Origin of the sequence: Bacillus sp. B1-b2, assembly GCF_009183415.1 — a bacterium.
In the GTDB taxonomy this organism is placed as follows: domain Bacteria; phylum Bacillota; class Bacilli; order Bacillales; family Cytobacillaceae; genus Niallia.
In genome coordinates this window covers 115,343-173,013 of the sequence record NZ_WEHU01000008.1, presented here as the reverse complement: position 1 = coordinate 173,013, position 57,671 = coordinate 115,343, and the positions used below count along the sequence as shown (strand labels likewise).

General features: G+C 33.4%; 57 protein-coding genes and 2 pseudogenes (1 of these 59 cut by a window edge). 46 read left to right on the top strand and 13 right to left on the bottom strand.

The window, feature by feature from the left end; genetic code table 11:
• A protein-coding gene (gene deoC / locus F9279_RS10155; protein WP_193224531.1) for a deoxyribose-phosphate aldolase crosses the window boundary here: on the top strand, positions 1 to 529 show its 3' portion. 137 nt of this gene lie to the left of the window's left edge; only the last 529 of its 666 coding nucleotides appear in the window; the start codon falls outside the window, past its left edge; its stop codon occupies positions 527 to 529.
• 121 nt (positions 530 to 650) lie between these two features.
• Here deoC and F9279_RS10150 read toward each other — a convergent pair whose 3' ends face one another.
• Positions 651 to 1,424 carry a helix-turn-helix domain-containing protein gene (locus F9279_RS10150; protein ID WP_152112572.1) on the bottom strand — a complete coding sequence of 258 codons (774 nt, stop codon included), beginning with the start codon at positions 1,422 to 1,424 and terminating at the stop codon, positions 651 to 653.
• A gap of 373 nt (positions 1,425 to 1,797) precedes the next feature.
• Between F9279_RS10150 and F9279_RS10145 the strand changes: the two are divergent.
• Together F9279_RS10145 and F9279_RS10140 are read left to right on the top strand one after the other, a co-directional pair.
• Positions 1,798 to 3,459, top strand: a pseudogene (locus tag F9279_RS10145) (ABC transporter ATP-binding protein); the annotation flags it as partial.
• A complete protein-coding gene (locus F9279_RS10140) occupies positions 3,446 to 5,227 on the top strand; it encodes an ABC transporter ATP-binding protein (RefSeq protein WP_152112567.1) in 1,782 nt (593 codons plus the stop codon). The pseudogene F9279_RS10145 and the gene F9279_RS10140, both read left to right, overlap by 14 nt.
• Before the next feature lie 101 nt (positions 5,228 to 5,328).
• On the opposite strand, the gene F9279_RS10135 is transcribed toward F9279_RS10140, so the two are convergent.
• Positions 5,329 to 6,249 carry a Na/Pi symporter gene (locus tag F9279_RS10135; RefSeq protein WP_152112566.1) on the bottom strand — a complete coding sequence of 307 codons (921 nt, stop codon included), beginning with the start codon at positions 6,247 to 6,249 and terminating at the stop codon, positions 5,329 to 5,331.
• 324 nt (positions 6,250 to 6,573) lie between these two features.
• Here F9279_RS10135 and rpsU point away from each other — a divergent pair, with 324 nt between their 5' ends.
• From rpsU to F9279_RS25955, 23 genes are all read left to right on the top strand, one after another.
• The gene (rpsU, locus tag F9279_RS10130) at positions 6,574 to 6,747 is read left to right on the top strand and encodes a 30S ribosomal protein S21 (RefSeq protein WP_003152957.1); all 174 of its coding nucleotides are present in this window, start codon (positions 6,574 to 6,576) and stop codon (positions 6,745 to 6,747) included.
• A gap of 17 nt (positions 6,748 to 6,764) precedes the next feature.
• The gene (locus F9279_RS10125; RefSeq protein ID WP_152112564.1) at positions 6,765 to 7,208 is read left to right on the top strand and encodes a GatB/YqeY domain-containing protein; all 444 of its coding nucleotides are present in this window, start codon (positions 6,765 to 6,767) and stop codon (positions 7,206 to 7,208) included.
• A 207-nt stretch (positions 7,209 to 7,415) separates the two neighbouring features.
• Positions 7,416 to 8,699 (top strand): NfeD family protein, encoded by a 1,284-nt coding sequence (locus F9279_RS10120; protein WP_152112662.1) that lies wholly within the window; start codon positions 7,416 to 7,418, stop codon positions 8,697 to 8,699.
• Positions 8,699 to 9,697 (top strand): flotillin-like protein FloA, encoded by a 999-nt coding sequence (gene floA, locus F9279_RS10115; protein ID WP_152112562.1) that lies wholly within the window; start codon positions 8,699 to 8,701, stop codon positions 9,695 to 9,697. The genes F9279_RS10120 and floA overlap by 1 nt, the downstream gene beginning before the upstream one ends.
• A 23-nt stretch (positions 9,698 to 9,720) precedes the next feature.
• Positions 9,721 to 10,221 carry a hypothetical protein gene (locus F9279_RS10110; RefSeq protein ID WP_152112560.1) on the top strand — a complete coding sequence of 167 codons (501 nt, stop codon included), beginning with the start codon at positions 9,721 to 9,723 and terminating at the stop codon, positions 10,219 to 10,221.
• A 217-nt stretch (positions 10,222 to 10,438) separates the two neighbouring features.
• Entirely contained in the window at positions 10,439 to 10,723 is a 285-nt protein-coding gene (gene yqfC / locus F9279_RS10105; protein ID WP_152112557.1) for a sporulation protein YqfC, read from the top strand.
• Between the two features lie 14 nt (positions 10,724 to 10,737).
• Positions 10,738 to 11,931: a sporulation protein YqfD gene (gene yqfD / locus F9279_RS10100; protein ID WP_152112555.1), complete on the top strand. Its 1,194-nt coding sequence runs from the start codon at positions 10,738 to 10,740 to the stop codon at positions 11,929 to 11,931.
• On the top strand, positions 11,928 to 12,893 hold the full coding sequence (locus F9279_RS10095; RefSeq protein ID WP_152112553.1) for a PhoH family protein: 966 nt from the start codon (positions 11,928 to 11,930) through the stop codon (positions 12,891 to 12,893). The genes yqfD and F9279_RS10095 overlap by 4 nt, the downstream gene beginning before the upstream one ends.
• 405 nt (positions 12,894 to 13,298) lie before the next feature.
• Complete coding sequence (locus tag F9279_RS10090) at positions 13,299 to 15,476, top strand: HD family phosphohydrolase (protein ID WP_152112660.1); 2,178 nt, start codon at positions 13,299 to 13,301, stop codon at positions 15,474 to 15,476.
• A complete protein-coding gene (gene ybeY, locus F9279_RS10085; protein WP_152112551.1) occupies positions 15,477 to 15,947 on the top strand; it encodes an rRNA maturation RNase YbeY in 471 nt (156 codons plus the stop codon). It abuts the gene before it with no gap.
• Positions 15,925 to 16,326, top strand: a complete 402-nt coding sequence (locus F9279_RS10080) for a diacylglycerol kinase family protein (RefSeq protein ID WP_152112549.1) — start codon at positions 15,925 to 15,927, stop codon at positions 16,324 to 16,326. The genes ybeY and F9279_RS10080 overlap by 23 nt, the downstream gene beginning before the upstream one ends.
• A 334-nt stretch (positions 16,327 to 16,660) precedes the next feature.
• Positions 16,661 to 17,065 carry a cytidine deaminase gene (gene cdd / locus F9279_RS10075; RefSeq protein WP_152112547.1) on the top strand — a complete coding sequence of 135 codons (405 nt, stop codon included), beginning with the start codon at positions 16,661 to 16,663 and terminating at the stop codon, positions 17,063 to 17,065.
• A complete protein-coding gene (era, locus tag F9279_RS10070; RefSeq protein WP_152112544.1) occupies positions 17,052 to 17,966 on the top strand; it encodes a GTPase Era in 915 nt (304 codons plus the stop codon). The genes cdd and era overlap by 14 nt, the downstream gene beginning before the upstream one ends.
• A gap of 161 nt (positions 17,967 to 18,127) precedes the next feature.
• Entirely contained in the window at positions 18,128 to 18,271 is a 144-nt protein-coding gene (locus F9279_RS10065) for a YqzL family protein (RefSeq protein ID WP_152112542.1), read from the top strand.
• 30 nt (positions 18,272 to 18,301) lie between these two features.
• Positions 18,302 to 19,057, top strand: a complete 756-nt coding sequence (gene recO / locus F9279_RS10060) for a DNA repair protein RecO (RefSeq protein WP_152112540.1) — start codon at positions 18,302 to 18,304, stop codon at positions 19,055 to 19,057.
• 431 nt (positions 19,058 to 19,488) lie between these two features.
• Entirely contained in the window at positions 19,489 to 20,379 is an 891-nt protein-coding gene (gene glyQ, locus F9279_RS10055) for a glycine--tRNA ligase subunit alpha (protein WP_152112538.1), read from the top strand.
• Positions 20,372 to 22,438: a glycine--tRNA ligase subunit beta gene (gene glyS, locus F9279_RS10050; protein WP_152112536.1), complete on the top strand. Its 2,067-nt coding sequence runs from the start codon at positions 20,372 to 20,374 to the stop codon at positions 22,436 to 22,438. Before glyQ ends, glyS begins: the two co-directional genes overlap by 8 nt.
• A gap of 185 nt (positions 22,439 to 22,623) precedes the next feature.
• Complete coding sequence (locus F9279_RS10045; protein ID WP_152112534.1) at positions 22,624 to 23,334, top strand: helix-turn-helix transcriptional regulator; 711 nt, start codon at positions 22,624 to 22,626, stop codon at positions 23,332 to 23,334.
• Positions 23,327 to 24,151 (top strand): pyruvate, water dikinase regulatory protein, encoded by an 825-nt coding sequence (locus F9279_RS10040; RefSeq protein ID WP_152112532.1) that lies wholly within the window; start codon positions 23,327 to 23,329, stop codon positions 24,149 to 24,151. The genes F9279_RS10045 and F9279_RS10040 overlap by 8 nt, the downstream gene beginning before the upstream one ends.
• Positions 24,152 to 24,438: 287 nt before the next feature.
• A complete protein-coding gene (locus F9279_RS10035) occupies positions 24,439 to 24,882 on the top strand; it encodes a YaiI/YqxD family protein (RefSeq protein ID WP_152112530.1) in 444 nt (147 codons plus the stop codon).
• Between the two features lie 58 nt (positions 24,883 to 24,940).
• Positions 24,941 to 26,761 carry a DNA primase gene (gene dnaG, locus F9279_RS10030; protein ID WP_152112528.1) on the top strand — a complete coding sequence of 607 codons (1,821 nt, stop codon included), beginning with the start codon at positions 24,941 to 24,943 and terminating at the stop codon, positions 26,759 to 26,761.
• A 42-nt stretch (positions 26,762 to 26,803) separates the two neighbouring features.
• Entirely contained in the window at positions 26,804 to 27,928 is a 1,125-nt protein-coding gene (gene rpoD, locus F9279_RS10025; RefSeq protein WP_152112526.1) for an RNA polymerase sigma factor RpoD, read from the top strand.
• Positions 27,929 to 27,957: 29 nt separating this feature from the next.
• The gene (locus F9279_RS25955) at positions 27,958 to 28,080 is read left to right on the top strand and encodes a hypothetical protein (RefSeq protein ID WP_264298241.1); all 123 of its coding nucleotides are present in this window, start codon (positions 27,958 to 27,960) and stop codon (positions 28,078 to 28,080) included.
• 33 nt (positions 28,081 to 28,113) lie between these two features.
• Here the strand turns inward: F9279_RS25955 and F9279_RS10020 are convergent, their stop codons facing one another.
• Positions 28,114 to 28,383, bottom strand: a complete 270-nt coding sequence (locus F9279_RS10020) for a hypothetical protein (protein WP_152112524.1) — start codon at positions 28,381 to 28,383, stop codon at positions 28,114 to 28,116.
• Positions 28,384 to 28,605: 222 nt separating this feature from the next.
• Here F9279_RS10020 and F9279_RS10015 point away from each other — a divergent pair, with 222 nt between their 5' ends.
• Both F9279_RS10015 and F9279_RS10010 read left to right on the top strand, forming a co-directional pair.
• Positions 28,606 to 29,325 (top strand): tRNA (adenine(22)-N(1))-methyltransferase, encoded by a 720-nt coding sequence (locus F9279_RS10015; protein WP_152112522.1) that lies wholly within the window; start codon positions 28,606 to 28,608, stop codon positions 29,323 to 29,325.
• Positions 29,312 to 30,427 carry a Nif3-like dinuclear metal center hexameric protein gene (locus tag F9279_RS10010; RefSeq protein WP_152112520.1) on the top strand — a complete coding sequence of 372 codons (1,116 nt, stop codon included), beginning with the start codon at positions 29,312 to 29,314 and terminating at the stop codon, positions 30,425 to 30,427. The genes F9279_RS10015 and F9279_RS10010 overlap by 14 nt, the downstream gene beginning before the upstream one ends.
• A 73-nt stretch (positions 30,428 to 30,500) precedes the next feature.
• Here F9279_RS10010 and F9279_RS10005 read toward each other — a convergent pair whose 3' ends face one another.
• Both F9279_RS10005 and vrrA read right to left on the bottom strand, forming a co-directional pair.
• Entirely contained in the window at positions 30,501 to 31,445 is a 945-nt protein-coding gene (locus F9279_RS10005) for a 4-hydroxy-3-methylbut-2-enyl diphosphate reductase (RefSeq protein ID WP_152112518.1), read from the bottom strand.
• 576 nt (positions 31,446 to 32,021) lie between these two features.
• A complete protein-coding gene (gene vrrA, locus F9279_RS10000; RefSeq protein WP_152112516.1) occupies positions 32,022 to 32,627 on the bottom strand; it encodes a VrrA/YqfQ family protein in 606 nt (201 codons plus the stop codon).
• A 306-nt stretch (positions 32,628 to 32,933) separates the two neighbouring features.
• Here vrrA and F9279_RS09995 point away from each other — a divergent pair, with 306 nt between their 5' ends.
• Positions 32,934 to 34,253, top strand: a complete 1,320-nt coding sequence (locus F9279_RS09995) for a DEAD/DEAH box helicase (RefSeq protein WP_152112514.1) — start codon at positions 32,934 to 32,936, stop codon at positions 34,251 to 34,253.
• 23 nt (positions 34,254 to 34,276) lie between these two features.
• Positions 34,277 to 35,173 carry a deoxyribonuclease IV gene (locus tag F9279_RS09990; protein WP_152112511.1) on the top strand — a complete coding sequence of 299 codons (897 nt, stop codon included), beginning with the start codon at positions 34,277 to 34,279 and terminating at the stop codon, positions 35,171 to 35,173.
• Positions 35,174 to 35,236: 63 nt separating this feature from the next.
• On the opposite strand, the gene F9279_RS09985 is transcribed toward F9279_RS09990, so the two are convergent.
• Entirely contained in the window at positions 35,237 to 35,497 is a 261-nt protein-coding gene (locus F9279_RS09985) for a DUF2624 family protein (RefSeq protein ID WP_152112509.1), read from the bottom strand.
• A 209-nt stretch (positions 35,498 to 35,706) separates the two neighbouring features.
• Between F9279_RS09985 and F9279_RS09980 the strand changes: the two genes are divergently transcribed.
• Positions 35,707 to 36,120: a Fur family transcriptional regulator gene (locus F9279_RS09980; RefSeq protein ID WP_152112507.1), complete on the top strand. Its 414-nt coding sequence runs from the start codon at positions 35,707 to 35,709 to the stop codon at positions 36,118 to 36,120.
• A 54-nt stretch (positions 36,121 to 36,174) separates the two neighbouring features.
• On the opposite strand, the gene F9279_RS09975 is transcribed toward F9279_RS09980, so the two are convergent.
• Positions 36,175 to 36,756 carry a 5' nucleotidase, NT5C type gene (locus F9279_RS09975; RefSeq protein ID WP_152112504.1) on the bottom strand — a complete coding sequence of 194 codons (582 nt, stop codon included), beginning with the start codon at positions 36,754 to 36,756 and terminating at the stop codon, positions 36,175 to 36,177.
• A gap of 170 nt (positions 36,757 to 36,926) precedes the next feature.
• Here F9279_RS09975 and F9279_RS09970 point away from each other — a divergent pair, with 170 nt between their 5' ends.
• Positions 36,927 to 37,295: a DUF4190 domain-containing protein gene (locus F9279_RS09970; protein WP_152112502.1), complete on the top strand. Its 369-nt coding sequence runs from the start codon at positions 36,927 to 36,929 to the stop codon at positions 37,293 to 37,295.
• Positions 37,296 to 37,355: 60 nt separating this feature from the next.
• Here the strand turns inward: F9279_RS09970 and ispG are convergent, their stop codons facing one another.
• From ispG to F9279_RS09955, 3 genes are all read right to left on the bottom strand, one after another.
• Entirely contained in the window at positions 37,356 to 38,471 is a 1,116-nt protein-coding gene (gene ispG / locus F9279_RS09965; protein WP_152112500.1) for a flavodoxin-dependent (E)-4-hydroxy-3-methylbut-2-enyl-diphosphate synthase, read from the bottom strand.
• A 168-nt stretch (positions 38,472 to 38,639) separates the two neighbouring features.
• A complete protein-coding gene (locus F9279_RS09960) occupies positions 38,640 to 38,957 on the bottom strand; it encodes a hypothetical protein (RefSeq protein WP_152112498.1) in 318 nt (105 codons plus the stop codon).
• Positions 38,958 to 39,196: 239 nt separating this feature from the next.
• A complete protein-coding gene (locus F9279_RS09955; RefSeq protein ID WP_152112497.1) occupies positions 39,197 to 39,979 on the bottom strand; it encodes a DUF1189 domain-containing protein in 783 nt (260 codons plus the stop codon).
• 142 nt (positions 39,980 to 40,121) lie between these two features.
• Between F9279_RS09955 and F9279_RS09950 the strand changes: the two are divergent.
• Positions 40,122 to 40,576: pseudogene (locus tag F9279_RS09950) on the top strand (DUF456 domain-containing protein); the annotation flags it as partial.
• 67 nt (positions 40,577 to 40,643) lie between these two features.
• On the opposite strand, the gene F9279_RS09945 reads toward F9279_RS09950, so the two are convergent.
• Positions 40,644 to 41,339, bottom strand: coding sequence for a Crp/Fnr family transcriptional regulator (locus F9279_RS09945; protein ID WP_152112495.1), 696 nt, complete (start codon positions 41,337 to 41,339; stop codon positions 40,644 to 40,646).
• 441 nt (positions 41,340 to 41,780) lie between these two features.
• On the opposite strand from F9279_RS09945, the gene F9279_RS09940 reads away from it, so the two are divergent.
• From F9279_RS09940 to phoU, 6 genes are all read left to right on the top strand, one after another.
• Entirely contained in the window at positions 41,781 to 42,389 is a 609-nt protein-coding gene (locus F9279_RS09940; protein WP_152112493.1) for a superoxide dismutase, read from the top strand.
• Between the two features lie 142 nt (positions 42,390 to 42,531).
• Positions 42,532 to 43,740, top strand: coding sequence for an MFS transporter (locus tag F9279_RS09935; protein ID WP_152112491.1), 1,209 nt, complete (start codon positions 42,532 to 42,534; stop codon positions 43,738 to 43,740).
• A 163-nt stretch (positions 43,741 to 43,903) separates the two neighbouring features.
• Positions 43,904 to 45,994: a peptidoglycan D,D-transpeptidase FtsI family protein gene (locus tag F9279_RS09930; RefSeq protein WP_152112489.1), complete on the top strand. Its 2,091-nt coding sequence runs from the start codon at positions 43,904 to 43,906 to the stop codon at positions 45,992 to 45,994.
• A 269-nt stretch (positions 45,995 to 46,263) separates the two neighbouring features.
• Complete coding sequence (locus F9279_RS09925) at positions 46,264 to 48,390, top strand: peptidoglycan D,D-transpeptidase FtsI family protein (protein ID WP_152112487.1); 2,127 nt, start codon at positions 46,264 to 46,266, stop codon at positions 48,388 to 48,390.
• Between the two features lie 608 nt (positions 48,391 to 48,998).
• Positions 48,999 to 49,820 carry a phosphate ABC transporter ATP-binding protein PstB gene (gene pstB / locus F9279_RS09920; RefSeq protein ID WP_152112485.1) on the top strand — a complete coding sequence of 274 codons (822 nt, stop codon included), beginning with the start codon at positions 48,999 to 49,001 and terminating at the stop codon, positions 49,818 to 49,820.
• Between the two features lie 32 nt (positions 49,821 to 49,852).
• Positions 49,853 to 50,506 carry a phosphate signaling complex protein PhoU gene (phoU, locus tag F9279_RS09915; protein WP_152112483.1) on the top strand — a complete coding sequence of 218 codons (654 nt, stop codon included), beginning with the start codon at positions 49,853 to 49,855 and terminating at the stop codon, positions 50,504 to 50,506.
• A gap of 46 nt (positions 50,507 to 50,552) precedes the next feature.
• Here phoU and F9279_RS09910 read toward each other — a convergent pair whose 3' ends face one another.
• On the bottom strand, positions 50,553 to 51,038 hold the full coding sequence (locus F9279_RS09910) for an endolytic transglycosylase MltG (RefSeq protein WP_152112481.1): 486 nt from the start codon (positions 51,036 to 51,038) through the stop codon (positions 50,553 to 50,555).
• Positions 51,035 to 51,331, bottom strand: a complete 297-nt coding sequence (locus F9279_RS09905; protein ID WP_226793405.1) for a hypothetical protein — start codon at positions 51,329 to 51,331, stop codon at positions 51,035 to 51,037. Before F9279_RS09905 ends, F9279_RS09910 begins: the two co-directional genes overlap by 4 nt.
• 502 nt (positions 51,332 to 51,833) lie before the next feature.
• Here F9279_RS09905 and F9279_RS09900 point away from each other — a divergent pair.
• From F9279_RS09900 to F9279_RS09870, 7 genes are all read left to right on the top strand, one after another.
• On the top strand, positions 51,834 to 52,532 hold the full coding sequence (locus F9279_RS09900; protein WP_152112478.1) for a DUF4912 domain-containing protein: 699 nt from the start codon (positions 51,834 to 51,836) through the stop codon (positions 52,530 to 52,532).
• Positions 52,529 to 54,985 carry a glycosyltransferase gene (locus F9279_RS09895; RefSeq protein WP_152112477.1) on the top strand — a complete coding sequence of 819 codons (2,457 nt, stop codon included), beginning with the start codon at positions 52,529 to 52,531 and terminating at the stop codon, positions 54,983 to 54,985. The genes F9279_RS09900 and F9279_RS09895 overlap by 4 nt, the downstream gene beginning before the upstream one ends.
• Before the next feature lie 22 nt (positions 54,986 to 55,007).
• Positions 55,008 to 55,634, top strand: a complete 627-nt coding sequence (locus F9279_RS09890) for a hypothetical protein (RefSeq protein ID WP_152112476.1) — start codon at positions 55,008 to 55,010, stop codon at positions 55,632 to 55,634.
• A 67-nt stretch (positions 55,635 to 55,701) separates the two neighbouring features.
• A complete protein-coding gene (gene rpmG / locus F9279_RS09885) occupies positions 55,702 to 55,851 on the top strand; it encodes a 50S ribosomal protein L33 (protein WP_101175018.1) in 150 nt (49 codons plus the stop codon).
• Positions 55,852 to 55,942: 91 nt separating this feature from the next.
• Positions 55,943 to 56,518, top strand: coding sequence for a 5-formyltetrahydrofolate cyclo-ligase (locus F9279_RS09880; RefSeq protein WP_226793402.1), 576 nt, complete (start codon positions 55,943 to 55,945; stop codon positions 56,516 to 56,518).
• Positions 56,508 to 57,287, top strand: coding sequence for a DUF92 domain-containing protein (locus tag F9279_RS09875; RefSeq protein ID WP_226793399.1), 780 nt, complete (start codon positions 56,508 to 56,510; stop codon positions 57,285 to 57,287). Before F9279_RS09880 ends, F9279_RS09875 begins: the two co-directional genes overlap by 11 nt.
• 57 nt (positions 57,288 to 57,344) lie before the next feature.
• The gene (locus tag F9279_RS09870; RefSeq protein ID WP_152112474.1) at positions 57,345 to 57,545 is read left to right on the top strand and encodes a hypothetical protein; all 201 of its coding nucleotides are present in this window, start codon (positions 57,345 to 57,347) and stop codon (positions 57,543 to 57,545) included.
• Positions 57,546 to 57,671: the final 126 nt, after the last annotated feature.

Genomic DNA, 57,671 nt, shown 5'->3' with positions numbered 1-57,671 from the left:
GAGTGAACTATTAGCGGGAACGGAAGTAAAAGTATGTACCGTTATTGGGTTCCCATTAGGAGCAACTACTTCAACTACAAAAGCTTTCGAAACAGAAGATGCTATTAAAAACGGTGTTACTGAAGTTGATATGGTTATTAACATTGGTGCATTGAAGGATAAGAATTATGATTTAGTAAGAGAAGATATTAAAGCTGTAGTAGAAGCAGCTAAAGGGAAGGCTTTAACAAAAGTTATTATTGAAACAAGTCTTCTGAATGATGAAGAAAAAGAGATTGCATGTAAGCTAGCTGTAGAAGCAGGAACTGACTTTGTAAAAACTTCAACTGGTTTCTCCACTGGTGGAGCTACTGTAGAAGACATTGCTCTAATGAGAAAGACAGTAGGACCTGATATCGGTGTTAAAGCATCTGGTGGTGTAAGAAGCAGTGAAGATACAGAAAAAATGGTCGAAGCTGGAGCAACTAGAATTGGTGCAAGCTCTGGTGTTGCCATTGTAAATGGTCTAACTAGTAATAGTGATTACTAATAGAACGTAGTAAAACCTTAAGTACAGCGTTTATCGTTGTTACTTAAGGTTTTTTTGATGAGGAATGATATCATTTTTATGATAATATTAAGAATATTACTATGTATTAGTGCCTATTTTATTAATTAGCTTTTCGATAATTACTAGGTGTTACACTCATCATCTTCTCAAAGTTACGATTAAAGCTTCTGATATGTTGATAGCCTACTTTTTCTGCAATTTCTGTGATTTTAGCATCAGTAGTTCTTAGAAGCTGTGCAGCTAACGTAATTCGATGGCCATTCAAAAATTCAACAAATGAAACTTTGAGTACTTTTGTAAAAAATCTTGATAAATACGAATAATCATAACCAAACTGCTGTGCTAAATCCTTTAATGAAAGCTCCTCTGTAAAATGATTTTGTATATAATTCAATAAATCATGAAGCAGATAATCTTCTCTTTTCGCTTCTTCTTCTAATACAGTTTGTTTTAGTAATTCATCACAAATTAAATAAAATACTCCTTTCTTCGCAAATAAAGTAGATTCATTTTTAACCAAGATAGTGTTAGTTAACTCCTGTAAGGGAGGGGACAAACGAAAAACAGGATGGAGTAATATTTTATTTTTACTAAGTTGGTAAAATTGATTAACAAATTCGGGAGAAAAAACATAAATCCAAGCATGGTTCTCTTGAAAGCTTTGTAAGCTATGAATTTGATTGGATAAAATTAAAGCGCATTCATTTTCTTGGAGGCGATATGTTTTGTCCTGAATAGTAACATCTAATTCTCCTTCATTCACCATAATTAGCTCTAAGCTTCTGTGGAAATGAGGAAAATTTTGAGGTCTATATGCAGAGATACGGTCAAAATCACCATTGTTTCCAAAATAATTGGATTGATAAAAAAGCATTTGTTTAACTCCTTACAAGTCAAATTTTGTCCACAATTATACAATTTAAGTGCTAGTTACGTCAAACATAGATGACTAAAATAAATCTGAGATAAAAAAATGAAAAGAGAGGTACCATTATGGATAGAAATTGGAAGAATGGAGAGATAGATATGATTTGGAATAAAAATAAGGGATTTACTTAGTTAGCTCGTTCTTCTTTTCATGTATATGGTCAGTCATAAATAATAATATCCTATTTAAATTTAAATAGAAAGTGTGTAGATACCTATTGAATAATTACCAATGGATTTGGAGTTATGTACAAAGAAATAAAAAGAAAGTAGTAATAGCATCTTGTATCTTATTGCTAAATTCTATATTAGTGGTTCTTATTCCTCTATTGAGTGGAGTATTAATTGATGATGTAATCGGAGATAATCAACTCTCTTTATTAATTCCTATTTTGTTAACAATGATTGGTGTGAATTTCATACGTACAGTTACACGTTATATATACCAAATGATGTACGAACGAGTAGGTCAGGATGCGCAATTTGATATTAGACAGAGAATGTATGAAAAATTACAAGAGCTTGACTTTGACTTTTTTAATCATCATCGAGTGGGAGATATAATGGCTAGAATGACAGGGGATATGGACGCAATCCGTCATTTTGTTTCATGGGTTTGTTACAACATAGCAGAATGTGTTATTTGGTTTTTAGTTGCCATTATCGTAATGTCTAGTATTGATTGGCGCTTAACCATTGCATTAATTATTGTAACTCCATTTATATTTGTGTTTACAAAAAAGATGTCTAATGAGGCACATCCAGTTTTTTTTGAAATTCGAGAAAGTTTCTCTAGACTAAATTCTATGGTAGAAGAAAATATCAGTGGAAATCGTGTGGTAAAAGCATTTTCTCGTGAAGAGTATGAAATTGAAAAATTTAATTCCTTTAACAAGGATTATCGGAAAAGAAATATTGATTCAGCAGATGTATCGAAAAAATATCTACCGTGGTTAGATGGTTTTGCAGGGGTATTAAGTGTTATTACTTTAGTGTTAGGCGGATATTTCGTAATGGATGGTAGTATGTCTATTGGTGACCTAGTTGCATTCAACGGGTTTATGTGGCTTTTGAATGTACCTATGAGAATGAGTGGGTGGCTCATTAATGATGTTCAACGATTTAATGCATCTTGTGTTAAAATTCGAAATTTGCTTCAAACAGAGCCGCAAATAGCAGTAGAGGAACGTGATCCTACTAAAGAAATTAAAGGCTTTGTTACATTTGATAATGTGTCCTTTGCCTTTTCAGATGACCCAAAGACCCCTATTTTGAAGAATGTTTCTTTTCAAGTGTCTCCAGGGCAAACTGTTGGAATTCTTGGAGAAACTGGTTCAGGTAAATCCACCCTTGTCAATCTAATAGCAAGGTTTTATGACCCTACTGAAGGTAGAGTGTTAATCGATCAAACAGATGCTAAAGAATGGCCTGTTAGGAAGCTAAGAAATCAAATATCTATGGTAATGCAGGACGTTTTTCTATTTTCTAACACGATAGAAGAAAATATAGCTTTTGGGAATCCATTTCTTCAAACGGATCAAATTCAACGAGTTGCTCAAATAGCTGATGCTCATACATTTATTACTAGAATGCCAGAAGGGTATCATACAATCGTAGGAGAGCGTGGAGTAGGTCTATCAGGCGGGCAAAAGCAGCGTATATCCTTAGCAAGAGCCTTAGCGAAAGATCCATCTATCTTAATCTTAGATGACACTACTTCTGCTGTAGACATGGAGACGGAAAGTAAAATACAAAAAGAGCTAAACGAGTTAACGAAAAATAAGACGACTTTTATTATTGCACATCGAATTTCCTCAGTTAGAGATGCAGATTTTATCTTAGTTTTAGATAAGGGAGAAGTGAAAGAAAGAGGAACTCATCAAGAATTAGTTGCAAGAAAAGGGATTTATTATGATGTTTATCGTAGACAACTTGGATTGCAAGAACAGGAAGAAGGGGGAGCAACAATTGGCCCGCAATAAATTTAATGTAGATGAAGAATTAGAAACGGAATTTAACTGGAGTCATTTTAAGCGAATTGGTGGTTATATTAAACCATATAAAAAATCATTATTTGTTACCTTAATCCTTATTCTTATAGCAAATGCTGCAAGTATGCTTGGTCCGTATTTTACTAAGATAGCTATTGATGAGATTATTCCGGAGAAAGATGTACAATCGCTAATTTTTATTAGTATTCTCTTTGTACTCTCTCTTTTTGTTATAGGGATATGTATGAGATATCGTATTCAATGGATAACAGATATAGGGCAGAATATATTAAAGGATATGCGATTAGATATCTTTCAGCATTTACAAAAGCTACCTTTCTCGTATTTTGATAATCGCCCACATGGTAAGATTCTGATTAGAGTAGTAAATTATATTAATACATTGAGTGATCTTTTAAGTAATGGATTAATTAATCTTATTTCTGATATTTTAAGTGTTGTTATTACACTTGTCTTTATGTTTGCTATTGATGCAAAGCTAACGTTATATAGCCTTGCGTTACTACCAATTCTTGGAGTCTTAGTATGGGTTATTAAAAATATGCAGCGTAAAGCCTATCAAATCTTAAGTAATAAGCAATCAAATTTAAATGCCTATATACATGAGAGTATTGCTGGTATCAAAATTACTCAATCCTTTGCTAGGGAAAAAGAGAATTTTGAAATTTTTGAAGAAGTAAGTGATGAAACACGAACTTCGTGGTTAAAGGCAGTAGGGATTCAATTTTTATTATGGCCAGGAGTGCAAAATATTTCTGTGTTGACAACCTGTCTCATTTATTTTGTTGGAATACGTCAAATTGGGGTAGAGGTTACTACTGGAACATTAGTTGCGTTTATAGGATATGTTAATAACTTCTGGAATCCAGTTATTAATATGGGGAATTTCTATAATGCTTTAATAACAGCTTCTGCTTATTTAGAAAGAATCTTTGAGACCTTAGATATTGAACCAGAGATTAAAGATAATCCTAAAGCCATTTCGATGCCTACCATAAAAGGAAATGTAAGCTTTGAGAAGGTGACATTCCGCTATGAAGAAGGTAAAAACATATTAACAGATGTTAGCTTTGATATAAAAGCTGGTAGCTCTATTGCATTAGTTGGTCCAACTGGTGCTGGAAAATCTACTATCATTAACTTACTGAGTAGGTTTTATGATGTGAATGAAGGAAAGGTAAAAATAGATGGAATCGATATTCGAGACGTAACGTTAAAATCTCTGCGATCTCAGATGGGAGTTATGCTTCAGGATACTTTTGTGTTTTCGGGTACCATTCTTGATAATATTCGCTATGGAAAATTAGATGCTACTAAAGAGGAAGTTATTCAAGCGGCAAAAATAGTAAGAGCACATGATTTTATTAAGGATTTGAAAGATGGATATGAAACCGTTGTAGAAGAAAGGGGAAGTACACTTTCAGCAGGACAGAGACAATTAATTTCTTTTGCAAGAGCACTTTTAGCTAACCCAAAGATTTTAATACTGGATGAAGCAACTAGTAGTATTGATACAAAAACAGAAGAATTGCTTCAAGAAGGAATTACAGAATTATTAAAAGGAAGGACTTCTTTTATTATTGCCCACCGACTGTCCACTATTAAAAACAGCAGCCAAATATTTTACGTAGATGGTGGGAGAGTAGTAGAAAAAGGAACACATTCGGAACTAATGGAGAAAAAGGGTCTATATTATCATCTTTATCAGTCGCAGTATGACTTACTACAGGTAATGTAGAATAAAAGTTAATGCTAAATTAAATCCCGAATTAGACATGATCATTCACTCTAATTCGGGATTTCTGTTTCATTTTCTTAATTGATGTTTTTTGTTTACAATCAATATTTATGTATTTTCATAATCAATTGTCCAAACCGTTCTGCAAAGGGAAGAACAATGATGGAGGAAATAATATTAAAGATTAAACTTGCATGAGCTAGCTGTACATCTTTATCTAGTGTCATATACTGAACGAGATCTGCTAAATAAGGAATGAATGGAAGAAAAAAAATGACTCCACCGATATTTAGCCAAATATGTGCATAAGCACATAATTTAGCGCTTTTATCTGTTCCTAAAGAAGCGATGTAAGAGGTAATACATGTACCAATATTAGAACCTAACATGATGATGATAGCTATTTCTATTGGCAGTAAATCCGCATGTAAAAATCCCATCATCATTCCTATGGTAGCAGTACTAGATTGTATCAGTGCTGTAACACAAATACCTACAAAAAGAGCAAGTAAAGGATGATCTGCAAGATGGAGAAAAAATGGTTGAACATAGCTGCTTTGTTCTAGCATTTCTGCAAAATAGTTAAAGCCTCTCATGGTGGTAAAAACGATAGAAATACCAAGGAATATAAAACCGATACTACGTAATTTTTTCTTATTAATTAAAATACACAATACACCAGTAATCGCAAGTGGAAGTAAATAATTATTTAAATCAAAGGTAATGAATTCTGTTGTAAATGTGGTTCCGATGTTTGTACCAAGAATAATGCCTATAGATTGAGGGAACGTAAGGATTCTTGCAGCTATTAATCCAATCGTTAAAACCATTACGGCAGAACTACTTTGTAATAAGGCGGTTAGGAAAATGGATAGCAAAAACCCTTTCCACGGCTTGTCCGTTACTTTACCTAGCCATTTCTTTAAGGACTGAGAAGATAAATCAAATAATCCCGCTCTCAGCAAGGTCATGCCATATATAAATAAAAGAATGAATACTAAAAACAATAGAATATAAATCATATTTGCTCCTCCCTTTATTTCACTTTATGCCTAAGAAAAGGAGGACATGCTGAATAAAAGACAGAATTTCACAAAAAGTGATTTTTTATGAAATGAGATGATCAATTTCTGTTTAAAACACTTTTTAATAGGGAAAAAACGGGAATAAGCGAAGTATTTATGACATGTATTCAGTAAAAATATCATGTTAGCACCTATTTTTAAAAACATTTGCTTCAACTGTGCTAAATACAGTTGACCTTGTTTCCTAGATATAATATAATGTCAAGGTACATGGAAACCATGTTGATGTTAGTGTGTTGTGTTCGGAGGGAGGGAAAGAGAATGTCTAAAACCGTCGTTCGTAAAAACGAATCGCTTGAAGATGCTCTTCGTCGCTTCAAACGTTCAGTATCAAAAACTGGTACTTTGCAGGAAGCTAGAAAGCGCGAATTCTACGAGAAACCAAGTGTGAAACGTAAGAAAAAATCAGAAGCAGCAAGAAAACGTAAGTTCTAAGAGAGGGTGTAACGAAATTGAGTCTTCTCGAACGCTTAAACAATGATATGAAGCAAGCGATGAAAAACAAAGAAAAAGATAAACTAGTTGTTATTCGAATGATTAAAGCTTCCCTTCAAAATGAAGGAATTAAGCTTGGTAGCGATCTTTCAGAAGAAGACGAGTTATCTGTCCTTTCTCGCGAAGTAAAACAACGCAAGGACTCCCTCCATGAGTTTGAAAAAGCAGGTCGTATAGATCTTGTTGACAAAGTACGTGCGGAGTTACAGCATGTTGAAATATATATGCCAGAGCAACTTTCTGAAGAGAAGCTTTCTGAGATTGTAAAAGAAACAATTTCAGAAACAGGAGCAACTTCTAAGAAAGAAATGGGAAAAGTGATGGCTGCTTTAATGCCTAAAGTAAAAGGAAAAGCAGATGGTTCACTAGTAAATAAACTTGTACAACAACACCTTTCATAAATCGCAAATGTTTTAAAGGCTACAGTTACCACTGTAGCCTTTTTACTTATTTATAAGTTTTTTAAAAAAGATAATATTAAATGAAACTTATTGAAATATTAAACGTATACATACTATACAATTAGACTAAGCATAGGAAGGAGGGGGAATGTGAGATTAACAAAAAAAATATGGTTATTTCCACTTTTATGTCTTCTTCTACTATCAATGATTCCATCTATCATTTATGCTAATGATGAAGAGAAGGTATATGTTATTCCAATTAATGATACAGTTGAAAAAGGGTTAAGTGAATTTATTGATCGAGCCATCACGGAAGCAGAGGATAATCAAGCAGTTGCAATAATATTTGAAATGAATACTCCTGGAGGCGATGTTCAGGCTGCTACTGAAATTGGTAAAAGAATTTCAGAGACAAATATTAAAACCATTACTTACATCAACCAAGATGCGATATCAGCAGGTTCGTATATTGCATTAAATACAGATGAAATATATATGACAGATGGCAGTAGAATAGGCGCATCAGGAGTAATTGATGGTCAAGGAAATGCAGCAGATGAAAAAGCTCAATCGTATTGGATTTCTGCTATGAAAGGGGCAGCAGAGAAACATGGAAGAGATCCTATTTATGCAATGGCGATGGCAGATAAATCGATTGAAATCCCTGAAATGAAGGAAGCGGGTACTTTTTTAACCTTAACCTCCACAGAGGCTAAGGCGGTTGGCTATTCAGAAGGAACGGTAAGCAGTGTAGAAGATATACTAACAGAATTAAATCTGGAAGAAGCGAACATAGAATATATAGATGAGAGTTTTGCTGACAAAGTTGCAAGATTTGTTACAAATCCCATTGTCATACCTATTTTGTTATCCATAGGAAGCTTAGGGCTCATTATTGAGTTATATTCTCCAGGCTTTGGTTTACCAGGATTAGCAGGAATTTCTTCTTTACTATTGTTCTTCTACGGTCATTTAGTAGCTGGCCTTGCAGGCTATGAGAGTATTATCTTATTTGTCATTGGTGTACTGCTTATTATATTAGAATTCTTTGTTGTAGGTGGAATAGCAGGAATTCTTGGTATTGTTGCTGTATTTACTAGTATGTTTTTAGCTAGCGGAAATATTATGGTAGTTGGAATCAGCCTTCTCATTGCGATGGCAGTATCTATTATCGCATCTATTCTATTAGTAAAGGTGTTTGGTAAAAAGATGAGATTCTTTAAGAAAATGATCTTAACAGATTCAACAAATACAGAAAGTGGATATGTATCAAATACAAATCGACATGACTTAGTTGGTCAGACTGGAACAACCTTAACTGCATTACGTCCAGCAGGAATGGTTGTAGTAGGGGAAGAAAGACTTGATGTAGTGAGTGAAGGAAGATTTATTGATAAAAACGCAGTAGTAATAATTGTTAAAGTAGAAGGTTCACGGATAGTCGTAAGAGAAGAAAGAGGCATAGATATACAAAAGGAGGATAACTGATGTTAGTTGGAGGAATAGAAATTTTTTGGATTGTGGTGGTTGTTCTTGCCATCATTTTAGTAGGGATTTTATTAACATTTGTTCCAGTGATGCTATGGATTTCAGCATTAGCTGCTGGAGTAAGAATCAGTATTTTCACATTAATTGGAATGAGATTAAGAAGGGTTATTCCAAGTCGAGTTGTTAATCCATTAATTAAAGCACATAAAGCAGGTTTAAATGTAACCATTAATCAATTAGAAAGTCACTATTTAGCTGGTGGTAATGTCGATCGCGTAGTTAACGCATTAATCGCAGCTCATCGTGCAAATATTGAGCTATCATTTGAACGTTGTGCAGCTATTGATTTAGCAGGAAGAGATGTTTTAGAAGCTGTACAAATGAGTGTTAATCCTAAAGTAATTGAAACGCCATTTATTGCAGGTGTTGCGATGGATGGAATTGAGGTAAAAGCAAAAGCAAGAATTACAGTTAGAGCAAATATTGAGCGATTAGTTGGTGGAGCTGGCGAAGAGACAGTTGTAGCCCGTGTAGGGGAAGGTATTGTCTCAACAATTGGTTCTTCAACGAATCATAAAAAAGTGTTGGAAAACCCAGATATGATTTCACAAACCGTATTAGGAAAAGGTTTGGATGCTGGAACAGCATTTGAAATTCTATCGATTGATATTGCCGATGTTGATATAGGTAAGAATATTGGTGCAGAATTACAAACAGAGCAAGCGGAAGCTGATAAGAAAATTGCGCAAGCTAAAGCGGAAGAAAGAAGAGCAATGGCTGTTGCACAAGAACAGGAAATGAAAGCGAAAGTTCAAGAAATGCGTGCAAAAGTTGTAGAAGCAGAAGCAGAAGTACCAATGGCTATGTCAGATGCTCTACGCTCAGGAAATATTGGAGTAATGGATTATATGAATTTACAAAATATTACTGCAGATACTGAAATGAGAGGTTCAATCGGAAAATTATCTGATGACCAAAAAAACAAAGACAATGAATAGAACCAAAAGAAGGTGAGTTTTTCTTGGAGTTTATTGGAATAATAATTGCAGTTGTCGGATTTCTCTTTTCTTACTTGGAAAATGAAAAGAAGAAAAAGAAACAAAATGAAAAGCCTAATCAAAAGCCAAGTAAAGAGCTAAATCAAAAGTCTAATGAAAAGCCTAAAAAGCCACCGATTATTATTGATAATCCTTTTAAGACACTAGAAAAGACGGACAATTCTACTTTAGAAAATATTCGTTCTTTTCTTGGAAATGAGGAGAATAAGCAAGATACTTCTTCACAAGAAATAGAGGATTTAAAAAGGCAAAATGAAAGGTTAAAAAAGAAGCTGAAATTAATTGAACAACAACGACTTTCTTATAGTAAGGTAGCTGATACGAGCCCTGAAGCAAGCAAGAGTAATTTATTTACAAAAGATAATGCTGTTGAAGCAATTGTTTTTTCGGAAGTGCTTTCTGCTCCGAGAGCAAAGAGTCCACATTATTCATATAGAAAATCAATGACAAGAAAATCAAATTAAATGTAAGAAAGCTATCACAAGATACTTGATTATTTTCAAGTAGATGTGATAGCTTTTTTTATTTTTCTTAAAGTAATCTCTTTTCATTGAGTTGCTGATGCAATAGCATTTCTTAGGCATATTGTACACTTCCATGAATATGATGTTAGTAACAGTATTTAGGTTTACCGTCTCAATAAGAGTCTACGTATGAGAGATGGAAAGGGGTTCTTTTTTTATGGCAAAAAAATGGGGACACAGCTTGCGGAACTGGATGAATAAGAACTTAGAACTTCCTCAAGATGTCATGATGGACTTACCTAGAATCACCATGATTGGTCAAATACATATTTATGTAGAAAATCATCGAGGATTACTTACCTTTTCAGATAAAGAGCTAAGATTGCTTCTTAAACAAGGGCAGTTACTGATAAAAGGAAAAGGCTTTGTGATAAAAACGATTCTTCCAGAAGAAATATTGTTAGAAGGGAAAATAGATCAGGTTTTATACATAAATGAGTGATTTGGGAGGAAATTATGAAAAATCATTGGATGGAGTATTTAACAGGAGTAATAACAGTGAAAGCCACAGGGAAAGGCTTAGAAAGATTTCTAAATAAGCTAATGAAAAATGACATCTCTGTTTTTAATATAAAAAAACACGGAGTTCAAACCATTACCTTTCAAATAAATTTAAAGAATATCCACCTTTTGAGACGTGTTGTTAGAGGTAGCGGCCTCAAAATAGAGTTTCAGCGTCGAGCTGGAGCTCCCTTTCTATATAAGAGAATTTGGAAGAACAGTGGTTTTGTTATTGGTTTATTTTTATTTTTAGGACTAGTTCTTACCTTTTCCAATATGGTGTGGGGAATCGAAATTAAAGGAGCAAATCCTGCAACAGAATATCAAATTCGAAAAGAGTTAGACAAAATGAATATTAAGATTGGAGAATTTCAATTCTTCTCGAAGGAGCTTGATGCTATTCAAGCTGAGTTAACCAATAATATAGACGCCATTACTTGGATTGGTGTGGAGTTAAAGGGGACAACTTATCATTTTCAAGTGGTAGAAAAAGATGAGCCAGAAAAGAAAGAAGAAGAAGTACCTCAGAACATTGTAGCAGCTAAAAGAGCCACCATTGTAGATGATTTTATAGAAGAGGGTAGTAAACAATATAAAATGAATCAAGTGGTGAATAAAGGGCAATTGTTAGTTTCAGGAATGATTGGGAAGGAAGATAATACGAAGACTGTCTCGGCTAAAGGAAAGGTATGGGGGGAAACATGGTATAACTCCGAAGTAGTGATTCCATTAGAAACTAATTTTCAAGTGTTTAATGGAAATGAGAAGCAGAAACAGTATGTGAGTATTGGAAAATGGGAAATACCTGTATGGGGATTTGGAAAAGTGGCATTCAAGGACTTTGAACAAGAAGAGAATACCAAGCCGATTAGGTTTTTTAAATGGGAGTTACCGATTAATACAGTAAATAAAACATATAGAGAAAAAGAAATAGTTGTACGAGGGTATACAGAAGAAGAAGCGATTGAAAAAGGAAAAGAAGATGCTAGAAAAGATATCTTAAAACAAATTGGAGAAGATGGGAAAATTAAGGAAGAAAAAATTTTGCAACGTGAAATAAAGAATGGTAAAGTAAAGTTAAAGCTTGCTTACACTACAATAGAAAATATTGCAAAAACACAACCTCTAACGCAAGGAGATATCGAATGACAGAAGATTTAAAAACAATGAATGTCATACTAAAAGATCCGAATGAAGCAATTGCCTTACTTGGTAACGGCGATAGTAATTTGGAGATACTAGAAAAAGAATTAGATTGTAACATTGTAACTCGAGGTGAAACTTTACTGGTTTCTTCTAAAAATCCTGATTCTATTGAACTTGTTGGGGATATTGTAGAAAAACTCTTACAGGTAATTAGAAGAGGAATAGTAGTAAGTCAAAGAGATGTCATTTATGCCATTTCATTAGCAAAGAAAGGAACCTTAGAATATTTTGGTTCTTTATATGATGAGGAAATAGCGAAAACAGTAAAAGGAAAATCTATTCGTGTAAAAACCATCGGACAAAGTGAATACATACGTTCCATTAAGCGTAGTGATTTAGTTTTCGGTATTGGACCAGCTGGTACCGGTAAAACATATTTAGCTGTAGTAATGGCTGTAAATGCGCTAAAAAGTGGCAAAGTTAATCGCATAATACTAACTCGACCAGCAGTTGAAGCTGGAGAAAGTTTAGGGTTTTTACCAGGTGACCTAAAAGAAAAAGTCGATCCTTATCTAAGGCCTTTATATGATGCCTTACATGATGTTTTAGGAATGGAACATACTACTAGGCTTATCGAAAGAAACACGATAGAAATAGCTCCTCTAGCATATATGCGTGGTAGAACGCTAGATGATGCTTTTGTTATACTAGATGAGGCACAGAATACCACTCATGCTCAAATGAAAATGTTTCTTACTAGACTTGGCTTTGGCTCCAAAATGGTCATTACTGGAGATAAAACACAAATTGACTTACCAAAGGGTGTTAAGTCTGGGTTAGTTGTAGCAGAACATACATTAAAAAATGTATCAGGCATTAGTTTGGTGCATTTACAAGAAAGCGATGTTGTAAGACATCCATTAGTTGCTAAAATTATAAACGCATATGGAACACAAGATGTTTGAAAGAGGAACAATATTTCAGAGTAGAGGGAAGCTTTACTATGAAATATTGTTTTTTTGTCTAAAAAGCGCATAACGAAAAACTGGATGTATCGGTCTTTTATTAACAGGAAATGGGATTTATTACGAAAAAAGATGAAAACTATCGAAAAAACTGTTATCATTTTACATAACATAATCATTTATTCAACTTTTTATATAGGAGATATTTTTCTTCTGATTGTGTTGGTAACAAAAGTCAAAGATTATAGGAGCTAGTTAAAATGGCAATAAATAGTATAGAGAGTGGGAAATACATAAATTTTAAGATAATCTTATTCTGAATATGGTGATCATTTCAATGTGTAAACTGGATACACATAGCAAAATGGTGAATGAAAAGATACCTTTGAAAGATAGGAGGTAATGATGAAAATACTACAAGCAATTAAAAACCAAAAAAGTAAAATAGTAACGAATACATTTTTAAATATACTTCTATTTCTTCTAATTGGACTAGTCCTTTTTTTAACAATGTATGGAAATGTAAAGCCTGAACAGTTGAATGTAGAGTTGTTTTCTGTAGCTGATCAAACAGTTAGGTCTCCGATCACAATAGAAGATAAAGTTAGCACAGAAAAGAAGAAAAATGACGCGATTAATCAAGTGCAGGATGTTTATGTGGTTAATAAAGAAATTGCACAAAATAGAGTAGACTTAATAGCATCCATTTTTGACTCTGTAACAGAAGTAAACAATGAAGAGGAAAAAAAATTAGAAGAAGAGAGAGTGAAGGCTGAAAAGGAAAATGCTAGCGCGGTAACTCCTCCTTCTATAGATGAAAAGCTAGTTCTGTTAAAAGAGAAATTAACAGAGGAAGTATCTAATAACATTATGGATAGCTCTTTAAAATCATTATTGGCATATGCGGAGGATGATTTAGAGATAGCTAAAGATATTACTGTAACAGCTATACATACTGTGATGAATAGTAAAATACCATCTGATGAAGTGGAAAATGCTAAAAAGAGAGTAGAAGATAATTTAAAGAATACAGATGGACTAAATTCAGATTTAAAAAGTGCAAGTATAGATTTAGGTAGATTTGCAATTATTCAAAATGAATTTTATGATCCGTCCTCTACAGAAGAAATGCGTCAACAGGCTGAAGATAGCATTGAGCCAATAAGAATTCTGCAAGGACAAATAATTGTAGAAGAAGGACAACTAATTAGCAGAGAGATTCACCGACAATTAGAATTAGTAGGATTATTGGATAGTGATAATTCCATTCAGCCAATTATTGGATTGAGCTTAATTATCTTATCTTTTCTAGCATTAGTATATTTCTATTTGATTAGACAAACAGCGAGAAAAGAAAAAGGTATTCAAACATTAATAATGGTAACAATTATTTTTGTTGTAACTATCTTGCTAATGAAAACTGTTAGTATATTTCAACAATATGAATACACTGAAATCGGTTATATCTTTCCAGCAGCAATGGCTGTTATGTTAATAAAAATATTACTAGATGAAAGATCTGCTATTCTTGTCACCGTTATTCTGTCCATTTGTGGAATGATTATGTTTAATGAAGGTGTAGCAAATATCTTTAATGTAAAAATGGGTATATATATTATTGCTGGTGGACTTTCTGGCATCCTATTTTTAAAGAATAATAATCAAAAATCCAATATTTTACAAGCGGGATTCTTTATTTCTTTAATTAACATTGTCACAATATTCTCCATGTTATTTTTACAAAATGGACATTATGATGCAAAGGAATATGGAATATATATATTAATGGCTATCACTTCAGGTGTTCTGTCAGCTGTTCTGACTATTGGGATATTGCCATTTTTTGAGACTGGTTTTGGTATTCTATCTACTATGAAGCTCATTGAGTTATCTAACCCGAATCACCCGTTGTTAAAAAAGATATTAACAGAAGCACCTGGTACATATCATCATAGTGTAATGGTAGCAAATCTTGCAGAATCAGCTTGTGAAGCAATAGGAGCAAATGGATTGCTAGCTAGAGTAGGATGCTATTATCATGATATTGGGAAAACGAAAAGACCACAGTTTTTTATCGAAAATCAAATGAATATGGGGAATCCTCATGATCGAATTCCACCACAAGCAAGTAAGAATATCATTATTGCACATGCAACAGATGGTGCACAGTTACTTAGAAAATACAAAATGCCAAAAGAAATTGTGGATATAGCAGAACAGCATCATGGTACATCCTTGCTAAAATATTTTTATTTTAAAGCAAAAGAAAAAGGGGGAGAGTTAAAGGAAGCTGATTACCGTTATCCTGGCCCGAAAGCACAGACACGTGAAATTGCCATTATTGGAATAGCCGATAGTGTAGAAGCAGCTGTTAGAAGTCTTAACTCACCAACTCCAGATCAAATTGAAACATTAATTAAGAATATTATTGCAGATCGGCTACAAGACGGCCAATTAGATGAATGTGATTTAACCCTTAAAGAATTAGACGTAGTGAAAAACACTCTTTGTGAAACCTTAAAAGGTATTTTTCACTCAAGAATTGAGTATCCAGATATGAAAAAAGTAAAGGAAGAAGAATAAATGAATTTAGAAATTGATTTTATGGATGAAACAAATAAAGTATCAGAAATGGAGATAAATCAGTTAAGCAAATTACTACAATTTGCAGCTAGTCAGCAAAAGCTAGAAGGAGAAATCGAGCTCTCCGTTACTTTTGTAGATAATAATCGCATTCAAGAAATAAATAAAGAATATAGAGAGAAAGATCAACCAACAGATGTAATTTCGTTCGCAATGGAAGAGCTTGGAGAAGGAGAGATTCCACTTATGAATAGTACACTTCCAAGAATGCTTGGAGATATTATAATCTCCGTTGACAGAGCAAAAGAACAAGCGGAAGATTATGGGCATTCTTATAGTAGAGAGCTCGGATTTTTAACCGTTCATGGGTTTTTGCATTTACTTGGGTATGATCATATGACGAAGGAAGATGAAGAAATGATGTTTTCACTTCAAAGGGAAATATTAGATGAGTTCGGATTACAAAGATAATAGGACACGAAAAAACAGTCAACTATCCTCCTTTCGTCTAGCAGTTATTGGTATTTTTACTGCAGTTAAGCAAGAGAGAAATATGAGAATACATGTAATCTTTTCTATCTTGGTCCTTCTATTCGCATTCTATTTTTCCTTATCAAAAATAGAGTGGATATGTATTTTGTTTAGTATAGGTATGGTTATTAGTATGGAGTTGTTAAATACAGCAATAGAGCGCGTAGTGGATCTAACAACATCAGAATTTCATCCATTAGCGAAAGAAGCAAAAGATATCGCAGCAGGAGCTGTATTCGTTTCTGCCATTGTTTCTGTCGTAGTAGGATGTATCATCCTTGTACCAAAATTAGTAGAGGCACTATATATTTGGATTTAAAGTTGGATAATAAAAAATCCACTTCTTTCGTTGGAAAAAACGAAGAAGTGGATTTTTTTTCTTTTTGCTAACGAGTAAATTTATTATTTTCTTTCTTCAGATACCCTACTATTAACTATCTTGCACTTTATTGATTCCTTACAATAGTTTATAATTTGGATACAGTACATCATTCATGTCAATTTGAAAACGTTTGATTATTTCATTAGAATAAGAGTAGCTTATTTAAATAAGACTGTTGGAAAACAGACTAAATAAAAGATGACTTAGGCGTTAAGAAGATCAAGGCAGGAAGTTTACTATATAAACATAATGATGAAAAGAGGTATGTTCGATGCAAAATGAGCAATTAATTGTAGAAGCTAATGCAGCAAGAGAAAAAGCGTATGTTCCTTACTCAAAATTTAAAGTAGGAGCAGCCCTTTTATCAGAAAATGGTACAGTATATCATGGTTGTAATATTGAGAATGCAGCATATAGTATGACCAATTGTGCAGAACGAACAGCTTTATTTAAAGCTGTATCAGAAGGAGATACGGTTTTCAGCAAGCTTGTTGTGGTAGCAGATACAGAAGGCCCTGTATCACCTTGTGGAGCATGTAGACAAGTAATATCTGAGCTATGCCCACATGATATGGAAGTTGTACTTACTAATTTAAAAGGCGATGTAAAAACTCTTACTGTCGCAGAATTATTACCAGGAGCATTTTCACCGGAGGATTTAAATGAACATAACTAATCAAACAGAACACAAATCAGGATTTATATCTATTATTGGAAGACCAAATGTTGGAAAATCAACTTTCTTAAATAAAGTTATTGGTCAGAAGATTGCTATTATGAGTGACAAACCACAAACAACTAGAAATAAAGTACAAGGTGTACTAACAACAGATGATGCACAATTAATCTTCATTGATACACCAGGTATCCATAAACCTAAGCATCGCTTAGGAGATTTTATGATGAAGGTCGCACAAAATACTTTGAAGGAAGTAGACCTAATTCTTTTTATGGTAAATGCTGAAGAAGGATTTGGAAAAGGAGAAGAGTTTATAGTAGAGAAGTTTGAAAATGTTAAAACTCCTATTTTCTTAGTCATTAATAAAATTGATACTGTTCATCCAGATCAATTATTCTCCATTATTGAGTCTTATAAAGAAAAGTATCCATTTAAAGAAATTATCCCTATTTCAGCATTAGAAGGCAATAATGTAGACACTTTACTAACGCAAATAAAAAAATATATGCCTGAAGGGCCACAATATTACCCAGCAGATCAAGTGACAGATCACCCTGAAAGATTTATTGTGTCTGAATTAATTCGTGAAAAGGCACTTCATCTAACTAGAGAAGAAATACCACACTCATTGGCAGTTGTTATTGAAAAAATTGAGAAAAAACCGAAAGATGTTGTCCATGTAATGGCAACCATAGTGGTGGAAAGAGATTCACAAAAGGGAATAATTATTGGGAAACAAGGAAGCATGCTAAAGGAAATTGGTAAAAGAGCAAGAACCGATATAGAAAATCTTTTAGGAAATAAAGTTTTTCTTGAGTTATGGGTAAAAGTACAAAAAGATTGGCGTAATAAAATGACTCAGTTAAGAGACTTTGGTTTCAGAGAAGATGAATATTAATTGGGCACTAATCTAGTTTACTTTGCATAATTTTAGAGGTATTTATAAATTATACATGCAATCAATTTACAATATTTTCGTCACATGATTTTATAATGTCAGGCTATGATAAATGTAAGGTTAGAATTTAGCTAGTTAAAAATCGAAAGGTGGGGTTTTTTATGCTAGACTTTACCTGGAAAGTTTTTTCCCAAACAGGTAATATTGATACTTATCTACTTTTTAAAGAATTAGAAAAGGGTAATCATGAAATACCAGGATCGCAAGAGGAGGAGCTAGCCGAAATTGACTTTCCCATCTCATAGTTCTGTCTTTATATAGGGATGGTGGATGTAATGCTAGAGAAATGTGAAGGAATTGTTATTAAATCCATTAATTATGGTGAAACAAATAAAATTGTTACTCTATATACCCGTGAATGGGGAAAGGTCGGGGTTATGGCAAGAGGTGCTAAAAAGACAAACAGCAGGCTCGCAAGCGTAACTCAACCTTTTGTATATGGTCATTTTCTAGTACAAAGAAGTAATGGACTAGGGCTTTTACAACAAGGGGATATTGTATCAAGCATGAGAAGGTTAAAAGAGGATATTTTCTTAACTGCATATGCTAGTTATATTGTTGAATTAACGGATAAATGTACAGAGGAAAAAAAACCAAACCCATTTCATTTTGAATTACTTTATCAAACGTTAAATTTCATGAATGAAGAGTATGATAAAGAAATTTTGGCGAATATTTATGAAATGAAAATGCTAAATGTACTAGGACAATATCCAACTTTAGATAAATGTACCTTCTGTGGAGCAACAGAAGGACATTTTTCTTTTTCAATAAGAGAAGGTGGATTATTATGTCATCGCTGTATAGATCGAGATCCTTATCATTATAAGATATCGCCTACTGCTGTTAAGCTTTTACGAATTTTTTATCATTTAGACATTGCTCGGCTAGGCAATATTTCTGTTAAAGAAACAACTAAAAAGGAAATCACCACTATCATTGATGCGTATTACGAAGAGTATTCAGGTTTATACCTAAAATCTAAAAAGTTTATCCAATCAATGAATAATTTAGGAGATGCTTTTCAATAGGTAAATCAATCTTCAAGACGTAAAAAGCACTTATATTCAGACGGTTGACAATTAAAATAATATTAGTTATTATTTCTGTAACTAATAGTGTTGTGTTGATAAGAAAATAGTACTTAATTAAACCGTTGAATTAGCGAGCTTGGGATAGTGAAAGCCAAGTGCCTCGGCATTAAGGAAGGCGTTCTTGGAGCAACTTCGTATGAAGGTGGCTAAAACTTGTTTTAGCAAATAGGGTGGAACCGCGGGAAAACTCTCGTCCCTATGTCTGTTAATGAGACATAGGGACGGGAGTTTTTGTGTTCCCACACTTCTTTCCAATATGCTATGTCCATTTTTAGTTGCTCTGTATGCTAGAAATTGTTTTAAAAAATGGTAGTTGTTTAGGGCAAATGGTAAGTTGATTTAAAATTTTTTGGAGGTGTATTCAGTTAATGAATATTCAAAACATGATTCTAACATTACAAAAACATTGGTCTGAGTATGGCTGTATCTTAATGCAAGCATACGATGTAGAAAAAGGTGCAGGAACAATGAGTCCATACACTTTCTTAAGAGCAATTGGTCCAGAGCCATGGAATGTTGCTTACGTAGAGCCATCTAGAAGACCTGCAGATGGAAGATATGGTGATAACCCAAACAGACTTTATCAGCATCATCAATTTCAAGTGATAATGAAGCCTTCACCAGATAATATTCAAGAGCTTTATCTAGATTCTTTAAAAGCATTAGGAATTAATCCGCTTGAGCACGATATTCGTTTTGTTGAAGATAACTGGGAGAACCCATCATTAGGTTGTGCTGGACTAGGCTGGGAAGTATGGCTTGATGGAATGGAAATAACTCAATTCACCTACTTCCAACAGGTTGGTGGTTTAGAATGTAAACCTGTTTCTGTTGAAATTACTTATGGAATTGAAAGATTAGCTTCCTATATCCAAGACAAAGAAAATGTCTTTGATTTAGAATGGACAGATGGTTTTACCGTTAGAGATATTTTTTATCAGCCAGAATTTGAGCATAGTAAATACACGTTTGAAACATCTGACACAGAAATGCTATTTAACTTATTTAATACGTATGAAAAAGAAGCACATCGTCAAATGGAAGTAGGTCTTGTGCATCCTGCCTATGATTATGTATTAAAATGTTCACATGTGTTCAACTTGCTTGATGCAAAAGGAGCCATTTCTGTTACAGAAAGAACTGGTTATATTGGAAGATGCCGAAATTTAGCTCGTAAAGTGGCAAGAACATTTTATGATGAAAGAGAAAAATTAGGTTTCCCAATTCTAAAAGGCAAGGAGGTTCAAGAGAATGAGTAAGAAGGATTTATTATTAGAGATAGGTCTTGAAGAAATGCCTGCTCGTTTTATTACGTCCAGTATGCATGCGTTGCAAGAAAAAATGGAAAAGTGGCTAGAGGAAAAACAATTAGCATATACATCTATCCAAGCCTTTTCTTCACCTAGAAGATTAGCAGTTCTTGTTAAAGGTTTAGATGAGTCTCAGAAAGATTTGGAAGAAGAAGCGAAAGGCCCTGCTAAAAAAATCGCACAAAATGATGCTGGTGAATGGTCAAAAGCTGCAATGGGATTCACTAGAGGGCAAGGATTAACGGTAGAGGATATATACTTTAAAGAGATAAATGGAATAGAGTATGCCCATGTGAAAAAATTTATTAAAGGACAATTAACTAGTGAGCTTTTACCACAGTTAAAGGAAATTATTTTGAGTCTTACATTTCCTAAAAACATGCGTTGGGCAAATAATGATCTTCGTTATATTCGTCCTATTAAGTGGCTAGTAGCTCTTTTTGGAGAAGAGGTCATCCCGTTTTCTATCGCGGATGTTCAAACAGCGAATACGTCACTTGGTCATCGTTTCCTTGGAGGGGAAATAGCCCTTCAACATCCAGCAGATTATGTAGAGAAAATGTTAGGTCAGTATGTAGTGGTAAATCAAGCTGAGCGCAAAGAAGCCATTGTTTCTCAAATCAAGAAGCTGGAAGAAGAAAATGATTGGGTTATTCCAATAGATGAAGAATTGTTAGAGGAAGTAACCAATTTAGTAGAGTATCCAACAGCACTATACGGTACTTTTGAAGAGTCATTTCTAGAGTTGCCAACAGAAGTATTAATCACTAGTATGAAAGAACATCAACGTTATTTCCCTGTTAAATCGAAAGAGGGTAAATTATTACCATTCTTTGTTACTGTTAGAAATGGAGATCACCAGCATCTGGATAAGGTTGCTAGAGGGAATGAAAAAGTATTAAGAGCAAGACTTGCTGATGCAAATTTCTTCTATAAAGAAGATCAGAAATTAGTAATTGATGATTTACTTAAGAAGTTAGAAGCTATTGTGTACCATGAAGAAATTGGTACATTAGCAGAAAAAGTAAGCAGAGTAAGAAAGATTGCCTCTGGTTTAGCGGTACAGCTGCAATTATCAGGAGAAGAGCAAATTGACATAGATCGTGCAGCTCAAATTGCAAAATTCGACCTAGTTACTAACATGGTTTATGAATTTCCAGAATTACAAGGCTTAATGGGAGAAAGATATGCACTTCAAAAGGGTGAAAAGAAATCAGTTTCAACCGCTATAAATGAGCATTATATGCCTAGACATGCAGATGATCAAACTGCTCCTAGCAATGTCGGTGCAGTACTAGCTCTTGCAGAGAAGCTAGATACTATTTGTTCGTTCTTTAGTATCGGAATGATCCCTACAGGTTCACAAGATCCATATGCATTACGAAGACAAGCGACAGGTATTGTACAAACATTGATTGATAAAAATTGGGATATCTCTATTGAGTTTCTTATTGATCTATCTATCAGTGAACTAGTGGAAACATCTAAAGTAGATCATGCAGAACTGAAACAATCTATCCTATCATTCTTTAAAATGCGAGTGAAGCATATATTGCAAGAATTAGGCATTAGATATGACATAATAGATGCAGTATTGGGCATTAAAATTGGAAATGTATCTAATGTAGTAAGAAAAGCAAAAGTGCTTGAAAACCATAAGAGCGAGGTAGACTTTAAAGAAGGTATAGAAGCATTAAGTCGAGTTGTAAACATATCGACTAAGGCTATGAATGTATCTGATGTAAATACCGATTTATTTGAAAATCAATACGAAAAAGACTTATATAAAGAATTTAAACTTGTTAAGGAGAAAGCAACAGGTAATGTGAGTGAGGAAGAATACTTTACCTTATTATTCTCTTTAAAGAAATGCATATCAGCATACTTTGACCATACAATGGTTATGGCAACTGATGAAGCAATAAAAGTAAATCGATTAAATCAAATGGTAGAAATCGCTAACCTCATTACGGAATTTGCAAGTGTTAACGAAATTTTAGTCAAGTAAGTGTCAATAGATAAGGAAGTTACTAGGTAGGAGAAATCCTTCCTAGTTTCCTTTTGTTTAAAAGGCTGCTTGGTTTAGATAGAAGGGGCTGTTTAAAACCACCTTTTATAAGCTTGACTAGATTGCGAATGGAGAAAACAGTAGAAAGTATTTGGTAACAATTAATACTTTTTCTTTTGATTCTAATGATTTCGTATATAATAGGTAGTGTAAATCGTTACCTAATTGAAGGTGGTGAAAAGGCAATCGAACTGAATAAGCGGCAAGAAACAATTTTAGAAATAGTAAAAGGAAATGGTCCTATTACAGGAGAGCATATAGCTGAAAGATTAAATCTCACAAGAGCTACGCTTCGACCCGATTTAGCTATTCTTACCATGTCTGGTTATTTAGATGCTCGACCACGAGTTGGTTACTTTTATACAGGAAAGAAGTCAGAACCATTAATAACTGATAATATTCGAAATATATTAGTAAGTGATTACTATTCACACCCCGTATTGGTTCAAGACAACACTTCTGTTTATGATGCTATTGTTATAATGTTTACAGAAGATGTGGGAACCATTTTTGTTGTTGATGAGAATTCGACATTAACAGGTGTGGTTTCTCGTAAGGATCTTTTACGTGCAAGTATAGGGAAACAGGAGTTAACGTCACTACCAGTTGCCATCATCATGACTCGTATGCCGAATGTCACCTATTGTTTTGCAGAAGAAAAATTAGTGGATGTCGGCACGAAATTAATGGATCATGAAATTGATGCGTTACCTGTGGTGACAAAAACAGAGAAAGGTTTACTTGTAATTGGAAGAGTATCGAAGACCAATATTACAAGGGCATTAGTGGATCTTTCTAATAATAGCAATAAAGACATGGAGGAACCGAATGACTGAGAAACAAATAATTTATGTGGTTTCTGATTCTGTTGGTGAAACAGCAGAACTTGTAACAAAGGCTGCTATAAGTCAGTTTTCTGGACATAATGTAAATGTGTTAATTAAGCGATTTCCATTCGTTGAAGATAAGTCTAATGTACATGAAGTAGTAACACAAGCTAAACTAGAGCATGGAATGATTGCATACACCTTAGTTAAGCCAGAGATGCGAAATTATATGAGCGAGCTTGCTCGTCAAGAAGGGGTTTATGCCTGTGATATTATTGGTCCAATAATTGATCAGTTTCAAGTACTTTGGGGGAAAACTCCTTTATTTGAGCCAGGATTAGTTCGCAAGCTAGATGAGGACTACTTTAAGAAAGTAGAAGCAATTGAATTTGCTGTAAAGTATGATGATGGAAGAGATCCAAGAGGACTAGAAAAGGCTGATATTATATTAATTGGTGTTTCAAGAACATCCAAAACACCTCTGTCTCAGTTTTTAGCACATAAAAGGGTGAAGGTTGCCAATGTACCAATTGTACCAGAAGTTGACCCGCCAAAAGAGCTTTTTGAAGTCCCTGCAAGTAAATGCTTTGGTTTGAAAATTAGTCCTACTAAACTTAATAATATTCGTAAAGAGAGATTAATTTCTTTAGGGTTAAGTGATCGAGCAAGTTATGCACAAATCGAGAGAATTAAAGAAGAAATCACATATTTCGAAGATATAGTGAATCAAATTGGATGTCCAGTTATTGATGTTACGAATAAAGCAGTAGAAGAAACAGCAAACATTATTCATAACCTTTATTATCGTTCAAAATATAATTCTTAAATGACTACTAGGAAAGGCTTTGTCAGGTAGGGACAGAGTCTTTTTATATGAATAATATAGAACAAAAAAAGATGGAATTTTAAATGGATTTATACTATAATAAAAAATTGTGATAAAAAAGTATCATATTTAGGTTTAGAGTTGGCTTTTTACGAATAAACTATTTATTGAGAGAAGTCAAGGGGAATATTTAAAAAGTTTTCGACATTACCTCTTTATTAGAAATTTTATCTAACAAGAAGGAAAATGTGGAGTGATGTAGAATTAATAGTACATTAGGAAGACTTATGGTATATGTTGATGCAGACTCCTGTCCAGTAAAAGAAGATATTGTCGAATTAGCTTCTGTTTATGAGTATGAATCGTTATTTGTAGCATCCTATGCACATATGCGTAATACTCCAGATAACTATAACTGGAAATATGTTGATATGAGCAAAGAAGCAGTGGATTTATATATCATGAACAAGGCAAAAAAACATGATATTGTCATTACTCAGGACATTGGTTTAGCCTCTACGTTATTATTAAAAAACATAATAGTCCTTTCACCAAGGGGAAGTATTTATGATGAATCCAGTATAAATACAGCACTTGACTTGCGGTATTTGTCTGGAAAGGCTAGAAGAGAAGGCATTCATTCAAAAGGGCCGAAACCATATACAGAGAAAGATCGTCAAAAATTTAGAAAAAATTTCTTGAGAATTTTGTCGAAAAATGAAGGAGATTAAAGAGAGAATGTCGAATAATCTCATCAAGTAGGCAAATAGTAGGGAGATGTGTTGAAAAATGGTGGCGCGCATTCCTGAAGAAAAACTAAATGAAATTAAACAAGCTATAGACATTGTGGATGTTATTGGTGAACATGTTTCTTTAAGCAAGCAAGGTAGAAATTTTATTGGACTTTGTCCTTTTCATGGTGAGAAAACACCATCGTTTACCGTTTCCCCAGATAAACAAATCTTTCATTGCTTTGGTTGTCATGCTGGTGGAAATGTTTTTACTTTTTTAATGGACCTAGAAGGCACTTCTTTTTTAGATGTGGCTTCTCAATTAGCGGATAAAGCTAATATTGATTTAGGTGTGGAGCTTGCAGAAATAGAAAAGAAACCAACTATTCCTCATGATTTACAACAAATGATAGATGCTCATGAGTTATTAACTAAATTTTATCATCATTTGCTTGTAAATACAAAGGATGGTCAGCATGCATTAGAATATCTTTTAAATAGAGGCTTTACTTTGCCAGTTATTGAGAAATTCCAAATAGGATATACCCTTAATTCTTGGGATTTAGCAGTAAAGTTTCTTGGTAAGAGAAAATTCGATGAATCACTAATGGAAAAAGCTGGTTTGATTATTAAGAGTGAGCGGGAAGAAAAGCACTTCGATCGTTTTCGAGATCGAATTATGTTTCCAATCAAAAATCGTAATGGTAGCACAATTGGTTTTTCTGGTCGAGCACTGGGGGATAATAATCCCAAATACCTTAACAGTCCTGAAACACCAATTTTTAATAAAAGCAATATACTTTACAATTTTGACAGAGCAAGGTCTATAATTAGAAAACTTCAGCAAACGATATTATTTGAAGGGTTTGCAGATGTTATTGCAGCAAGTCGAGCAGGAATTGAAAATGGAGTAGCTACAATGGGAACCTCATTAACAGAGGACCATATTGCACTTATTAAAAAAAATTCAAAAAATGTAACTATTTGTTATGATTCAGATTCTGCTGGAATCGAAGCCGCCTATCGTGCAGGTCAGCTTTTACTAAGAGCGAATTGTACGGTAAATGTGGTTATGTTGCCAGACGGGATGGACCCAGATGATTATGTTAATCAATTTGGGGAAGATAAGTTACAACAGGAAATACTTCATGGAAGTATCCCTTTCATGGGTTTCAAGTTAATATACTATAGGCGAGGTAAAAATCTTCAAAATGAAGGAGAAAAACTTGCTTATATCGAAGAAGTATTAAGCGAAATTGCCAAGCTTGAAAAGGCAGTGGAAAAAGACCTGTACTTAAGGCAACTTGCTGAAGAATTTTCTCTTTCATTGGATGCGCTAAAGGAACAGGCGCAGGAACTATCTAAATTAGCTCCTATAAAGAAAGATTCCAAATCTTCGGAAAGCATTGTACCTGCTAAGCAGTTTACGATTCGTAAACGATCTACTGGACTGTTACCCGCATATCATACTGCAGAAAAACATCTGCTTGCACATATGCTCAGAAGTGAAGATGTTTCTTATAAAGTACAAGTATCTTTGCAAGGAAAAACTTTTAATATTGATGAGCATCAAGCTATATTTACCTATCTTCTTGCGTATTATGAAAGTGGTCAAAGTTCTGATACAAGTTCTTTCATGAATTTCATTGATGATCCAGATCTCCAACGTATTGTTGCAGAGATTGAAATGATGGAAGTCAATGAAGAAGTAAGTGAGATTGAGATTTCAGATTATATTAAGCAAGTTATTAATTATGAAAAGCAACTTGAAATAAAAACAAAGAAACAATTGCTAAAAGATGCTGAGCGTCAAAATGATTTCTTGAAAGCTGCTCAAATTGGCATGGAAGTTATAATGTTAGAAAAAATGTTAAAATAATACTATTTATGATGTCTTGATTTTTTGGAAGGAGGGGGACATATGGCTGAAAAGTCTACCCGTTCAAAAGAAGTTGAAACGGAACTAACCCTTGATCAGGTAAAGGAACAATTAACAGAAGTAGGTAAGAAAACTGGAGTACTTGCATATGATGATATTGCAGAGAAGTTATCTAGTTTTGAATTAGATTCTCATCAAATGGATGAATTCTATGAGTTTTTAGGAGACCAAGGAATAGAATTAATTGGTGATGGTGAGGACCAAGCGCCGAATGTTCAAGAACTTTCTAAGAGTGAAGAAGAGTTTGACCTAAATGATTTAAGTGTACCTCCTGGAGTGAAAATAAACGACCCAGTTCGTATGTATCTTAAAGAAATAGGAAGAGTTGATTTACTTTCTGCCGAAGAAGAAATCAAATTGGCTAAGCGCATTTTAGAGGGCGATGAAGAAGCGAAACGAAGACTAGCAGAAGCTAACCTACGTCTAGTTGTCAGTATCGCTAAAAGATATGTAGGACGCGGTATGCAATTCTTGGACTTAATTCAAGAAGGTAATATGGGATTAATAAAAGCAGTTGAGAAATTTGATTATGAAAAAGGCTTTAAATTTAGTACGTATGCTACATGGTGGATTCGTCAGGCTATTACAAGAGCTATTGCTGACCAGGCAAGAACGATTCGTATTCCAGTTCATATGGTTGAAACAATTAATAAGTTAATCCGAGTGCAACGTCAATTATTACAAGATCTTGGTCGCGAACCAAGTCCTGAAGAGATTGGGGAAGATATGGATCTCTCTCCAGATAAAGTTAGAGAAATTCTAAAAATTGCACAAGAGCCAGTATCTTTAGAAACACCTATTGGTGAAGAAGATGACTCGCATTTAGGTGATTTCATTGAAGATCAGGATGCTACATCTCCTTCAGAGCATGCTGCATATGAGCTTCTTAAAGAACAATTAGAAGACGTATTGGATACTTTAACAGATCGTGAAGAAAATGTATTAAGACTACGTTTTGGACTTGACGATGGCCGCACTAGAACACTAGAAGAAGTAGGGAAAGTATTTGGTGTAACTCGTGAGCGTATTCGTCAAATAGAAGCAAAAGCATTGAGAAAACTGAGACATCCAAGCAGAAGCAAACGATTAAAGGATTTCTTAGAATAAGTAGAACTCCTTTAAGGTCTACTAGTAAAATGGAAAAAGAAATAGTTCACTTCCTACAAGAAGTAGCTATTTCTTTTTTTATCATGCTAAAAAAGGAAGTGAGCAACTTACATGCAGGAACAAAGAAAAGAGATTATTTTAAAGGAAATTAACTATTGGAAAGAAAATAGAATGCTTCCTGAACATTACTGTGATTTTTTACTTACCTTATATACAGAAGGTAATGGAGAGGAAAAAAGCATTAAACCCGAGAAAAGTAATAAATCATTACTAATCCTTTCATTCATCTTTTTAGCTCTTATACCAACTTCTATATTTTTATTATATTTTACTGAATTGTCTTTTATTTTGCAAATGGCTATTTCACTAATTTTTCTGATTTTTTCTTTTGGCGGAGTTTTTTTGTATAATAAAAAACAGCAAAGTGTGGATGTGCCAACAACGACTGCAGCCATTATCTTTCTGTTAATGAGTGTTAGGATGGTCCTAGAATTTTTCTCTAATAATATAATATTTCTATATATTATTTTATTGTTAAATTGTGCAATATGGTTTTATAGTGGGAGGAAATATAAGTTATTATATTTTACTATCTCTTCCTATATTGGTGCGGTAGTACTTATTCTGTTAATTATATTTAAATATATATAAATATTCAGTTGAAATGTGGTGTAAAAATGAATTCAGATAAATTATCGAAACGTTTAGAAGCAGTTGCAACATACATACCAAAAGGATTTAGCTTTGCTGACATAGGTTCTGATCACGCTTATTTACCTTGTTATATGGCTAAAAAGGATAAAATAAGCTTTGCAATTGCGGGGGAAGTAGTAGATGGTCCATATAATTCTGCAGTGAAGCAAGTCAAGCTAGAGGGATTAACTAGTAAGGTATCTGTTCGTAAAGGAAATGGACTAGAAGTAATTCAACCGAGTGAAGTTCAGTGTATCACCATTGCTGGAATGGGTGGAGCTCTTATTGCAGACATCCTTGAGCAAGGGAAGGATAAACTTGAAAATGTCAATAGATTAATTTTACAGCCTAATGTTAGTGCCTATTCTGTTCGTAAATGGTTATACTCAAACGATTGGGAATTAGTAGCAGAAGAAATACTAGAGGAAGATGGGAAAATCTACGAAGTGCTTGTAGCAGAACGTGGAAATCAACAAAGTAAACAAGAGGTACTAAATGAAAAACTAATGTTATTAGGACCCTTTTTACTAATAAGTAAAAATAAAGCATTCGTAAAAAAATGGATGCAAGAGAAAAACAATTGGATTAGAATTTTAAACCAATTAGATGCTGCTCCTAAAACGGAAGAAAATAAAAAGAAAAGCCAAGAGCTTCAAGCAAAAATTCAATTAATTAATGAGGTGATTGGACATGAAACAAATTAATGGCTATGAAATCATTTCTTTATTTGAGCAATTCTCTCCCAAAGCACTAGCAATGGAGGGGGATAAAATTGGGTTACAAGTCGGGGATTTAAGTCGACCAGTTGAAAATGTTATGATTGCTCTTGATGTTTTAGATGAAGTAGTAGAAGAAGCAATCAGATTAAAGGTGAATTTAATTATTGCTCATCACCCACCTATTTTCAGAGCGTTACAAAAAGTAACAATGGACAATCCCACAGGTAGATTAATGCACAAATTAATCAAACATGAAATATCCGTGTATGCTGCTCATACAAATTTAGATGTTGCTAAAGGTGGAGTAAATGATTTATTGAGCGAGGCATTAGGATTGCAGAATGCGGAAGTACTGATACCAACATATGAAGATAAACTAAAAAAATTAGTTGTTTATGTACCAGAAGAGCATGCTATTGCTGTAAAGAAGGCGATAGGAGATGCTGGAGCTGGAGCGATAGGGAATTATAGTCATTGTGCATTTTCTACTGACGGTATAGGTGAGTTTAATCCAAGAGAAGGTGCCAAGCCTTATATCGGAAGTATAAATCAGGTAGAGCAGGTGAAAGAAGTAAGGGTGGAATCTGTTATTCCATCATCTTTAGAAAAGAAAATTCTAAAAGCTATGTTTAATGCTCATCCTTATGAAGAGGTAGCATATGATGTTTACGATTTATCTATAAAAGGGGAAGAATTAGGGCTTGGCAGAATTGGAAAAATAGAAGAAACTACTTTGGGAGATTTTGCTAATCACGTGAAACAAGTGTTAGATGTAGATCGAGTTCGCGTAGTGGGTAACCTAGATGCTAAGGTTAAGAAAGTAGCTGTTTTAGGTGGAGATGGAAATAAATATTACTCCCATGCTAAAATGAAGGGCGCAGATGTTTATGTGACTGGAGATATGTACTATCATGTAGCACATGATGCCCAAGCTGTTGGATTAAATATAATTGATCCAGGACATAATGTCGAAAAAGTAATGAAAAAAGGTGTAGCCAAACTATTAACACAAAAGTGTTTAGAAAAAGGGTATCAGGTTAATATCTTTCCTTCTACTATTCATACGGATCCTTTTACATTTATTTAATAAGAATATGATTATGACAGAAGAATAAAAAGCAAGGAAGAAAAAACACTTTTTCTTCCTTGCTTTTTTAGGTTTATTGTTTAGCTTTTACTTTAGGTAAAATTTTATTCAATGGTACTTTCTTTTCTAAATGCCAAGTTGATTCATCGTCTTCCTTATATTGTTCTAGAAAGGCAATTACTTCTTTTGTGATAGGAGTCGGAGTAGATGCACCTGCTGTAACAGCAACTGACTCAGCACCTTTCAGCCAATCAAGTTTTAATTCTGAAATATCTGCAATTCGATATGCTGTTGTATGTGCTATTTCCTCTGAAACTTGTGCTAGACGGTTAGAGTTATTACTCATTGGGTCACCAACAACGATTAAAACATCTGCTTCTCCAGCTTGTTTAGCCACTGCCTCTTGTCTAACCTGTGTAGCTAAACATATTTCTTTATGCACTTCAGCCTGTGGGAATTTAGTTTGAATGCTTTCCATCAAGTCAATAACATCCCATTGACTCATTGTTGTCTGATTTGTGATGAGGATTTTATCGTTTTGAATGTCTAATTGCTCGATATCTTCTAGATTTTCTACAAGGGAAACTGCATGTGGAGCGACTCCCACTGCACCCTCAGGCTCTGGATGCCCCTTTTTCCCAATATAAATAATATAGTAACCTTCTTTTTCTTTTTCTTTAATTAAATCATGTGTTTTTGTAACGTCAGGGCATGTAGCATCTAAGGTTATAAGGCCTTTATCTTTAGCAATTTGACGAATTTCTGGAGAAACGCCATGTGCAGTGAAGATTACAGTACCTGTTGTTACTTTTTCTATAATTTCTTTGCGGTTTTTTCCATCTAATGTAATAATGCCTTCTTCTTCGAATGCATCTGTTACATGTTTATTATGAACAATCATTCCAAGAATGTAGATTGGACGCGGTAATGTCTTATCTAAGGCAGCATTTCTGGCAATAACCATGGCATCTACTACTCCATAGCAATACCCTCTTGGTGCGATTTTAATAACTTTCATTTCCGATTCCTCCTGCTTGGTACTTCTATAAGAATATATCTAAATATAATATAGTAGCTTACAATTTTAAAAAGAACGTAACATGTCTATTATATATAACATAGGACATATTGACAAAAAATAAATAATTTAAAGGAGGAAAAATGACCCTTAGGAGAGAGTAAATCACTATATAATTACTAAAGAACCTAATTGGAACAATGTAAACATGTATCAAAGCCTGCATCCCTGATTATCAGGTGAAAACGGATGAGAGAACACCAGTGAAATAGTGCATCTTCTGATTTACAAAAGATGCCGATTTGTTATTTCCATTAAACGATCTTAGGTATGAAAAGAAAAGCATAATCTTTAACTAGGATTATTAATTTTCAAGGAATAGGATGGAGTATTCAAGGATACTAAACTGGCAAATGGCATGAGTTCGAGTATGGCATCATGCGACAGAAGTAATAATATTAGTGATTCCTATCAAATCAAAAATCATATAGAGCAAGAAAAAGAGTGTAATTGTACATATTACCTTAACATTTGCAAACAAATAAAAAAATTAGAATGAGATAAACACATTCTAATTTATACATAGAGTTTAGGTTTTGAAGCACCTTTTGATGGAGTAGAGACTTTTTCTATTTCGAAATCATCCTTTATGTCTTCATTTGTGATAGGTATACTAGTTTGTTTCTTCTTAGTGGTAGTACTTTTCTTTATTGATATTTCTGTGTCAGGTGAAATAGTAGAATCTTCAACAGGTACAGTTGTTTCTGTGTCTGTATTCGTATTCTTTAACCCTCTATAAAGTTTCCACATAGCTGGGATATTTCTAACCATTGGACCGTATTGATTAATCATTGGACCTAGTTGACTGGCTGTGTTTAAGAATTTTTGGGAGTTTGCCAAGAAACCGTTAATAGAGGAAGGGTTTGTTAAAGTTTTTAAAATACCACCACCACTTGCTGCGGCACTTCTTGCTCCTTGCGTTACATTAGAGGAGTCTGCGTTCCTACTCCCGCCAAGAATTTTCGATAGTAGTCCTCCACCTCCACCACCATTATTATTTCTCATAGGTGCTCCGCCTCGCCCCATTGGACTTTGGAAATTAGATGGTCCTCGCATACCTGACATTCTATTGCCGCCCATTGGTGGCCCCTGAAAAGGATTTCGCTGCCTTGATGGCATCATAAATAGGCCCTCCTTTTATATCACTTCTTTATAGACTATGCAAGAAGTGACAAAGTGTTTAGGATTAGGTAGTTTTTTTCAGCTCCTTTTAGAAATAAAGAAGTAGAAGCCTGATTCTTAGAGGATAATATAGTAAGAACATATAGACAAGTTGTCCCAATATGAAAAAAGCCCCAAATAATAAATAAGGTAGTTAATATAGCCATTTGTACAATTATTGATTATAATAAAATGATGGACAAAAGCGGAAGGTAAATGCCTAATCTAAGTACTTGCATTTATCTAGCTATTAAGGAGTTAGAAAAAATGAGTAATAATCTATTTAAACAGTATAATTTAAAGCCCTTTATTATAAAAGCTATTGATGAATTAGGTTTTCATGAACCAACAGAAATTCAACAAAAGTTGATTCCCCTTGTACTAAAAGGAGAAAGTGCAATAGGGCAATCACAAACAGGAACAGGTAAAACACATTCTTATGTTCTCCCAATAGTAGAACAAATTAACCCTGAAAAAAACACGGTACAAGCAGTAATTACTGCACCTACAAGAGAATTAGCAAACCAAATTAACCAAGAAATTCTTAAAGTGGTTAAGCATTCAGAAGTTCCTATTACTACTCGTTTATTCATTGGTGGTACTGATAAGCAACGTACGATTGAAAAATTAAAAACCCAACCACATATTGTAGTTGGTACTCCAGGCAGAATTAATGACCTTGTTCAAGAACAAGCTTTATTTGTTCATACAGCAAAAACATTAATTGTCGATGAAGCAGATCTTATGCTTGATATGGGCTTCATTGAAGATGTAGATCAGATTGCTGCAAAAATGCCAAAGGATTTAAGTATGTTTGTTTTCTCAGCAACAATACCGGAAAAACTTAAGCCTTTCTTAAAAAAATATCTAGAGAATCCAACTTACATTCATATTGAGCCAAAACAATTAACAGCAGCTAAAATTGAACATGTACTTATTCCATCTAGACATAGAGATAAAGTCGAAACGGTTCATGAAGCATTAGTAAACTTTAACCCTTATTTAGCTATTGTATTTACTAATACAAAACAAAAATGTGATGAGGTAGCAAATGGATTATCCAATAAAGGTTTAAAAGTTGCGAGGCTTCATGGTGGATTAACACCAAGAGAAAGAAAGAAAGTAATGAAGCAAATCCTTGATTTAGAGTTTCAATTCATTGTGGCAACAGATTTAGCAGCAAGAGGAATTGACATTAAAGGAATCAGTCATGTAATTAACTATGAACTTCCTTCGGATTTAGATTTCTATGTTCACCGTGTAGGTAGAACAGCAAGAGCTGGTTATTCAGGAATTGCTTTAACCATTTATGAAACTTCCGATGAGGACAAGCTAAATCAATTAGAAAAACTAGGTATTGAGTTTAAAAATATGGATTTGAAAAATGGTGAGTGGGTAGAGATTGAAGACCGTAATCGCCGTAAAAATCGTAAAAAACAAGTGGATGAGATTGATATGAAGGCTAAATCATTAGTGAAAAAGCCGAAAAAAGTTAAGCCTGGTTATAAGAAGAAAATGCAAAGACAAGTGGAAAGCATTAAGAAAAGAGAAAGACGTGTTAGTAACAGAAGTAGTAATAAGAAATAAAGAGTAGTGAAGGAGTGTTATATTTGCTTAAAATTGGATCGCATGTTTCGATGAGTGGGAAGAAAATGTTACTTGCTGCAAGTGAAGAAGCAGTTTCTTATGGTGCTAATACATTTATGATTTATACTGGGGCACCACAAAATACTAGACGAAAAAAAATAGAAGATTTAAATATTGAGGCAGGACAACTTCATATGCTCGAGCATGGTATTACTGATATTGTGGTACATGCTCCATATATTATTAATATTGCAAACACAACTAATCCAGCTACTTTTGAATTAGGGGTGAATTTCTTACGAAGTGAAATTGAAAGAACAGAAGCTTTAGGTGCTAAGCAAATTGTGTTACATCCTGGTGCACATGTAGGCGCAGGTGCTGAAGTAGGCATTAAGAAGATTATTGAAGGTTTAAATGAAGTCCTAACTGGAAATGAGCAACTACAGATTGCATTAGAGACGATGGCAGGTAAAGGTTCTGAATGTGGAAGAACATTTGAAGAGTTAGCTATGATAATGGATGGAGTTACGCATAACGATAAACTTTCCGTTTGCTTTGATACATGTCATACACATGATGCTGGCTATAATATAGTAGAAGATTTTAATGGTGTACTGGATGAGTTCGATCGAATCATCGGTATCGATAGATTGAAGGTCCTGCATGTAAATGATAGTAAGAATGTAAAAGGGGCTGCAAAGGATCGCCATGAGAATATAGGGTATGGCCATATTGGTTTTGAAGCATTGATGAATATTGTTCATCACCCACAATTAATGGATGTACCCAAGATATTAGAGACTCCTTTTGTTGGAGAAGATAAAAATAACAAGAAAGCTCCATACAAATATGAAATTGAAATGCTACGAAATAAGGCTTTTAATAGTAATCTACTAGAAGATATATTGCAACAGTCTTAAAAGGGTAGAAATCAGGTAGAAACCACGAGATAGCCCATACTCGTGGTTTCAAATTAAGTATAGTTAGTTATTTTCTGCAAATAGATTAAATAGCTCATTCAGTTCTTTTGCAGTTTGTGGACTTGTCAATTTAGCCACTTCTCGAATTAATTGAGCACGTTCAGTTGGTTTAAAAATATTCACCTTACGACCATTAAGATGTGTAGCAAGCTTTTCTGATTCTTCTGCTGAAATCGCAATCTTAAACTGTTTACTATACTTCATTAATTCAGTAGAAGTTATGTTATTAATTTTGTGGTTGATAATATTTTCGAAAATTTTCATGTCATCACTCCCCATTTTAAAGATATGTGGGTAAGTGAAAAAAAGTGCTATTTTTTTGAAAAATTCTTTCTAACTTTACAATTTGAACATAGATTTAGTATACTGTTTTTGATAAATACAATGATGAATTCTGTTTTAATACTACCAAAAGTAAATATTTAACCATATAGATGTGAAAACCTTTCATTTTTTAGAAAAGGGGTGAACAAATGAACGTACAAAATGCACTAGACGTCCTGAAAGAAAAAGGCTATAAGCATACAGATAAGAGAGAAGATATATTGGAGTTATTCTCTAATGAAAATAAGTATCTAACCGCTAAGGATGTTTTAGACTCATTAAAGAATGATTATCCAGGATTAAGTTTTGATACGATTTATCGAAATTTATCCTTATTTGAGGAATTAGAAATTTTTGAAATGACAGAGTTAAACGGAGAAAAACACTTTCGTTTTACTTGTGCTGGACATCACCACCATCATCATTTCATATGTTTACAATGTGGAAAAACAAAAGAAATTATTACCTGTCCTATGGAAGAGGTTCAAGAAAGCCTAAAGGGATATGATGTTTCCGGGCATAAATTTGAAATATACGGGAAATGCCCAGAATGTATTAATTAAAAAAGCTAGATGCAAAAAAGACAAATATCTTTGCATCTGGCTTTTTATTTTATATTATTTTCTACTTGTTGATTTAGCCCATGTTTCTACCCATTGATATGCTTCATTCCATGTTGTTACCCTTTTCACTCCATTTGGAATAGGCTCTCTATTATATGGAGTATCAAACAAAATAACGGGAATGCCACATTCTTCATGGATATTAACCGCATTATCATGTTTATCTTCAAAGAATATATCTATTTTATGTCGCTTAGCTGCTGCTATTTTATCATGTGTTCCGATAAGCTCAATATGGTCAAAATGAATTCCATTGTTAACAAACCATTCTTTAGTAACCTCTAAAAGCTCAGAGCCTCTTGCACTTATAAAATAAAGCTCATACTGTTTAGCCCAATCTTGCAAAGCAATATTAGCTCCTTCAGCAAGGGGAGATGCAGCATAAATTTTTGTTTCATTTTGAAGAAACCATTGATCAAATTCGTCTTTTGGTACGTTGACTAAAGGGTAAAAATCATATTGAACAACATCATCTAACGTAATGTTTAATTGAAAGCTTTCATTTAAATATGGAACAAAGGTAGCTGGACTTGTAATGGTTCCATCAATATCAATTCCAAAACGCAATTTCTTCATATGTATAAACTCCTTAAAATTAATTCTCTCTCTATAGATTAACAAATGATGATGTAAAGGGAAAGAGGATACGGTTTAAAAGAAATACAGTAAAACATTTACAGCTATAAAAATTTAGGTTCTGGCAATGATAATAAATGCTCCTATATAAAGAAAGCGAGGGATCATCAATGCCAGAACAGAAAAGCAATGAAGGTTACAATCACGATCTTGAAAATAGAGAGCAAAATTTATCACCTGTTGATTATCTAGAAGAGACATCAGCAGAAATTGCAGCACCTATGAATTATACCCCTGCACCAACCATCCGAAAAGATGTAGCAAGAGAAAAAGAAGGTACAGGCGGGAGAGGTGTAGGAATCACTGCTTTAGTGATATCTATCCTATCACTGTTCGTCATGCCAATTCTATTAGGAATAGTTGGTATCGTATTAGGGTTTGTAGCAAGAAGAAGAGGAGCTGTGTCTACAGGCACATGGGCCATTTCTTTAGGTGCAATATCCATCATTATTGGGATATTTCTCGCACCCTTCTTTTAACTAAAACCTTGCTAAATGAAAAAGGTCAGATCGTTTAAGATCTGACCTTTTTGTATACTATTAAGAACCAACCGATTCGTTTTCTTCTGCTGCTTTTTTTGCGAAATATTCAGCAGCAATGATATCAATTTCTTTTTTCAGTTCTTCTACCATTGTTTCTTCTGGTACTTTACGAACTATTTTGCCTTTGCGGAATAATAAACCTTCTCCACGAGCACCAGCAATACCAATATCAGCTTCTCTTGCTTCGCCTGGTCCGTTTACAGCACAGCCTAACACTGCTACTTTTATTGGTGCTTTAATAGTAGAAATATATTCTTCCACTTCGTTTGCAATACTAATTAGATCTATTTCAATACGTCCACATGTAGGACAAGAAATTAATGTTGCTGCATTAGAGGATAAACCAAAAGATTTTAGTAGCTCTCTCGCTACCTTCACTTCCTCAACTGGATCAGCACTTAAGGAGATACGTAATGTATTTCCTATTCCTTTACTTAGAATAGCACCTAATCCTGCCGCACTTTTTACAGTACCTGCAAATAAAGTACCTGATTCGGTGATTCCTAGATGTAATGGATAATCAAATGCTTGAGCTGCTTTTTCATAAGCTTCAATAGCTAAGTTTACATCTGATGCTTTCATGGAAACGATAATATCATGAAAGTCTAAGTCTTCTAGAATTTTAATATGATGTAATGCACTCTCTACCATACCATCTGCTGTAGGATAGCCATATTTCTCAAGAATTTTCTTCTCTAATGATCCTGCGTTTACACCAATTCGTATAGGAATTCCTTTAGCTTTAGCAGCTTTTACAACTGCTTCTACTTTTTCCCGTTTACCAATATTACCAGGATTGATACGAATTTTATCTGCTCCGCCTTCAATAGCCTTTAAAGCTAAACGATAGTCGAAATGAATGTCTACTACTAAAGGTATATTAATTCGTTTCTTAATTTCACTAATTGCATCAGCAGCACGTTCATCAGGACATGCCACACGGACTACCTGGCAACCAGCTTCTTCTAGACGCTTTATTTCAGCAACAGTTGCTTCTACGTCATGTGTTTTAGTTGTTGTCATACTTTGGATAAAAAGTTCATTACTACCGCCGATGGTTAAATTACCAACTTTTACTGGACGGGTTTTGGTACGATGTATTAATTCACTCAATGGTGATTCGCTCCTTTAAACATTGTTGGCATAGCCAAAAAATAATATAACACTTTTATATTTGTTCAAAATATACCCTCTTATTGTAACAATGAATCATTGAAATTGACAAGAAACTTGCTAATTTTAAAGTTGTCTTTTTTCTGGTAATCTATTGTTTAGGAAGAATTAGTTGTAGGTAGGGAATAAATATGTTTTTCCTATTTGCATATCTTCAGGATTTAAATTATTATTTAGTGATTTGAAATCTTTTACAATTGTTTCTAGACTTACAGAAATACCTCCTTCTGTATAACCATCTATTATCGTCAGAACTGTATCTCCTGCTTGAACTTCTTGTTGGAAATACTGTAAAGACGTTTGTTGATGAGCTTGTACCTCAATAGAAGGCTCTTCTACTTTTGTTTGAAGTGTTCCTTCACTTAAATCTATATAAATAACATATACAGTAATAATAACGGCAAGGATCATAAAAATTCGTTTCATTAAATAAACCCCCATATTTTTCGTATTGAATAAAATAAAAACAGTATAGCTTTTGTTTCTACTTTTTATTTTAAAAAATATATATGCTTGTCTCAGTTTATTTATGACAAGTTTACTAGTAGGGGGCAAATTTAATGGGATACTTGAGATATTACCTAACCATCAATTATAAAAAAGAAAGAAGGCCGACTTGAAGATAGTGGTTTTTTAAGTAACCTTCTTTAGTCAGCCTTTTCTCTTTATTCCTTATTTTTTGGACTATTTTCCAGTGGTATTTCTTTGATCACTAAACAAACAAGAAAAAGACTAATAAACCAATTTAAGATTGCTCCAAATGGAACTACGGTTTGTAAAGAGTCCATGATAGCAAAGAAAATAACAGGAATAGTAGTACTATAAACAGTGATTTTCCAAATGGCTGTATATGAAAGTGTTCTACCAAAAATCTTACTGAATAAATTTCCAAATATCGCAAGTATTAACGTTTGGAAGGTTTTGTATATAATCATAAATAGAATATACGTCACTACAATAAGAGTAATGATGATTGTTGACATAGTATCCATTGATTCTAAGAATGATACTACCTCATCTTTAGTTAATGTTAAGTTACCGAAAGAGGAATAATCCATCATTTGAGTTTGTCCAGCAGTAACAATGACAAATTCATTCTTTAAAAGAGCAACAGAGTTTCCATATGAACTAATTCTACTAGGGTCATACGTACCAGTTGAGTCGACAACGATAGTTATATCAGATTTTTCTATAATAGTTGGTTCTTTTTCATCCGTAACTAATGTGTTATTACTAATAGAGAAATCAGGTACTTCTTCTTCTAAAGTCATGGTGAACGTATGAATAGCTTCATTTATTCCTTTAGTCATATAATACAAAGTTGGGATAGAAGCTATAATTGTTAAAAGTATTAAGTAAACAACCGTTTTTCCTACTCCTTGAGTACGGTAGCTTGCTATATCTCTTGGTGAGAAAAGGCTCCTATAGAATTGCTTAAAAATATTCATCCTGACACATCCTTCTAAGATTTCATTAATATTGTATCTTTGCTGTATGTTATATACAAGTCAGAGTATTTGATTTGCTTAAAAAAATACGATATACATAACTTAAATACTATATCTATTTACGGAGTGAAAAAGTGGTTTTATGGATATTGTTAATTGGATTATTATTGATCTAACATTCTTAATAGTGTTTGTAGGCTTAGTATATCCAATTATAACAAGTGATCTTTTTATTGTATTAGGGAATATTTTAAACGGTCTATTCCTCTCATTTGAGAAATTTAGTTTATTGATTTGTGTAATACAAAGGATGTTTGTTAGCTTTTTGTTCCTTGCTAACTCGGTTTCTAATTGGATTGGACTAAAGTGGTTCAAAACTGGGAGTAGGGGAATTGCAATTGGTTTATTGGCGGGGCCGTTTGTTATTCCAGTCTTGGGAAAAATCCTCTGACCATTTTTAGGAGCAGCAATTGCAGAGCTTTTGGTAAGTAAAGGGAATTGGAAGGACTCTATAAAAATTGTAATAGGTTCCTTAATCGGATTTTTTATAAGCATTATTACAAAAGGAATAATCCAATAATTATGATTGTTTACTTCTTTTTTTGTGATACTTTAATAATTTTAAGTAAGTGCCTTAATAGTAGGCACTTACCTTTTACTTTTCCTAGTTCAACCCACAAATATCGGCAGGACAGTTTTGACAATCTACTGCTCTTTTTAAATAGGCTAAATTTTTTATTGTTATCTTTTTATTGCAATAAGAGATTACTTCTCTTTCTCTGAGATCCTTTAGTATTCTTTGTATTACTTCTCTTGTCCCATAGCATAAATTAGCTAGTTCTTGATGAGTTATTGGTAGGTCAATCAAGATACCTTCATTCGTTCTTACGCCAAACGAATGACTTAAGCGAATAAGTATACTATATAGTCCGCCTTTTTTTCCGTTCATTAATAGGTCTTGGCATTTCATGTTTGCTTTAATATATCCTGAAGACAAATAGCTTGTTAAAGAGATTAATGTGTTTGGGTCATTTAGAGCTAAATCTTCAAATGATTTCCGGTCTATAGCAATTAATTCACAATCTGTAAGAGTTTTGGCGAAAAAGTGGTACTTAGGCGAGTGTTTAAATAGCTGGTATTCCAATAATAAATCTTCCTCGTGTAGAATCTTAATAATAAATTCCTTTCCATTTACATGTAATCTACCAAGAGAAAGTCTACCACTTAATAGAATATAAACCTTTTGAACAGGATCTTTTTCTTGAAATAAAAGGGTACCGCTCTTTACCTGAATTAGATTATCTAAATCAAAAAAATGTTGAATCAATAAACTATATAATGATAGTTGTACTTCATGCATATGAAGGCACTCCTTTATAATGAACCTCTTACCTTGATTAAAGGACATTGTGAAATGTTTGTCAAATTACAAATGGATAATTTTGTAATTTAATTTATGGGTTTAATCTTTGAAATGATACGGAAACCCTTATGTATCAACGTAAATACTAAAAATGACAATTTATTGAATTAACGTACCATCATTTGAACTATTCAATCTTATACTAGGAAATGTGACCTTCCTCACCTTATAAAGAGATGGTTAGAATAAGCAAAATAAAATAAATGATTAACTTTTCATTTGTTGGGTAATTTATATATGTCAATATTAAGCAAAATATTTGAAAGTAAGAGTTTTATTTGTTAATGTTAGTTTAAAGTCTTTCTATATAAAGAATGCTATCAAAGGGGTTAGCATGTATGGAAAGAAAATATCATACATAAATAGGAGGAATTTAACATGTCTTACTCATTACCACAATTACCTTATGCATATGATGCTTTAGAGCCTCATATCGACAAAGAAACAATGAACATTCACCATACGAAACATCATAATACTTATGTTACAAACTTAAATAACGCTTTAGAAGGTAATTCTGAGCTATTATCTAAAACTGTAGAAGAATTAGTATCTAACTTGGATGCAGTTCCTGAAGCAGCACGTACTGCTGTTCGTAACAATGGTGGTGGCCATGCTAACCATTCATTATTTTGGGAAGTTATTTCTCCTACTGGTGGAGGAAACCCAACTGGCGATTTAGCTACTGCTATTGATAGCAAATTTGGTAGCTATGAAAACTTCAAAGAAGAGTTCGCTAAAGCTGCTACAACACGTTTTGGTTCTGGTTGGGCTTGGTTAGTAGTTAATAATGGAGAAATAGAAGTGACTAGTACACCAAACCAAGACTCTCCATTAATGGAAGGTAAAACTCCAATCTTAGGATTAGATGTTTGGGAGCATGCATACTATTTAAATTATCAAAACCGTCGTCCTGAATACATTAACGCATTCTTCAATGTAATTAACTGGGAAGAAGTTGGAAAACGTTATTCAGCTGCAAAATAATCTAGTTAAAATCCTGTAAGCATCATTGCTTACAGGATTTTTTTGTTTACAATGATATGTTTCTTTTTCACTTAGAGATAATAAATGAATAACGAACGATATTTTGTTAGAGACTACTCAATAACAAAGGGGAGTTTCTAACATGAAAAAAATATTTGGTAACATTGAGCTTACAAAAGACCTTAAAATTTTATTATTAATGGGTGGCTTATACGCATTAAGCATTGCGCTCTCTAATACATTTGTGAATGTGTTTTTGTGGAAGCAATCTGGAAACTTTAGAGATTTAGGATTATACAATTTAGCGATCATTTTGCTGCAGCTTATCACATTTACATTAGCTGGTAGATGGGCGAAAAAAATTGATCGAGTAATTGTATTAAGAATAGGAGTAGCATTTCTCACTCTGTTTTACTTGTCGGTGCTGTTAATCGGGAATAATGCCTCTACTTTCTTATTATTATTAGGTTCTATACTAGGTATTGGGAATGGCTTTTATTGGCTTGGTTATAATGTACTTACTTTTGAGGTGACGGAACCAGAAACAAGAGATTTTTTTAATGGATTTCAAGGATTATTGGGATCAGTTGGAGGGATGATTGGTCCAATGATAGCAGGTTATATCATATCTTCTTTAACAAAATCAACAGGGTATATGATTGTTTTTGGGATATCTCTAGGTATGTTCTTACTAGCTGTTGTATTGTCTTTCTTTCTAAAGAGAAGAGGAGCAGAAGGGAAATATTATTTCAAGAGGATTTTACAAGAAAGAAAAAACGACAGTAATTGGAGAATGATTACTAATGCTCATTTTTTTCAAGGCTTACGAGAAGGTGTTTTTGCGTTTATTATTACGGTATTTGTCTATATAGCAACTGATAGTGAATTGGCATTAGGAAAATTTGGTTTGATCAATTCTGGGTTTTCTCTTTTAGCATACTATGTGGTTTCAAGAATGATAAAGGCGCACAATCGAAACAAATCCATTTTATTTGGAGGAGTTTTACTTTTTCTATCTATATTTATTATTGTATTCGATTTATCGTATATAAAATTATTAATATATGCAGGTATTATAGCAGTAGCCTATCCTTTAATTCTTGTACCTTATACTAGTATTACATTCGATGTCATTGGCAAAGGTTGGAATGCAAGAGAAATGAGAATTGAATACATTGCAGTAAGAGAATTGTTTTTAAATATCGGAAGATTGTTTTCAGTTGTCATGTTCATTATTGGGGTAAGTTTATTCAATCCTAAAACAATCATTCCGATCTTGCTTATTATATTAGGGTGTGGACATTCGATTATTTACTTCTTTACTAGGAAAATTAAATTAGAATCTATATGAGACCAAAGCAACTATGGAGCAAAACTAACTGCTTCCAAAGTTGCTTTTTTTGTTCATTAAAAGAGGAAAAAGGATTTTTAAAATTACCAATATTAACTAGTATTCTACTAATAATTCCCTTAGAATGGATATTAAGGAAAGAAATAGAGAAAGTGGTGTCATTATGGAACGGGAAACTAAAAAGCGTAAGAACCAAATATTACTAAGAGTAAATGTCTTGTTTTTTTCCGTTTTCTTACTATTTTCCGTTTTAATATTAAGACTAGGATTCGTTCAGATTGTATATGGTGATGATTATAAAAAAGAAGTAGAAAAAAAAGAAGATGTCATCATAAGTACATCTGTACCTAGAGGAGAAATTTACGATCGCTCAGGAAAAAGTATTGTTAGTAATGTAGGGGAGAATGCTATTACCTATACTAACTGGGGAGATAGTGCGGAAGAAATGAGGAACACCGCAGAAAATTTAGCTAAATTAATTGAAATGGATTCAGAAGAAAATATAAGCAAGATAACAGAGATGGATAAGAAAGATTATTGGATTTTAATTCATCCTGAAGACGCAAAAAAGAAAATCTCTAAAGAAGAAAATGATGATTTGCTTCAACAATATAAAGAGGAAAAGAAGGAATACCAAAAGAAATATAACAACCTTTTACGTGATAGAGTAACAGAAGAAGAAATAAATTCTTTTACAAAGCTAGAATTAGAAACGCTTGCTATTTATAGAGAATTTTCCAGTGGTTATTTTTATACTCCTCATATTGTTAAAAATGAAAATGTAACAGACGATGAAATTGCTATTATAAGTGAGAATTTAGAGATGCTCGGAGGAGTAGATACTGTTCGCGACTGGGATAGAACATATGCGTTCGATTCTACATTAAAAACAGTTTTAGGCACTGTGAGTACAGCACAAAGAGGTATTCCGGCTGAACAGAAAGATAGTTATCTTTCAAGAGGTTATAGTATGAATGACCGTGTAGGTCTTAGTTACTTAGAAAACCAATATGAAGATGTTTTAAAAGGGCAAAAAAAGAAAGTGAAATATATAAAAGATAATACTGATAAAATTGTGGAATCAGAAGTAATTTCTGAAGGTTCTTCTGGAAATGATTTAGTCCTTACTATTGATATGGATTTACAGCAAGAGGTAGAAAAGATAATAGAAGAAGAGCTTAAAGCAACAAAGCGAAATTATAGTGCTACCCATTTGCTAGATAGAGCATTTGTAGTACTGATAGACCCACATACAGGTGAAGTCTTAACAATGGCAGGTAAACAATTAGGAACAGACAGCAATACTGGTGAACAAGTAGTACAGGACTTTGCTTTAGGAAATATTACTACATCCTACAGTGTAGGGTCTGTTGTCAAAGGAGCAATGGTCATTTCGGGCTATAAAGAAGGAGTTTTACGTCCTGGTGCTAATACTATATTAGATGAAACTATGCAAATAAAGGGATCACCTCCATTTAGTTCATGGAAAACGATGGGATATATAAACGATTTAGTGGCATTAAAGCAATCATCCAACGTTTTTATGGCCAAAACGGCTATAATGATTGGGGAAGGACGTTATGGGTATAACCAACCGCTAAATATTAACTTAGATGCTTATTCTAAGATTCGAAATACCTTTAGTGAATTCGGTTTAGGAGTTAGAACTGGTATTGATTTACCTAATGAGATGACAGGCTTTAAAGGAGTTATTACTCCAAGTTTACCTGCTAATTTAATGTTCTTATCTATAGGTCAATTTGATACGTATACAAATATGCAATTAGCACAATATATTTCCACCATTGCTAACGGAGGATATCGTATTCAACCACATTTAGTGAAGGAAATAAGAGAATCTTCATTAGAAGAAGGAAAGCTTGGGAACCTCGTTCAAGAAGTACAACCAAAAGTATTAAATAAACTAGATTTAGAAGAGGGTTGGATTGAACAAGTGCAAAAAGGGTTTCGAATGGTAATGCAACTTGGGGGAACAGGGAGTATTTTTTCCAGTTCACCTTATAGCCCAGCAGGAAAAACCGGTACTGCTCAAGCAATTTATGATGGACCGTTAAAAGATTACGCTAAAGCATCTGTTATGAGTGTAAGTCTTATAGCATATGCACCATCAGAAAATCCAGAGATAGCAATGGCTGTAATGGTTCCATGGGTATATACAACAGACAATGGTCCATCACCAAATCTTCAAATCGGCAAAAGGGTAATGGATAAATATTTTGAAATGAAAAAATGAGTAATGTGAATTTACTTTTATAGAAGTAAGAAATAATAAAATTGAAAAAACCAACTAAGATATAAATCTTAGAGTTGGTTTTTTCTTATTTATTAAGTTTTATTTCATGAAAGGATCACCATCTGGGAAACCTTTAATGAACGGAAAAGATACTACGATTTTCTAAAGAATGGACTTAACAATTAATTCCAATGAGTTATTAATAGAATATTCGACAGAATTCTATTACAATAGATAAAAGAATACGAAAAAGAAAGTGTGATAAAAAGTTGGGAACTAAGAAAAAAAAGAAAACATTACCAGTGCGCCTTAATATTATTTTCTTTTTTGTCTTTTTATTATTTTCTGCTTTAATTTTACGATTAGGCTTTGTGCAGATAGTCTATGGAGAGGACTATAAAAGAGAATTAGAAAAGACAGAAGATGTGACAGTAAATACATCTGTGCCACGGGGAAAAATGTATGATACGACCGGTAAAGTAATTGTGGATAATGTTGCAGAAAAAGCAATAACCTATACGAACACTGGTGAATCTCAAGAAGTAATGATAGAAACAGCTGAGAAATTATCCGATTTCATTGAAAAAGATACGAAAAAAGTAACAGAAAGAGACAAAAAAGATTATTGGATCTTGAAAAATGAAAAAGAAGCAGCAAAAAAAGTCTCTGATAAAGAAAAGGAAGAGTTAGCAGAAAAGTATCCTGATAAAGATGAGTATAATGATAAGGTATATAAACTTCAGTTAGAAAAAATCACAGAGAGTGATTTAAACACTTTAACGGATCATGACTTAGAGGTGCTAGCCATTTATAGAGAATTTATAAGTGGATATAAATTCACACCTCAAATGGTAAAAAATAAAGATGTTACTGATGAAGAGTTTGCCATTGTAAGTGAAAACTTAGAATCACTTCCTGGTGTTGATACGACAACTGATTGGGAAAGATCTTATGCATTTGAAGATACGTTGAAATCAGTATTAGGAAATGTTAGTTCTTCTGAAAAAGGTTTACCAGCTGAAAGACTTGACTATTACACATCAAGAGGATACAGCTTAAACGACCGAGTAGGAACAAGCTATCTAGAGTTAGAATATGAAGATGTATTAAAAGGTCAAAAGGAAAAAGTTCGTAATAAAACAGACAAAAGTGGTGAAATAGTAGATACAGAGGTTATTACAGAAGGAAAAAGAGGAAATGATTTAGTTCTTTCTATTGATATGGAACTACAAAGAGAAGTAGAGAAAATTATCGAAGAAGAATTAAAGGTAGCAAAAACATCTGCTGGAACTAAATTACTTGATCGTGCCTACGTAGTCTTAATGAATCCTAATACAGGAGATGTTCTTTCTATGGCTGGAAAGAAATTAGTTACAAATGAGGAGACTGGCAAGGTAGAAGTTCAAGATGATGCTTTAGGAAATATTACAACTACTTATAATGTGGGATCTGTAGTAAAGGGTGCAACCGTTTTGACTGGATATAAAACAGGTGCTATTACACCAGGAACGGTTTGGAATGATACAGAAGTTAAAATTGGACAGACGGTAAAAAAATCTTGGACAACTATGGGACCAATCAATGACTTAACTGCCCTTCAAAGGTCTTCAAACGTTTATATGTTTAGAACTGTAATGCAAATGGCACAAGCTAATTATGTATATGGTCAACCATTATCTGTTCAACTAAAAGACTTTACATTACTTAGAAATGAGTTTGCACAATACGGTCTAGGTATTAGAACAGGAATAGATTTGCCAAATGAACAAGTTGGGTTTAAGGGACAAGATACTCTACCAGGTTTCTTACTAGATTTATCTATAGGACAGTATGATACGTATTCTAACATGCAACTAGCTCAATATGTTTCTACCATTGCAAATGGTGGAAACCGCATGGAACCTCATATTGTAAAAGAAATAAGAGAACCTGTTGCTGATGATAGCGAACTAGGTCCTACCATTGAAACAATTAAGCCTAAAGTTTTAAACAAATTAGATTTAAAAGAAGAATGGATTGAAAGAGTACAACAAGGGTTTGAGATGGTAGCTCAAACACCGAAAGGAACAGCTTATTCCAATTTAGGTGGAAAAGACTATTCACCAGCAGCAAAAACAGGAACTGCAGAAGCATTTTATGATGGTCCAGATCGAGCAGATTATGGAAAAGAGCCACCGGCAGTTATGAACTTAAGTTTAATCTCTTATGCACCATCAGAAAATCCCGAAGTAGCAATGGCAGTAATGGTACCTTGGGCATATCAAGGAAGCGTAGATAATGGAGCAAATAAAAAAATTGGTGAACGAGTACTCGATACCTACTTTAACTTAAAGAAACAGAGAGAAACACCAGAAACAGAAGAAGCACAAGAAACAGAAGAAACACAAGCAGAATAATTTAGTAAGAATAGCTTTTAAGTATTTCAACCAAGAAGACCCGAATTATAAGGCGATTTAGATATCTATCGCTTTATAGATTGGGTTTTTTTGTGCTTTGGGGTAGGAAAAAAAGAGTAGTGATGATACATACCAAAAAAACAGTAAACCTAACAGAACTCGACAGTTTTTTTATTTACATTTCCTTTACATTTATTTAAAACTCAGTTAACACAAATAGAGTATATTTATCATTAATTAGATTAATATTCTATTCTTATTGAAAACTCACAGTAAATTGAGTTATAGGAATTTCAGTGTTTTATTGTTTGGTTATTTTATCTAATGATGTCGAATTTTCTTTGTTAAATACAAATATACTGTTAATCCAATTTATTGGAAATGATAACGTCATATTTAGCTTAATAAATCATTTGAATAACAAAAGAATGAATAAATGCAAGCTCTTTAAGTGAAAAGGTACATGGAAAGCTAAGCTTGGCTTTCCGTCTTACTATTGGAAAAACAATGGGACTTCAGTAATGATAGAAAATGTAAGATACTGGCATTTTTTTGAAACAATAAGAATGACAGTGTTAACAATGTAATAAAAATTAGGGGGATTCATAATGAACACAGTATTTGCAGAGCAAGCTAAAAAGGATTCAACGGATACGAACCAAACGAATGGGTATAAAAGCAGTGTTTATCAAACCAACCAGTTAAACCTTTGGTATGGAGATAATCATGCATTAAAGAACATTGATTTAGATATTAAAGAAAATGAAGTGACTTCTATTATCGGACCATCAGGTTGCGGTAAATCAACATATATTAAAACATTAAATCGTATGATAGAACTAGTTCCAGGTGTGAAGACTAGTGGGGAAATTAACTATCGTGGAAGAAATATTTTTGACAAAGAATATGGCGTAGAAGAATTACGTACAAAAGTAGGAATGGTATTCCAAAAACCTAACCCATTTCCAAAGTCTATCTATGAAAATGTTGTTTATGGACCAAAAATTCATGGAATTCGTGATAAAAAAGTATTAAATGAAATTGTAGAAAAAAGTTTAAGAGGGGCAGCAATTTGGGATGAAGTAAAAGATAGACTTCATCAGAATGCTTTTGGTCTTTCCGGTGGACAACAACAACGTTTATGTATTGCTAGATGTTTAGCAATTGAGCCTGATGTTATTTTAATGGATGAACCAACTTCTGCACTTGATCCAATTTCCACATTGAAAGTAGAAGAACTAATACAAGAATTAAAAGAAAAGTATAGTATTATTATTGTTACTCATAACATGCAGCAAGCTGCTCGTATTTCGGATAAAACGGCTTTCTTCTTAAACGGTGAAGTAGTGGAATTTGATGTAACAGATAAAATCTTTTCTAATCCAAGTGATCAAAGAACAGAGGATTATATTACAGGTCGTTTCGGGTAATTTAACATCTTTTACATTAAAGGAGTTTTTGTATGCCGGTTAGAGAGAAGTTTGAAGCAGGTTTAAAAGAGTTACAATCAAGACTAACAGAGTTAGGCGAGTTTTCTATTCAAGCACTTCAAAAAGCAACTGTAGCACTTGAAACGAAAAATATCGAATTAGCACTTGAAATCATTGATGACGATTCGAAAGCAGATAGGATGTACGAAGAAATAAATGATTATGCCATTTTATTAATAGCTAAACAAGCTCCTGTTGCTATTGATTTACGCAGAATAATTGTCGGCATTAAAATTGCGACAGATATAGAAAGAATTGCTGATTTTGCTGTAAATATTGCTAAAGCAACCATTAGAATTGGAAGCCAAGAATTAGTGAAACCTATTATTCATATAAAGGAAATGGTTAGAATTAATCAAGAAATGCTCTTACTTGCCCTTCAAGCATATAACGAGGAAGATACTAAGTTAGCTCGTAGAATAGCTGAAATGGACGATCAAGTAGATGAATTATATAGTATTGCGTTCTTAGAGTTAATTGAAATTAGTAAAAACCAACCAGAGTTTTTGCAACAAATTTCTCATTTAACTTTTGTATGTCGATATCTAGAAAGAGCTGCTGATCATACTACAAATATTGCAGAAAATGTATTTTATTTAGTTAAAGGTCAACAATATGATTGGTAAAAAAACAGCCTACTAGCATTCAAATGCTAGTGGGCTGTTTTTTTATTTATTCTGTCAGTATCTCTGCTATTTTTTTTAGTGACATATCACTATTTAAGGGGAATGATCCTACTTGTATGTCTGTATGATAGCCATTATCCGTTACATACCTTTCAAATTCTCCCTTATCTCCTATAATCTTATTCTCAAATAATGTTTCTGCAATAGTCGAAATACTCATACCACTATTTATTTGTAGTGTGTAAGAAGTGGTTTCTTCTTGCTGTGTATTTGTTTCTGGTACATTTTCTTCGACACTTTGAGGTACGGATAAATCTTTCTGTAAGGAGTTAATTTTATCTTGCATTTCCTGATACTCAGAGTTCTCCAAAATAACTAAATTCTCTTTTTTTACGCGTTCTTTGGCATCTTCTAACGTATATGTCGGGGGAGGAGTATCCTTTTCTTCTATGAAAAAGTAATAATAAGAACCAATACTACTAACGGTAATAAGCATTCCTAATGCAAAGGAGCGAACATTTTGTTTAATCATCTTCCATCTCCATCTCTTTCCTTAATAATTTGTTGGACTTGAGATACAGATAAGGAAGATTGTGCGGCAATTTTATCAAGAGGTATCCCTTGACCAGCAAGAGTCCAAACTTGATGTTTAATGATTGCATGAACTGAATCAACAGAAGGAGTGACGATACCTTCTGGAAACGGCCTATTCATTGGCGGTGTATGTATAGAGTTAAATTCTTCATCTCCAATCATTAATTCTTCTTCTAATACTTTTAATTTTTTCTTGATTTTATATAGTTCCTGCACTTGTTGAATAGACATTTGGTCTAAGTCGTTTCGGAGGTCCTTTATAGGATCTCTTAGGAAAAAAGAGACAAGTAAAACTAGAAGAGAAATTCCAAGTAAAATAATCATAAATAAAAACATAATTCACCTCTAAACTAATGTCGTATATATGGGTATAAAGGTATTCTACCATTAAATAAAGAGATTTCCTATTTTCCTTCTAATGAAGTAACAGTAAGACAAGATTCGATTTTCTAGCGAAACCTTCCATAAAATGTCGTATCACTAAATAATTGTTTCTATTATATTTGTCGAAATTAGGTTCATTCAAACACAAGAAAGGACAAGAAAAAAAAATTATGGCTTACTAAGCTAAATGACAGTAAGTTCAAGCATTTTACGACAAAATCTGTTCGTTGTGGCAATAGAGATTAGATGATAACATAATAGTATAAATGAGAAACAGGGATATAAAGCTTTTTATAGTGAATGAGAAAGAAAACAGTATGAAAATGATAAGAAAGAGGTGCTATTTCTATTGATTGAACAAATTTTAACACTTAGAAGTAAGGGGTTATCTTTTCGCAAAATCGCAAAGGAATTAAATTCTACTGTTGGTAAGGTTCAATACCAATGGAAAAAGTACATGAGTGATCAAAAAGAGGAGCTTTTATTGGTACAAGCTGAAGAAAAGATGGAGGCTATTCCTAACACTACTGACATAACAAATAATTTTTGGACAAGTATAGACTATATAACGAAGAATAATGGTATGGAAGCCTGGTTATTAGCAGAGGATGCTACTCTCGTTCTTTGGAGAATACCAGAAGGGAAATGGCAATTAATATCCACTTATTACACAATTGATAAAAGTGAATGCTCTCTTGCAGTAAAGATCAATGATATTACGAGTATTATTTATAATGGCAAAAATGCACATAGTTCGCGATTCATACCAGTTAATCTCGAGCAAGATTCGTTATTCATTGAGAAACTACTACCAAATAGAAGTTATTGCTTTGAAATTGGTGTTATAGATGTATATCAATCTTTCTTACCAATATTACAGTCAAATCCCCTTCAAACACCGAGAACTTCGATTGAGCAGGTAGGAAACATGGAACAAGACATGAAAAATTGGGAGAATAACCATACTACTGTACCGAATTGGATTGAGCATGTCAGCACTTATAGCTATTATGAATTAGAAGAGCATGAGGATGTGAAAAAGAAATGAATTATTCTTACTTTCAATTTATTGTATTAAATAATATACCATTTATGCATTTTTTTTCAAAAAATAAGAAAGAAAAGATAGAGTTCTACTCTGCTACTATTCCATTTATAGAGTTTCTATCTGAAATGGAAAGAGAGAGCTATTCTTATACACCTCAACTTGTTATTCCACCAATTTTTATAGAGATAATGGACATGCAATCCTTCCAAGAGGAAATGACTGAATTTTTAGAAAAATACGAGAGGAAAGATGTTTATACCTATTGGATGGAAAAAAATAAGAATTTAAATACTGTACTAAAATCACTTTTAAAAGAAAATAAAGTAGAATTACTAGCCACTCCTGTTTCTAACTCCAGTGTACCAAATCTCTCAACGAGCACAGGGCTTAAAATCCAAGTAGAGATGTCTCTTGCTATACTTGAGGACCATTTAGCATATCAACCCACAGGCTTTTGGTTCCCGAATGGTAATTTTGCTCCTGGAATAGATTTATATCTAAAGAAGGCAGGCTTACACTTCAGCTTTTTAAATAGTAAAACAATTTATATGAGCGACCCACTCCCTTCTGAAGAGGGAATAGCTGTTAGATCACCACATGAATTACTATTTTATCCGGTAGAAGAATCCCTTTATGAGGTAATAAATAGTAAGAACTATAGTAGAGCCATTTGGGAAGAAGAGCTATTAAAGCTTCTTTCACATTATAATCATTATAGTAATCGAGCCATTATTACCATTCCTATCGAGCTTAATCAGTTTATGAGCTTTAAGGAAGATTGGAAAAAGAGTATTCGCTATTTAATGGACGAAGGATACATGGTTAATATATCTTCTACGATGTATGAAAAGCAGTTTAATGAAAGTATAGATGCCGTTCATCTTTCTAGCTCATCCTTATCCTTCAATAAAAATCACGTAATAACACGTAATAGTCATTGGTATCCTAGCCTTTCCTTCTTAGAAAGAGAAATCGAGCAATGGAAACAATGGAGACTAGAAAAAGACAAGGAAAGACTAGTCAAACAATTAGAAAAAGAATGGATTATGTTAAGCGCTCTATTATATCAAGATGACGAGTTGGAAGTATTAAGGGTTCATAACCACTTAGAAGCTGCTAATAAACTAAGTAAATACATGAAAGAATCAGTAGATCACGATTGGTTACTAGAAAGAGAGCAGCAAACTCCTATCCTAAGTTCAACTATCTTTCTTGGAAAAAGAGAAGATAGGAGTGTGAAATCGAAAAGAACAAAGAAGATTCTTATTCTATCATGGGAATACCCGCCAAATTTAATCGGAGGTTTAGGGACACACGTTGTTGGATTATGTAAAAGTCTTATTAAGAAAGACTTTGAAGTTCACCTTATAACCGCACAGGATATTAAGCAAGAGCCTATAGATATGGAAGAAGAAGAGGGATTATTCGTATATCGGGTGAAGCCAATATATAGTCAAGAACAAAACTTTATTCACTGGATCGGTGGTTTAAATCTTGCCATGTGGGAAAAAGCGATGGAAATCTATCAATTTGTTTCGTTTGATCTCGTTCAAGCACATGATTGGTTAGTGAGTTCAGCTGCCATAACCATAAAAAATCAATTAGATATTCCTTTAATCTCCACCATACATGCTACAGAACATGGAAGAAATGGTGGAATATATACAGAAATGCAGAAATTTATTCATGAGAAGGAAAGGCAATTGATTCAGGAATCACAGTCTTTAATTGTTTGTAGTGATTTTATGAAAGAAGAGTTACAATCTATTTTTCAAGTGGAAGAAAAAAAGATTCAGGTTATACCTAATGGAGTAGAAGTGACAGGAAAGAAGAAAGTATCCATAAAATCCGTTGAACATCTTTCCTTAGATACTAATAAGAAAATTATCTTTGCCATGGGAAGAATGGTAAGAGAAAAGGGATTTGGGACTCTTTTAGAAGCAGCTAAAATACTGCATAAAAATCGCTCGGATTTATTCTTTATGATTGCAGGTATTGGGCCAATGTATGAGGAGTATCAAAGATTTATTGAAAGAAATCATTTAACAGAGTCAGTACGGCTAATAGGATATTTAAATGAAGAGCAAAAAAATGCTTGTTACTCTATAACAGATATTGCTGTTATACCAAGTTCGTATGAGCCATTTGGCATTGTAGCATTAGAATCATTACTATTTTCTATTCCAACCATCGCTTCTAATACAGGTGGCTTGAGTGGAATCATGGAGAATCATGTAACAGGTGTTTATATGGAGCCAAATAATGCAGAAAGTTTAGTAGAAAGTATAGAGTACCTCTTAGAGAATACAGTTATGGGAAAGGAAATAGGTGAAAAAGGCAGTGAATTAGTCAGACAATTATTCAGCTGGAACCGAATTGGGGAAGAAACGAGTAGAGTTTTTCAAGAGGTTATTGTTCAGTTTAAAGTAAGAGAATTCCTTGAAAGTAAATAATAAGAAGAAGTAGGTGGGGAAAATGAAAATTGAGGCAGAAATACGCAATGAGTTTCACTCTTCTATGAAAGATACGCCATTAAATAAATTAGCGACTACTCCTGGAATATGGCTGGATGGAAAAATTTATTGGATTCAAAATGGCTATGAAAAATTGATACCAGAACATGCGATTTCTGTACATGTAAAAAATATTCATAAACACTCTAAAATTCAATATAATGAGATTTTTGTTCGAAACCACTCCTCAGAATGGAAGGAAATGAAGATATTATTATTAAATCATTTTACCAACCCTTTTAAAGAGCATGTTGCTTTTGTGGCTCCAACAGAGAATGTCATCTATCATTCTGTCGATGATGAATTATTTTTAGTAAATGGGGTAAATAAAGGGAACAGTATGGAGCAAAGGACAGTTCAGCCTATATGGAATGTTCATACGGATCATATCTGGAATAATTTTAGTAAAGGTCAACTAAAATATCAACCTATGGCAAAAGGATCTTGTGTTAGTATTTTCTCTTTAAATATGGAAATTGAGCCACAATCAACAGACCAATGCCAAGCTTGGTCCATTCATGGACAAAGTAAAAAAGAATTATTAGATTTTAATACCGTTCTATTAAAAACAAGTACTAGCATTTCCTAACAAAAAGTGTTATCATATAAAAGTCGTATGCACGAACTAGATACCTATAGTTTGGAGGGAAATAAACATGCGTGTAAACATTACGTTAGCTTGCACAGAATGTGGTGATCGTAACTACATTTCTAAAAAAAATAAACGAAATAACCCAGATCGTCTTGAGCTAAAAAAATATTGCTCAAGAGAGAAACGTACTACAACTCACCGTGAAACAAAATAAAACAGAAGGGATCTCCCTTCTGTTTTTTGTTATTTATTTACTCATCTGACATGTATAAATTATTATTAAGAAAAAAGGCTGGTGTATATCCTTGACTCTCGTTCAACAGAAGAAAGAACTTCGACAAATGATGAAACAGCAATTGAGTAAATTAGAAAGACCATCATATGAACATTTATCCTACCAGATTGCACAATATTTATATAAAGATAAAGATTTTCAATCAGCAGCTCACATAGGCTTAACACTCTCTCATATTCCAGAAGTGGATACATACCAATTAATACGTGCTTGCTGGGAGCAAGGCAAAAAAGTGAGTGTTCCAAAATGCTTACCACATTCCAAAGAAATGGACTTTCGCAGCATAAATAGCTTTAATCAACTAGAATGCGTCTATAGTAATCTATATGAACCAATTGTAGAACAAACAACAAGTACGGAGAGTTCGGAAATAGATTTGCTCATTGTTCCTGGATTGATTTTCTCTAAGGCTGGATATAGAGTAGGGTTTGGTGGCGGATACTACGATAGATATTTAACCAATTTCCAAGGGAAAACCATTTCTTTATGTTTTACCATGCAACTATTAGACAAAATACCTGTTGAAGAGCATGATAGAAAAATACAAAAGATTATTACAAATGAGGGAGTTTTCCGTGTTATCTAATATAGTATATATTATAGCAATTGTATGGGGGTCGTATTACGCCTATAAACACCATTACCTCTCTAAAAGCGGAGGTATAGCAGCTATATTTGTTGGAATAGCAATAACTATCGGTTTTGGTGGAAGTGGATTATTTTTGCTGTTTGCTTTTTTTATCTCATCTAGCTTGTTGTCTAAATATAAAAAGCATTCTAAAAGAATAATGGAAGAGAAAACAAGTAAAGGTAATTCAAGGGATTATTTACAGGTTATCGCAAATGGTGGATTAGCATCTATCTCTGCTATTTTATTTTTCTTCACATCAGAAACTATTTGGATATTAATTTTTTCCACATTTTTAGCAGCTGCTAATTCTGACACTTGGGCGTCGGAAATAGGAAGCTTAAGTAAGAGAAAACCTTTTTCATTAAAAACCTTTAAAGTAACCACAACAGGTACTTCAGGAGCAATCAGTTTACTTGGTACATTTGCATCTATAATAGGATCACTATTTATCGCTGCTTTGACATACATAATATTTCCTATTTCGTTTGTAGAATTCAGTATGATAGCTCTATTAGGTTTTATGGGAAGTTGCATAGACACTATTCTAGGTGCATATATACAAGTTGAGTATATGTGTAAACAATGTAAGAAAGTGTATGAGATACCTAAAATTTGTCATGATAAAACAGTTCGAATAAAGGGATATACATTATTTAATAATGATGTAGTTAATTTATTATCAGGTCTTTTAGCAGGATTATTAGGATTTATCCTTTTTCATTAAAAAGTTCGGGATAAAATTAGGTGAATGCACCAAACTATAGAATAGGAGGGATGTAAAATGCAAAAGTGGTTCTCCATCATTCTAATAGGTTTAGGTGGGTATTATTTAATTCAAAAAAGGTATAAATTTTTAAATTCTATTCTAAGAAGCCCCTATATTAGAAAGTATGCCATTCGCATAATCATGAGCATACCAGCTATTAGAAAGACAATGATGAACAATGTTTTTGGGAAGTCAAAAGATACTATTTATCAGTAGTTAATAAGTTACAAAAAATAGAAACAAGGCATAGAGGCTTCCTTTATGATGAAGCTCCATTTAAGAAAACAAGATTTATCTTACATGAAATCTATGTCTTGATTCTGCTCTGTAAGATAAAAATAA

Bases quoted from the DNA above. Each gene is read 5' to 3' on its own strand.
- F9279_RS10150 (WP_152112572.1), bottom strand. From the start codon at position 1,424: ATGCTTTTTTATCAATCCAATTATTTTGGAAACAATGGTGATTTTGAC.
- F9279_RS10135 (WP_152112566.1), bottom strand. From the start codon at position 6,249: ATGATTTATATTCTATTGTTTTTAGTATTCATTCTTTTATTTATATAT.
- rpsU (WP_003152957.1), top strand. From the start codon at position 6,574: ATGTCTAAAACCGTCGTTCGTAAAAACGAATCGCTTGAAGATGCTCTT.
- F9279_RS10120 (WP_152112662.1), top strand. From the start codon at position 7,416: ATGATTCCATCTATCATTTATGCTAATGATGAAGAGAAGGTATATGTT.
- floA (WP_152112562.1), top strand. From the start codon at position 8,699: ATGTTAGTTGGAGGAATAGAAATTTTTTGGATTGTGGTGGTTGTTCTT.
- yqfC (WP_152112557.1), top strand. From the start codon at position 10,439: ATGGCAAAAAAATGGGGACACAGCTTGCGGAACTGGATGAATAAGAAC.
- yqfD (WP_152112555.1), top strand. From the start codon at position 10,738: ATGAAAAATCATTGGATGGAGTATTTAACAGGAGTAATAACAGTGAAA.
- F9279_RS10095 (WP_152112553.1), top strand. From the start codon at position 11,928: ATGACAGAAGATTTAAAAACAATGAATGTCATACTAAAAGATCCGAAT.
- F9279_RS10090 (WP_152112660.1), top strand. From the start codon at position 13,299: ATGAAAATACTACAAGCAATTAAAAACCAAAAAAGTAAAATAGTAACG.
- ybeY (WP_152112551.1), top strand. From the start codon at position 15,477: ATGAATTTAGAAATTGATTTTATGGATGAAACAAATAAAGTATCAGAA.
- F9279_RS10080 (WP_152112549.1), top strand. From the start codon at position 15,925: ATGAGTTCGGATTACAAAGATAATAGGACACGAAAAAACAGTCAACTA.
- cdd (WP_152112547.1), top strand. From the start codon at position 16,661: ATGCAAAATGAGCAATTAATTGTAGAAGCTAATGCAGCAAGAGAAAAA.
- era (WP_152112544.1), top strand. From the start codon at position 17,052: ATGAACATAACTAATCAAACAGAACACAAATCAGGATTTATATCTATT.
- F9279_RS10065 (WP_152112542.1), top strand. From the start codon at position 18,128: ATGCTAGACTTTACCTGGAAAGTTTTTTCCCAAACAGGTAATATTGAT.
- recO (WP_152112540.1), top strand. From the start codon at position 18,302: ATGCTAGAGAAATGTGAAGGAATTGTTATTAAATCCATTAATTATGGT.
- glyQ (WP_152112538.1), top strand. From the start codon at position 19,489: ATGAATATTCAAAACATGATTCTAACATTACAAAAACATTGGTCTGAG.
- glyS (WP_152112536.1), top strand. From the start codon at position 20,372: ATGAGTAAGAAGGATTTATTATTAGAGATAGGTCTTGAAGAAATGCCT.
- F9279_RS10045 (WP_152112534.1), top strand. From the start codon at position 22,624: ATGATTTCGTATATAATAGGTAGTGTAAATCGTTACCTAATTGAAGGT.
- F9279_RS10040 (WP_152112532.1), top strand. From the start codon at position 23,327: ATGACTGAGAAACAAATAATTTATGTGGTTTCTGATTCTGTTGGTGAA.
- F9279_RS10035 (WP_152112530.1), top strand. From the start codon at position 24,439: ATGGTATATGTTGATGCAGACTCCTGTCCAGTAAAAGAAGATATTGTC.
- dnaG (WP_152112528.1), top strand. From the start codon at position 24,941: ATGGTGGCGCGCATTCCTGAAGAAAAACTAAATGAAATTAAACAAGCT.
- rpoD (WP_152112526.1), top strand. From the start codon at position 26,804: ATGGCTGAAAAGTCTACCCGTTCAAAAGAAGTTGAAACGGAACTAACC.
- F9279_RS25955 (WP_264298241.1), top strand. From the start codon at position 27,958: ATGGAAAAAGAAATAGTTCACTTCCTACAAGAAGTAGCTATTTCTTTT.
- F9279_RS10020 (WP_152112524.1), bottom strand. From the start codon at position 28,383: ATGGCTGCAGTCGTTGTTGGCACATCCACACTTTGCTGTTTTTTATTA.
- F9279_RS10015 (WP_152112522.1), top strand. From the start codon at position 28,606: ATGAATTCAGATAAATTATCGAAACGTTTAGAAGCAGTTGCAACATAC.
- F9279_RS10010 (WP_152112520.1), top strand. From the start codon at position 29,312: ATGAAACAAATTAATGGCTATGAAATCATTTCTTTATTTGAGCAATTC.
- F9279_RS10005 (WP_152112518.1), bottom strand. From the start codon at position 31,445: ATGAAAGTTATTAAAATCGCACCAAGAGGGTATTGCTATGGAGTAGTA.
- vrrA (WP_152112516.1), bottom strand. From the start codon at position 32,627: ATGATGCCATCAAGGCAGCGAAATCCTTTTCAGGGGCCACCAATGGGC.
- F9279_RS09995 (WP_152112514.1), top strand. From the start codon at position 32,934: ATGAGTAATAATCTATTTAAACAGTATAATTTAAAGCCCTTTATTATA.
- F9279_RS09985 (WP_152112509.1), bottom strand. From the start codon at position 35,497: ATGAAAATTTTCGAAAATATTATCAACCACAAAATTAATAACATAACT.
- F9279_RS09980 (WP_152112507.1), top strand. From the start codon at position 35,707: ATGAACGTACAAAATGCACTAGACGTCCTGAAAGAAAAAGGCTATAAG.
- F9279_RS09975 (WP_152112504.1), bottom strand. From the start codon at position 36,756: ATGAAGAAATTGCGTTTTGGAATTGATATTGATGGAACCATTACAAGT.
- F9279_RS09970 (WP_152112502.1), top strand. From the start codon at position 36,927: ATGCCAGAACAGAAAAGCAATGAAGGTTACAATCACGATCTTGAAAAT.
- F9279_RS09960 (WP_152112498.1), bottom strand. From the start codon at position 38,957: ATGAAACGAATTTTTATGATCCTTGCCGTTATTATTACTGTATATGTT.
- F9279_RS09955 (WP_152112497.1), bottom strand. From the start codon at position 39,979: ATGAATATTTTTAAGCAATTCTATAGGAGCCTTTTCTCACCAAGAGAT.
- F9279_RS09945 (WP_152112495.1), bottom strand. From the start codon at position 41,339: ATGCATGAAGTACAACTATCATTATATAGTTTATTGATTCAACATTTT.
- F9279_RS09940 (WP_152112493.1), top strand. From the start codon at position 41,781: ATGTCTTACTCATTACCACAATTACCTTATGCATATGATGCTTTAGAG.
- F9279_RS09935 (WP_152112491.1), top strand. From the start codon at position 42,532: ATGAAAAAAATATTTGGTAACATTGAGCTTACAAAAGACCTTAAAATT.
- F9279_RS09930 (WP_152112489.1), top strand. From the start codon at position 43,904: ATGGAACGGGAAACTAAAAAGCGTAAGAACCAAATATTACTAAGAGTA.
- pstB (WP_152112485.1), top strand. From the start codon at position 48,999: ATGAACACAGTATTTGCAGAGCAAGCTAAAAAGGATTCAACGGATACG.
- phoU (WP_152112483.1), top strand. From the start codon at position 49,853: ATGCCGGTTAGAGAGAAGTTTGAAGCAGGTTTAAAAGAGTTACAATCA.
- F9279_RS09910 (WP_152112481.1), bottom strand. From the start codon at position 51,038: ATGATTAAACAAAATGTTCGCTCCTTTGCATTAGGAATGCTTATTACC.
- F9279_RS09905 (WP_226793405.1), bottom strand. From the start codon at position 51,331: ATGTCTATTCAACAAGTGCAGGAACTATATAAAATCAAGAAAAAATTA.
- F9279_RS09895 (WP_152112477.1), top strand. From the start codon at position 52,529: ATGAATTATTCTTACTTTCAATTTATTGTATTAAATAATATACCATTT.
- F9279_RS09890 (WP_152112476.1), top strand. From the start codon at position 55,008: ATGAAAATTGAGGCAGAAATACGCAATGAGTTTCACTCTTCTATGAAA.
- rpmG (WP_101175018.1), top strand. From the start codon at position 55,702: ATGCGTGTAAACATTACGTTAGCTTGCACAGAATGTGGTGATCGTAAC.
- F9279_RS09870 (WP_152112474.1), top strand. From the start codon at position 57,345: ATGCAAAAGTGGTTCTCCATCATTCTAATAGGTTTAGGTGGGTATTAT.